At 73.6% G+C, this 43,185-nt stretch carries 26 protein-coding genes and 2 pseudogenes; 20 read left to right on the top strand and 8 right to left on the bottom strand.

All coding sequences use genetic code 11. The features are described from left to right. Nucleotides 1-171 precede the first annotated feature (171 nt). Nucleotides 172-2,433 carry a bifunctional SulP family inorganic anion transporter/carbonic anhydrase gene (locus K7G61_RS33300; protein WP_225850880.1) on the bottom strand — a complete coding sequence of 754 codons (2,262 nt, stop codon included), beginning with the start codon at nucleotides 2,431-2,433 and terminating at the stop codon, nucleotides 172-174. A gap of 162 nt (nucleotides 2,434-2,595) precedes the next feature. After that, nucleotides 2,596-3,591 (bottom strand): ATP-binding protein, encoded by a 996-nt coding sequence (locus K7G61_RS33295; protein ID WP_225850879.1) that lies wholly within the window; start codon nucleotides 3,589-3,591, stop codon nucleotides 2,596-2,598. 105 nt (nucleotides 3,592-3,696) lie between these two features. Between K7G61_RS33295 and K7G61_RS33290 the strand changes: the two genes are divergently transcribed. Continuing rightward, entirely contained in the window at nucleotides 3,697-4,560 is an 864-nt protein-coding gene (locus K7G61_RS33290; RefSeq protein ID WP_225850878.1) for an oxidoreductase, read from the top strand. A gap of 376 nt (nucleotides 4,561-4,936) precedes the next feature. Here K7G61_RS33290 and K7G61_RS33285 read toward each other — a convergent pair whose 3' ends face one another. After that, nucleotides 4,937-5,782, bottom strand: coding sequence for an HAD family phosphatase (locus K7G61_RS33285; protein ID WP_225850877.1), 846 nt, complete (start codon nucleotides 5,780-5,782; stop codon nucleotides 4,937-4,939). A 440-nt stretch (nucleotides 5,783-6,222) separates the two neighbouring features. Here K7G61_RS33285 and ssd point away from each other — a divergent pair, with 440 nt between their 5' ends. From ssd to K7G61_RS33250, 7 genes and pseudogenes are all read left to right on the top strand, one after another. Beyond that, nucleotides 6,223-7,332, top strand: coding sequence for a septum site-determining protein Ssd (gene ssd, locus K7G61_RS33280; protein WP_225850876.1), 1,110 nt, complete (start codon nucleotides 6,223-6,225; stop codon nucleotides 7,330-7,332). Next, entirely contained in the window at nucleotides 7,329-8,483 is a 1,155-nt protein-coding gene (locus tag K7G61_RS33275; protein WP_225850875.1) for a TadA family conjugal transfer-associated ATPase, read from the top strand. Before ssd ends, K7G61_RS33275 begins: the two co-directional genes overlap by 4 nt. A 311-nt stretch (nucleotides 8,484-8,794) precedes the next feature. Continuing rightward, nucleotides 8,795-9,592: a type II secretion system F family protein gene (locus tag K7G61_RS33270; protein ID WP_225850874.1), complete on the top strand. Its 798-nt coding sequence runs from the start codon at nucleotides 8,795-8,797 to the stop codon at nucleotides 9,590-9,592. Nucleotides 9,593-10,146: 554 nt separating this feature from the next. Continuing rightward, a complete protein-coding gene (locus K7G61_RS33265; protein ID WP_225850873.1) occupies nucleotides 10,147-10,755 on the top strand; it encodes a type II secretion system F family protein in 609 nt (202 codons plus the stop codon). An 83-nt stretch (nucleotides 10,756-10,838) separates the two neighbouring features. Beyond that, nucleotides 10,839-11,042, top strand: coding sequence for a DUF4244 domain-containing protein (locus K7G61_RS33260; protein ID WP_374204324.1), 204 nt, complete (start codon nucleotides 10,839-10,841; stop codon nucleotides 11,040-11,042). Next, complete coding sequence (locus K7G61_RS33255) at nucleotides 11,029-11,427, top strand: TadE family type IV pilus minor pilin (protein ID WP_225850871.1); 399 nt, start codon at nucleotides 11,029-11,031, stop codon at nucleotides 11,425-11,427. Before K7G61_RS33260 ends, K7G61_RS33255 begins: the two co-directional genes overlap by 14 nt. 53 nt (nucleotides 11,428-11,480) lie before the next feature. Next, a pseudogene (locus K7G61_RS33250) lies at nucleotides 11,481-11,702 on the top strand (Rv3654c family TadE-like protein); the annotation flags it as partial. Between the two features lie 75 nt (nucleotides 11,703-11,777). Here the strand turns inward: K7G61_RS33250 and K7G61_RS33245 are convergent. Next, entirely contained in the window at nucleotides 11,778-14,501 is a 2,724-nt protein-coding gene (locus K7G61_RS33245) for a DEAD/DEAH box helicase (RefSeq protein WP_225850870.1), read from the bottom strand. A 187-nt stretch (nucleotides 14,502-14,688) separates the two neighbouring features. Between K7G61_RS33245 and bldG the strand changes: the two genes are divergently transcribed. The 5 genes from bldG to K7G61_RS33220 all read left to right on the top strand — a co-directional run bounded on the left by bldG (nucleotide 14,689) and on the right by K7G61_RS33220 (nucleotide 20,833). Beyond that, the gene (bldG, locus tag K7G61_RS33240; protein ID WP_031520166.1) at nucleotides 14,689-15,030 is read left to right on the top strand and encodes an anti-sigma factor antagonist BldG; all 342 of its coding nucleotides are present in this window, start codon (nucleotides 14,689-14,691) and stop codon (nucleotides 15,028-15,030) included. A gap of 89 nt (nucleotides 15,031-15,119) precedes the next feature. Next, nucleotides 15,120-15,530, top strand: coding sequence for an ATP-binding protein (locus tag K7G61_RS33235; protein WP_225850869.1), 411 nt, complete (start codon nucleotides 15,120-15,122; stop codon nucleotides 15,528-15,530). 399 nt (nucleotides 15,531-15,929) lie between these two features. Further along, complete coding sequence (locus K7G61_RS33230) at nucleotides 15,930-18,326, top strand: sodium-translocating pyrophosphatase (RefSeq protein WP_225850868.1); 2,397 nt, start codon at nucleotides 15,930-15,932, stop codon at nucleotides 18,324-18,326. 342 nt (nucleotides 18,327-18,668) lie between these two features. Then, nucleotides 18,669-19,253 carry a small secreted protein gene (locus K7G61_RS33225; RefSeq protein ID WP_225850867.1) on the top strand — a complete coding sequence of 195 codons (585 nt, stop codon included), beginning with the start codon at nucleotides 18,669-18,671 and terminating at the stop codon, nucleotides 19,251-19,253. Nucleotides 19,254-19,282: 29 nt separating this feature from the next. Next, the gene (locus tag K7G61_RS33220; protein ID WP_225850866.1) at nucleotides 19,283-20,833 is read left to right on the top strand and encodes a methyltransferase; all 1,551 of its coding nucleotides are present in this window, start codon (nucleotides 19,283-19,285) and stop codon (nucleotides 20,831-20,833) included. Between the two features lie 36 nt (nucleotides 20,834-20,869). On the opposite strand, the gene K7G61_RS33215 is transcribed toward K7G61_RS33220, so the two are convergent. Beyond that, nucleotides 20,870-22,033, bottom strand: coding sequence for a recombinase family protein (locus tag K7G61_RS33215; RefSeq protein WP_225850865.1), 1,164 nt, complete (start codon nucleotides 22,031-22,033; stop codon nucleotides 20,870-20,872). A 150-nt stretch (nucleotides 22,034-22,183) separates the two neighbouring features. On the opposite strand from K7G61_RS33215, the gene topA reads away from it, so the two are divergent. From topA to K7G61_RS33195, 4 genes are all read left to right on the top strand, one after another. Further along, on the top strand, nucleotides 22,184-24,979 hold the full coding sequence (gene topA / locus K7G61_RS33210) for a type I DNA topoisomerase (RefSeq protein WP_225850864.1): 2,796 nt from the start codon (nucleotides 22,184-22,186) through the stop codon (nucleotides 24,977-24,979). A gap of 340 nt (nucleotides 24,980-25,319) precedes the next feature. Further along, a complete protein-coding gene (tmk, locus tag K7G61_RS33205) occupies nucleotides 25,320-28,847 on the top strand; it encodes a dTMP kinase (protein ID WP_225850863.1) in 3,528 nt (1,175 codons plus the stop codon). A gap of 400 nt (nucleotides 28,848-29,247) precedes the next feature. Continuing rightward, nucleotides 29,248-33,018, top strand: coding sequence for a BTAD domain-containing putative transcriptional regulator (locus K7G61_RS33200; protein WP_225850862.1), 3,771 nt, complete (start codon nucleotides 29,248-29,250; stop codon nucleotides 33,016-33,018). Nucleotides 33,019-33,100: 82 nt separating this feature from the next. Then, nucleotides 33,101-33,832 (top strand): DsbA family oxidoreductase, encoded by a 732-nt coding sequence (locus K7G61_RS33195; RefSeq protein ID WP_225850861.1) that lies wholly within the window; start codon nucleotides 33,101-33,103, stop codon nucleotides 33,830-33,832. 118 nt (nucleotides 33,833-33,950) lie between these two features. Here K7G61_RS33195 and K7G61_RS33190 read toward each other — a convergent pair whose 3' ends face one another. Next, on the bottom strand, nucleotides 33,951-35,822 hold the full coding sequence (locus K7G61_RS33190; protein WP_225850860.1) for a sigma-70 family RNA polymerase sigma factor: 1,872 nt from the start codon (nucleotides 35,820-35,822) through the stop codon (nucleotides 33,951-33,953). A gap of 581 nt (nucleotides 35,823-36,403) precedes the next feature. Next, nucleotides 36,404-37,210 (bottom strand): annotated as a pseudogene (locus K7G61_RS33185) (TetR/AcrR family transcriptional regulator); the annotation flags it as partial. Between the two features lie 297 nt (nucleotides 37,211-37,507). Here K7G61_RS33185 and K7G61_RS33180 point away from each other — a divergent pair. Together K7G61_RS33180 and K7G61_RS33175 are read left to right on the top strand one after the other, a co-directional pair. Beyond that, nucleotides 37,508-38,875, top strand: a complete 1,368-nt coding sequence (locus tag K7G61_RS33180; RefSeq protein WP_225850859.1) for an NAD(P)/FAD-dependent oxidoreductase — start codon at nucleotides 37,508-37,510, stop codon at nucleotides 38,873-38,875. A gap of 205 nt (nucleotides 38,876-39,080) precedes the next feature. Beyond that, nucleotides 39,081-40,802 (top strand): SpoIIE family protein phosphatase, encoded by a 1,722-nt coding sequence (locus tag K7G61_RS33175; protein ID WP_225850858.1) that lies wholly within the window; start codon nucleotides 39,081-39,083, stop codon nucleotides 40,800-40,802. Between the two features lie 194 nt (nucleotides 40,803-40,996). On the opposite strand, the gene K7G61_RS33170 is transcribed toward K7G61_RS33175, so the two are convergent. Further along, a complete protein-coding gene (locus K7G61_RS33170) occupies nucleotides 40,997-42,313 on the bottom strand; it encodes an MFS transporter (protein ID WP_225850857.1) in 1,317 nt (438 codons plus the stop codon). Nucleotides 42,314-42,441: 128 nt separating this feature from the next. Here K7G61_RS33170 and K7G61_RS33165 point away from each other — a divergent pair, with 128 nt between their 5' ends. Beyond that, a complete protein-coding gene (locus K7G61_RS33165) occupies nucleotides 42,442-43,002 on the top strand; it encodes a MarR family winged helix-turn-helix transcriptional regulator (protein WP_225850856.1) in 561 nt (186 codons plus the stop codon). Nucleotides 43,003-43,185: the final 183 nt, after the last annotated feature.

Genomic DNA, 43,185 nt, shown 5'->3' with positions numbered 1-43,185 from the left:
ATTCGCCGCCGCCGCCAGATCCGCCGGCGGAGCGAACCGCCGCTCCTCCTTCAACAGATTCGCCAGGCTCTCGTTGGTGCTCACGCCAGCTCCTTGTCAGGTGTCCCAGATGTCCCGGCACTACCTCACCAGTCCTCGCCCACCGTGACAAGGGTCTTCCGCCAAAATGGTTTAGACCTTTGTGGCGAGGTTCCGCGGGTCGTGCCACGGGCCGTCGTCCGGCCCTCCGCCGGTTCCCCAGTGGGGCGCTGACGCGTACCCGGCGCCACCGGCTGAGGCCGTGTCCGGCCGTACCGCGCGGAAGACACTCCTCGGCCGGTCCAGCATGTACGCCTGTGCCTCGCCGACGTGGAAGTACATGCCGTGCAGCTGCAAAGTGCCCTCGCAGACGCGCCGGGCCACGCACGGGTGGGCCATCAGGTTGTCGAGTTGGATCATCACGTTGACAAGGGCGAGGCGCTCCAGGTCGTCGGCGACCGGTCGCTCGGCGACTGCCACTTCGCCCCTGCCGAGCCGACCGATCCGGCCCATCCTGGCCAGACTCGGCCTGCCGTGCCGCAGCCACCTCGCCAGGGGAGTCTGGGCGCCCGGCTCGTGGCCGGAGCCGAGCAGCGCCTGCATCGCGCCGCATCCGGAGTGGCCGCACACGGTGATGCTGGACACCCGCAGCACCTCCACCGCGTACTGGACCGCGGCCGCCACCGAGTCGCAGGACGTGTCCGAACCGGGCGGCGGCATCATGTTGCCGATATTGCGGACGGTGAACAGGCCGCCCGGGCCGCTCGACGTGATCATGCTGGTGACCAGCCGGGAGTCGGCGCAGGTCAGGAAGAGCTGAGTGGGGGCCTGGCCCTCGCGGGCGAGGCGGGACAGTTCCTCGCGGACCAGCGGGGCGGTGTCGCGCTGGAAGGCGCTGACGCCGCCGAGCAGCGGGCCGACCCCTGTGGCCGGCGAGGCTGCCGGACGTACGCAGCGGTGATCGCGCCAGGGTGTCCACGGCCGGCAGGCGTGCGCCTTCATCGGTCCGGCGGCGGTGGCGCCGGAGCTCGCGTCCGCCGCTTCCCGGGTGACGCGAAAGCGGAACCGGTGCCGGGCGGTGCCGGCGTGGGCAGCGGGGGCAGCGGGGGCAGCGGTGCCGGCGTGGACAGCCGGGTGGGCGGGGTCGGCGAGGTCGGCCCGGTCGGAGCGGAAGCGCGCGGGACGACGCAACCCCGACCAGCGCAACCCCGACCAGCGCAACGCCATCCGGCGCAACGCCAGGAAGGCGGCGACCGCGATGCCCGCCGTCATTCCCTGCGGCACCCCGAAAAGCGCCACACCGCCGGCAGCGGCCGCGTACACCGGGAACTCCCGATGCCACTGGATGTGCCTGATGTGCGCAAAGCTGATCATGTGAATGCCCACCGCCGCCACCAGCGCGGCCAGGGCTGCCGACGGGACGGCGCCGAGAGCTCCGCCCGCTGTCGCACCTGCGAACAGGACCACCCACAAGCCGTGCAGCACGGTGGCCCCTCGCGTGCGCGCGCCGGCGGCCACGTTTGCCGGGCCGCGGACGGCGCAGCCCGCGACGGGCAGGCCGCCGAGCAGCCCCGACACCACGTTCGCCGCGCCTTGGCCGAGCAGTTCGCGGTCCAGGTCGGCCGGCGGCGGGGCGTGCGGTCCCGGCCGCTTGGCCCGCAAGGTGTCGACGGTGACGGCCGACAGCGACGACTCCATGCTCGCCACCAGCGCGACGGTCAGGACCGCGGCGGCGATGCCCAGCGCGGGGCCGGACGGCAGTGTGGGCAGCACCGGTGTGCTCCAGACGGGCGGCGTGGCACGCGGCACGGCCTGCCCGGCACTCACCGCCGTGGCCAGGGCGACCGCGGCGAGTGGCGCGGGGATCGCGCCCAGCCGGGCGAAACGGCCCTTCAACCGGGGCCAGCCCAACAGGACGGCGGCGGTCAGCGCCCCGATCGCCACAGCGGTGGGGCGGGCATGAGCCACCTGCTCCGGCAGCCCCTCGATGTTCCTCAAGGCGGTGCTCCGCGCGCTCCCGCCGAGCACCACGTACACCTGCCCCAGGGTGATGACCGCACCGATCCCGGCGAGCGTGCCGCGCACGACCGCCGGACCGAGCGCCAGGGCCGCCCTGGCCGCGCGCAGGCTTCCGACCAGCATTTGGGCGAGGCCGGCCAGCACGGTGACGGCGCAGGTGGCCCGCCAGCCGTAGCGGTGGACCAGGTCGGCGGTGACCACGACAAGCGCGGCCGCCGCCCCGCTGACCTGGAGCGGTGCGCCGCCGAGCGGCCCGGCCAGGAGGCCACCGACGGCAGCCGCGATCAGTCCCGCCTGTGGTGGGGCGCCGGCTGCCGCCGCGATGCCCAGTGACAGAGGGACGGCGATCAGGAACACGGTGATCGACGCGGACAGGTCGGACCTGTGGACTTTCATGCTTCCCCCTCCAATTGCACAAGTGCGTGTAAATGGAGAGTAACGAAGCGGATGCGGAGAGTGAAGAGAAGGGGGGTGAATTAGTCCGTGATTTCCCGCTGTGGAGTGAATTGTCGGATCAGAGGAACAGCGGTTTGGTCAGCCGGTCAGCCGGTCAGCCGGTCAGCCGGTCGGCGCCGTCGTCGTATGCACCAAAGCTTCGCTCAGCACGAAAGCCGGGTCGATCTGGGCGGCGAGGTCGGCGCCGGTCCTGGCGTTGCCCCAGCTTTCGGCGTTCTTCCGGTGGAAATGGGCCATCTGCTCGGTGTACCGGGTCCAGTCCCTGGCCTCGTACGCCGCGTCGGCTCGGGCGTGGAGCGTGCGTAGTGCCTGCCGGTTGGCCTCCTCCAACTGTTCGAATCGGGGCGGGCGGCCCTTCTCCATGGCGCGGACCCAGTCCGAGTGGCCGACCGTCGCCAGAAGGTCGTCGCCCGCCTCGTCGCGCAGGAAGGCGAGGTCGTCCGCGCCCTGGACCTTGTTGCCGACGACCGACAGGCCCACGCCGAAGTCGCGGGCGTACTCCTTGTACTGCCGGTAGACGGCGATGCCTTTGCGGGTGGGCTCGACGACCAGGAACGTCATGTCGAAACGGGTGAACATTCCCGAGGCGAAGGAGTCGCTGCCGGCCGTCATGTCGACGACCAGGTACTCGCCGCGGCCGTCCACGAGGTGGTTCAGGAGCAGCTCCACCGCGCCGACCTTGGAGTGGTAGCAGGCGACGCCGAGGTCGGACTCGTTGAAGGGCCCGGTCACCATCAGGCGCACCCCGCCGTCGTCGAGGTCGAGACGGCGGGCGCAGGCCGCGTAGACGGGGTTGTCCTCGCACAGGCGCAGCAGCCGCGAGCCGCGGCCCGGCGGAGTGGTCTTGATCATCTCCTCGGCGGAGGCGATACGGGGGTTGGCGCCGCGCAGGTACGCCTTGATCTCCGGCAGGTGGGCCCCCAGCGCGGGCAGCGCGGCGGCCTCGTCCTCCTCCATGCCCAGGGCGGGGCCGAGGTGCTGGTTGATGTCCGCGTCGATCGCGACGACCGGGACCCGCTCGGCGGCGAGATGGCGGACGAAAAGGGACGACAGCGTGGTCTTGCCGCTGCCGCCCTTGCCAACGAAAGCGATCTTCATGTTCGGTGAGCGTAGCGGCGGCCACGGCCTCCGGGCGCTGCCCGAGTGGGCAAGGCCACTCGTTCGTGGTCGTGTCGCCGTCCGGGTGATGCGTAGGGTCGTGACATGGCTACGAACGCAGCTCCGTCCCCCGGCTCCGCGCCCGGGCGGCAGGACCCGCTGGCCGCCCTCGGTGAACTGCCCGGCGTGCCGGAGGCGGTGGACTCCGTACGGCAGGCGGTGGACGCGGTGTACGGGCACCGGGTGATGCGCCGCAGGTCGCAGGAGGTCGCTTCCGAGGCCGCGCTGCGCGGCGCCCGGGCCTCCGCGGCTCTCGCGGGCGCCGACTGGCCGCTGGAGGAGGTGCGCCGGCGGAGCGACTTCTCCGCCGACGACCAGGCACGTACGGTCGGTGCGGCGCTGCGGCTTACCGCCGAGGCCGGTCAACTGCTGAGCGTGTGGCGGCAGTCGCCGCTCCAGGCGCTGGCCCGGTTGCACCTGGTCGCCGCCGGTGGCGCGGCGGAGCCCTCGACGGTCGGGCGGCCCCGGCTGGCCGGGGAGCCGGTGGCGGAGACCCTGACCGGCCTCGCCGGGATACCGCTGCCCGAGCCGGACGAGGTGACCGCGCGGATCGACGGTCTCGCCGGGCTGCTGCGGGCGGGCTCCACCGCCCCGGCGCTGGTGGTCGGCGCGGTGGTGCACGGCGAACTGCTTTCCTTGCGCCCCTTCGGGTCCTTCAACGGCCCGGTCGCGCGTGCCGCCGAGCGCGTCGTACTGGTGGGCAGCGGCCTCGATCCGAAATCCGTCTGCCCGGCGGAGGTCGGGCACGCCGAACTGGGCCGGGCCGGATACCTCAAGGCCCTGAAGGGCTACGCGTCCGGCACTCCCGAGGGGATGGCCGAATGGATCACGCATTGCGGCCGGGCACTGGAGCTGGGCGTGCGTGAGAGCGTCGCCGTCTGCGAGGCGCTGCAGCGGGGCGCGGCCTGATAGGTGCGGCCCGAAGAGCGCACGTGCCGGCCGTCGTCGCAGGCCGGCGGGCAGCGGTTGCCTGAGGAATTGCCTCGGGAAAGGAATGCGGCGGCACCTCGGGGGTGCCGCCGCCGGCACGGCCGTCGAGTTACCAGTGCGTGCGCGGTGTTTCGCCGATCAGGCCGGGATCTTCGCCCGTCACCTGGTACGGCTGGCCCGGTTGGCGGGTCGGCTACGCGTGGGTGCCCGACTTTCGTGCTCGGTCCGTGGGGCCGTCTGCTGTGAACTCGGTCTTCCTCTCGGAACTCCGTGGTCTCGCGGGCCGCTAGGTCCTTTTTACCGCCGACCGCTACGAAGCGGAACCCCTGGTCACGGTTTTTACTTTTCCCTTCAATCAGGACATAAGGGCGGGCCGGCGGCGGCGCGAGGCCAGCCAGACGAGCCCGGCCGTGACGGCGGCCGCACCGACCGCCGCCGCCGCGAGCACGGACATCCGGGGCATGGTCAGTGCCGGGATGCGCTGGTGCAGCCGGACCGGACGGCTGAAGGTCAGAATCGGCCACTCCCGGGCGACGGCCTCCTTCCGCAGTGCCCGGTCCGGGTTGACCGCGTACGGGTGCCCCACCGACTCCAGCATGGGGATGTCGGTCACCGAGTCGCTGTAGGCGAACGACCGCTTCAAGTCGTACCCTTCCGACTCCGCCAGCCGGGTGATGGCCTCGGCTTTCGCCGGACCGTAGACGTAATGTTCGATCTCGCCGTTGTACGCGCCGTCCTCCACCACCATCCGCGTGGCCACGACGTGGTCGGCGCCCAGCATCCGGCCGATGGGCTCAACCACCTCGGAGCCGGAGGCGCTGACGATGACCACGTCCCTACCGGCGGCGTGGTGCTCCTCGATCAGTGAGGCGGCCTCGTCGTAGATGATCGGGTCGATGAGCTCGTGCAGCGTCTCGGCGACGATCTCCCGCACCTGCTGCACATTCCAGCCGCGGCAGAGATCGGAGAGGTATTTGCGCATACCTTCCATCTGGTCGTGGTCCGCGCCCCCCACCAAGTACACGAACTGGGCGTATGCGGTCCGCAATACTGCCCGCCTGTTGATGAGGCCGCCCTGGTAGAAGGAGCGTCCGAAGGCGAGGGTGCTGGACTTGGCGATCACGGTCTTGTCGAGATCGAAGAACGCGGCGGTGCGCGGCGGCAGGTGGTTTTCCACGGGACGAGCATAGGCAACCACCATTCGGCGTAAGCTGAGGCGCGTGGGTTTGCCTGAGAAGGCCTTCGGGTACACCATGGAAGTCACGGATCGTTCGCGACCGTGCTAACCCGGTCTGGCTCCTCCCCCCCCGAGTCGGACCGTGGGGACGACCCCCGCTCTCCCCCCCGGCGGGGGTCGTCGCATGTCCGGACACATGTCGCAGCTCCCGGCCCGGCTCGGCTCGGTGCGTGGTCATGAGCTCCTCCTTCGTACATGTGTGCGCTCTGCCGTGTACGACGAGTGACGGTGTGTAATCGTTCCGCGGAAGACCGGAAGTCACCCGTCCGAGTGGCGAAGTTATCCACAATCGCCGAGTTGTCCACAGATTCCGACCAAGATCATCCCAATTCCCCGTCTCTCCCCCAAGCTGATCGCAAGCGAAGCACGCCGTGCTCGCAACCGACGTGACGGGGGACGGAAAAATGACACGGGACATGAGGCCCGATCGACCGCGGACCTCGGCGGAACGCCCCAGTGGGCCGCTGATTGTGACCGAGGACGAATCTCTTCTCGATGATCTGCTGCGCCTGTGCGCGGCGGCCGGGACGGAACCGGAAGTGGTCTTCGCCGCGCCACCACGGGCGAGTCGGTGGGACAACGCACCGCTCGTCCTGGTCGGAGCGGAGGCTTCCGGAAGGGTCCGCGGCGCGGCACGCCGCAAGGGCGTGCTGCTCGTCGGCAGGGACCTCCACGACCACGAGGTCTGGCGGCACGCCCTGGACATCGGCGCCGACCACTTGGTCATGCTGCCCGACGGCGAGACCTGGCTGGTCGACCGGATCGCCGACGTGGCCGAGGGAGCGGGCGAGCCCGCGCTGACCGTCGGGATCGTCGGCGGCAGGGGCGGCGCCGGGGCCAGCACCCTGGCCTGCGCGCTCGCCGTCACCGCGGCCCGCACCGGCCGACGCACCATGCTGATCGACGGTGACCCGCTCGGCGGGGGTCTGGACATCCTGCTCGGCGCCGAGCGCACCGGCGGTCTGCGCTGGCCGGATTTCGCCGACTCCCGGGGGCGGGTCAACAGCGGCGCGCTCGAGGAGTCGCTGCCCCACCTCGACTCCCTCAGCGTGCTGAGCTGGGACCGCGGTGACACGGTGGTGGTGCCGCCACATGCCATGCGGTCCGTGCTCGGAGCCGCCCGCCGCCGCGGCGGTCTGGTCGTGGTCGATCTGCCGCGCCGGGTCGACGAGACGGTCGCCGAGACCCTGGCGCAGATCGACGTCGGGCTGCTCGTCGTACCCGGCGATCTGCGGGCGGTGGCCGCCGCCGCCCGCGTGGCGTCAGCGGTCACCATGGTCCTGAAGGACTTGCGGATCGTCGCGCGCGGCCCCTTCCGGCCGGGGCTGGACGATCACGAGATCGCCCGCCTGGTGGGACTGCCGCTCGCGGGCGAACTGCCCGACGAACCAGCACTCGCCGCCGACCCGGCCGGGGACGGCCCGCCCGGCTCGTCCGGGCGCGGCCCCCTTGCCCGGTTCTGCGCCGCCTTCCTCGCGCAGGCGATGCCCGCGGGCGGGAGCGTGACCGTATGACCGCCGAACTCCTCGACGCCGTACGCATGCGCCTTGCCGAGCACGGCGGCGAGCCGACGCCCGCCCGGGTGGCCGCGGCGCTCCGGGCCGAGGGGCGGCTGCTCGGCGACGCCGAAGTGCTCGGCGTGGTCACCGCCCTGCGCTCCGAACTCGTCGGCGCCGGTCCGCTGGAGCCGCTGCTCGCCGACCCCGAGGTCACCGACATCCTCGTCAACGCGCCGGACCAGGTCTGGATCGACCGCGGTCGCGGGCTCGAACGCAGCGAGGTGGGCTTCGCCGACACGGGCGCCGTGCGCCGCCTCGCTCAGCGACTGGCCACGAGCGCGGGGCGCCGACTGGACGACGCGTGCCCGTGGGTGGACGGTCGCCTCCCGGACGGCACGCGGCTGCACGCCGTGCTGCCACCGGTGGTCGTCGGCTCGCCGTGCCTGTCGCTGCGGGTGGTGCGGGCCCGGGCCTTCACCCTGGCCGAGCTGATCGCGGTCGGCACGCTGGACGCCGAGACCGCGGCGCTGCTCGGCGCGATCCTCGACGCCCGCCTGTCCTTCCTGATCAGCGGCGGCACAGGCTCAGGCAAGACCACGCTGCTCAGCTGTCTGCTCGGACTGGTCGACCCGGCGGCGCGCGTCGTTCTCGCCGAGGACTCGGCGGAGCTTCGCCCCGACCACCCGCATGTGGTCCGCCTGGAGACCCGCCCCGCCAACCAGGAGGGCGCCGGTCTGGTCACCTTGCGGGACCTGGTCCGCCAGGCGCTGCGCATGCGACCCGACCGGCTCGTCGTGGGCGAGGTGCGCGGCCCCGAGGTCACCGACCTGCTCGCCGCCTTGAACACCGGCCATGAGGGCGGGTGCGGCACCGTGCACGCCAACGCCGCCTCGGACGTCCCGGCCCGCCTGGAAGCGCTCGGAATGACCGCTGGGCTCGACAGGGCGTCTCTGCACAGCCAGCTGGCGGCCGCTCTCTCCGTCGTCGTTCATCTGGTGCGGGACGACTCGGGCCGGCGGCGGGTCGCGGAGGTCCACGTCCTGCGGCGTGGCGCCGACGGGCTGGTGGCCACCGTGCCGGCGCTGACGCGCGACGCCAGGGGCGCCGGCGAGCGGGGACCGGGCTGGGAGCGGCTGATGGCCCTGTGCGCGGGGGACGCGTCATGACCGCCGGGGCGGACCCGAGGGCCCTCGTATGGGCCGCCGCACTGTGTGCCGTGCTCGCGCTGTACGCGGCGTGCAGCCGGCAGGACGCGGGCCGCAGGGCGAGGCGGCTCCTCGAAGGCCCGGCCCCGGGAGGTCCCGGACGGTTCTCACAGCCCTTCCCGTGGCCCGGGGTGATCGAAGCGGTGGCCCGGCTCCGGCGGTGGCTTCGGACCCGGCTGCGACCCGTACGGGCGGCGGCTTCGGAGCCGGAGCGGGACGGAAGAGGACCCTCCCGGTGGATCGGCGCCCTGCGGTTGCGGACGAAGGAGCCCATGCCGAGGGGACCCGGGCTGCCGGGTCCGCAATGGTGGCCCCTGCCCGGAGTCGGCCCGCAGGCGGTGTGTCTGCCGCTCGGACTGGCGCTGGGTGTGGTCACCCGTTCGCCGCTGCCTGTGCTCGCAGGAGCGGCCGGGTGGCCGCTGGCGGGGCGGGCACTGCGTCGGCGCGGCGAGCGTGCGGCGGCCGAACGGAGGATGGCGGCGGTGGCCGCGCTGTGCGGCGCGACGGCCGCGGACCTGCGCACCGGACGACCCGCGCACACCGCGCTGGGTGACGCTGTCGAGTCGGCCGGATGGCCGGCGACCCCCGAACTGGCCGAGGAGGCAAGGCTGCTGCTGTCCGCCGCTCGCTTCGGCGGGGACGTCCCCGAGGCTTTGCGTGCGGCGGGGCGCCTCCAGGAGGGCGCTCAAGGGCTCGTCGCGGCTGCCGCGTGCTGGCAGGTCGGTATGGACGGCGGTGCGGGACTGGCCGCCGCGCTGGACCGCGTGGCCGCCGCGCTGCGGGCCGAGGCGGACCAGAGGGACGACCTGCGGGCCCAGTTGGCCGGACCGCGGTCCACGGCGGTGCTGCTGGCACTGCTCCCCGTTTTCGGCCTCCTGCTGGGAGCGGGCCTGGGGGCCGACCCCTTCAGGGTCCTGCTGCACACGCCGACCGGATTGTTCTGCCTGGCCGCGGGAGGGCTGCTGGAGTGGGCGGGGCTCGCGTGGACCGCCAGGATCGTTCGTCGCGCGGAGCGCGGCCCCGCACCCAGGACGACCGCGACGAAGGCGGCGGACAGGAGGGCGGCATGAGCGGCTGGTCCGTCCACAGCCTGGGGATGACCGCGGCGCTCGTACTCGGCGCCCTCGCCGCGGCCCTGGCATTCGTCGACGTGCGGCGGCGCCGGGAGGACCGCGCGGCGCGGGCGATCGTGGACGCGGGAAGCGTTCACGAGCCCGGGCGAAGGCCCCGGCCGGGGACCGGCGTCGGCTCGGGCTCCGCGTCGGGCCGCCGGAAGGCGGGGCCACGGCCGACGCCGGGGGCGGCGCGGGTGCCGCGATCGGCCTTGAGGCCGGCCTCAGCCGTTCGTGCGCGAGCGGGGCAGCGGTCGCGTTCGGGGCCGCACGCCGGGACGGGCGCGTGGCCGGGACCGGACCGGAAGGCCGGACCGGGCTCAGGGCGCGGCCCCGGCTCGGACCGCGGGCCTACGCCTCGGAGGAAGGTGCCCGAGTCCGGTCCGGAGTCGGCGGCCGGCCTCGGCAGGCGGCCGGAACCGGCACCGGGACAGGGACCGGACGCGGGGGACGGCGCCGGGACCGGGCGGGAGACAGGGCCGCGGTGGCCGCGGGCCGACGCCGGCGGGCTGATGCGGGAATGGGGTCCAGCGGTCGGCGCCGGGCTGGGAGTGGCCGTCCTCGTCGGAGGGCTGACGGGCGTCCTCGCCGGGGTGGGGGCGGCGTTCGGGGCCCGGGCTTGGCTCACGAGGCGGCAGGGCGCCGCTCAGGGCGCGGAGGGAGGCGAGCGGCCCGACCCGTCGGAACTTCCCCTGTGCGCCGACCTGATGGCCGCCTGCCTGGCCGCAGGCGCGACGCCTGGGGAGGCGGCCGAGGCCGTGGGGCGGTGCATGGGCGGCCCGTTGGGGACCGCGCTGATACGGACGCGGGCCGAACTGCGGTTCGGCGCGGAACCGGACGAGTGTTGGGAGCGGTTCGGCCGCCTGACAGGGGCCCGTGAGATGGGCCGGTGTCTGGCGCGGGCGTCGGTGACGGGCAGCGCGCCCTTCGCCGAGATGTCGCGGCTTGCGGCGGACTACCGGGCCGGGCAGACCCGTTCGGCGCTCGCCCGCGCGCGAAAGGCTGCGGTCCTCGCCACAGCGCCCCTGGGCGTGTGCTTCCTGCCCGCCTTCTTGCTGGTCGGCGTCGCTCCCGTGGTGATCGGGCTGGCCGGGACGGTCCTCGGCGGCCGCCTCGGGTGACCACCCGAATGCCGGCATTCCCCCAGGTGGGTGAAAGCACCCCCCTGACCACGACAAACACAACTCAGGAGGAAATGATCATGATGGAGAAGTTCGCCGTCCGGCTGGGCCGCAGGGTACGGCGGTGCCGCGAGGCGATGGACGCCGGGATGAGTACGGCGGAGTACGCGGTGGGCACGATCGCGGCATGCGGATTCGCCGCCGTGCTCTACCGGATCGTGACGAGCGGGCCGGTGCGGTCGGCGCTCACCGGGGTGATCGAGAGGGCGCTCCATGTGCCGTTCTGAGCGTGCCGGGCCGCGTCGCGGGGACGGCGGCTATGTCACGGCCGAGACGGCGATGGTGATCCCCGTCCTGGTGGGGCTGGCCGCGCTGCTGATCTGGGGACTCATGGCCGCCGCGGCGCAGGTCCGGTGCGAGGACGCGGCCCGGGCCGGCGCCCGGGCCGCGGCCCGGTCGGAGACGCCGGACGTGGTGCGTGAAGTGACGCGGCGGGCGGCGCCCGCCGGCGCCCAGGTGCGGGTGGCGCGGGACGGCGACATGGTTCGGGTACGTGTCACCGTGCCGATGCCTCGGTACCCGGTTCCGATCACAGCGGAGGCCGCGGCTCTCGCCGAGGACACCGTGGGTGCGGACGCCGCGGGCGCGGGCGGGGAAGGCGCGGGGCCGTGAGCCGGCACTGCCCGGACGACCGGGGTTCGGCCACGGTGTGGTCGCTCGGGCTGATGGGGGCGCTCCTGGCGGTCTTCACGGCCGTGCTGCTGATGGACCGGGCGGTGATCGCGCGTCACCGGGCCGGCGCCGCAGCGGACCTGGCCGCCCTCGCCGCCGCCGATCACGCCCTGGACGGCCGGGGCGCGGCGTGCGCCCTGGCCGCAAGGGTGGCCGGGGCGCAGGGCGCCGTACTCGTCAGCTGCTCGGTGCGCGGGGAGGTGTCCGACGTGGTGGCGCGGGTCGGCGGGGCCAGGGTCAGGTCCAGGGCCGGACCGCCGGAAGCCGCCTACCGGGGCGGGGACCCGCGCTCAGCCCGCACCGCCGCTGCCGTCGGGTCCGGGTCCGGGTCCGGTGCCGGTGTCGGTTTCCGTGCACGTGCCCGTATCGGCGTCGGGTTCGGTGACGTCCGGCTCGGTGATGTCCGGTTTCGTGACGGCCGGGTCGGCGTCGGGAGCGCTTGCACCGCTCCCAGTCGCGTTCGTCCCGCTTCGGCCCGCGTCCGTGCCCTGGCCCTCGTCCTCGCCTTCCCCGTTCTGGGGTCCCGCGGCCAGAAGGCAGTCCAGGAGGCGGACGGCGGCGGCCTTGTCGAGGGGGTCGTTGCCGTTGCCGCACTTGGGGGACTGGACGCAGGAGGGGCAGCCGAAGTCGCACTCGCAGGAGGCGATGGCCTCGCGGGTGGCGGTGAGCCAGGAGCGGGCGGTGCGGAAGGCGCGTTCGGCGAAGCCCGCGCCGCCGGGGTGGCCGTCGTAGACGAAGACGGTGGGCAGGCCGGTGTCGGCGTGCAGCGGTATGGAGACGCCGCCGATGTCCCACCGGTCGCACGTGGCGAACAGCGGAAGGAGGCCGATGGAGGCGTGCTCAGCGGCGTGCAGCGCGCCGGGCAGTTCCTCGGGGTGGATGCGGGCGGCGTCCAGTTGGGCGGACGTGACCGTCCACCACACCGCGCGGGTGCGCAGCGTGCGCGGTGGCAGGTCGAGTCTGGTCTCGCCGAGCACCTCGTTGGTCAGCAGACGGCGGCGCAGGAAGGAGACGACCTGGTGGGTGACCTCGACCGACCCGAAGTGGATGCGGGCCTCCCCCCAGGGCTCCTCCATCTCGTCGGTCAGGACGCTGACCTCGGTGGTGTCGCGGGCCATCGTGGAGTACGGCGGGTCGGCGCGTTCGACGAGCGCGACGCCGTCCTCCAGGTCCAGACGCCGGACCAGGTAGGTGCGGCCCTGGTGGAGATGAACGGCCCCCTCGTGCACGGTCGTGTGCGCGGCGCCCGCGTCCACCGTGCCCAGCAGACGGCCGGTGGCGGACTCCACGACCTGGACCGGCCGACCGCCCTCGCCGCGGATGTCGGTGAGGTCGGCGGCCCGTTCGCGCCGGGTCCAGTACCACCCGCCGGCGCGGCGCCGCAGCAGTCCCCGCTTCTCCAACTGCGGTACGAGGGAGGCGGATTCCGGCCCGAAGAGGACGAGATCGTCCTCGGTGAGCGGCAGCTCGGCGGCAGCGGCGCACAGGTGGGGGGCGAGGACGTAAGGGTTGTCGGGGTCGAGGACGGTGGACTCCACCGGCCGTTCGAAGATCGCCTCGGGGTGGTGGACGAGATACGTGTCGAGGGGGTCGTCGCGGCCCACCATGACCGCCAAAGCGCCCTGCCCGGTGCGGCCGGCCCTGCCCGCCTGCTGCCACAGGGACGCCCTGGTGCCCGGATAGCCGGCCAGCAGCACGGCGTCGAGGCCGGAGACGTCGACGCCGAGTTCCAGCGCGGAGGTCGAGGCGAGGCCGAGGAGGCGGCCGGAGTGCAGGTCGCGTTCGAGGGCGCGCCGCTCCTCGGGCAGGTACCCGCCGCGGTAGGCGGCGACCCGGTGGGGGAGTCCGGAGTCGATCTCGGCGAGGCGTTCCTGGGCGATCAGGGCCACCAGTTCGGCGCCGCGACGGGAGCGTACGAAGGCGACCGTGCGTACACCCTGGAGGACCAGGTCGGTGAGCAGCTCGGCGGACTCGGCGGTCGCCGTGCGCCGGACCGGAGCGCCGTGCTCCCCGGACAGGGCGGTCAGCGGCGGCTCCCAGAGGGCGAAGGCCAGCTCGCCTCGCGGCGAGGTGTCCTCGGTGACCTCGGCGACCGGCACGCCGGTCAGCAGCCCGGCGGTCCTGCCCGGATCGGCCGCGGTCGCGGAGGCGAGCAGGAAGACCGGATCGGCCCCGTAGCGGGCGCACACCCGCCGCAGGCGGCGCAGCACCTGGGCGACGTGCGAACCGAAGACGCCGCGATAGGCGTGGCACTCGTCGATCACGACGTACCGCAGGCCGCGCAGGAAGGAGGACCAGCGGGCGTGGCCGGGCAGGATGCCGCGGTGGAGCATGTCGGGGTTGGTCAGCACGTAGGTCGCGTACTGGCGTACCCACTCGCGTTCCTCGACGGGCGTGTCGCCGTCGTAGACGGCGGGTCTGACCGCCGTGCCCAAAGGCGCGGCGAGAGCGGCCACCGCCCGGCGCTGATCGGCGGCGAGGGCCTTGGTCGGCGCCAGGTACAGCGCCGTGGCGCCCCGCCCGGCCGAGGGCCCCTGTCCGGGCGGGCGTCCCCGCCCTGCCCGGCCTCCCCGCGCGCCGGCGGCGGCCGGCCCGGCCGCGCCCTCCCCGCCGGCCGTCTCCGCGGACGCGGAACCCTCCGCGGACGCGGCCGTCTCCCCCCGCCCGGGGGGCCGCTCGGCGCCGTCGAGGAGCGCGCTGAGCACCGGGGCCAGATACGCCAAGGACTTGCCGGAGGCCGTGCCCGTGGCGACCACGACCGAATCGCCCCGTACCGCGTGGCCTGCGGCGAGGGCCTGGTGTTCCCACGGCCGGTCGATCCCCGCGGCCCGGATCGCCGCGACGACTTCGGGGCGGATGGCGTCCGGCCAGGACGCATGGCGGCCCGCCCGCGCGGGCAGGTGCTCCGTATGGGTGATGCGTACGGCGCGGTCGGCCCCCGCGGCGAGCCGCTCCAAAGCGGTCCGTGGGGACGGGCGCCCGTGCGCCGACTGCGGACGATGATCCTGGGCCATCGGCACTCAGTGTGTCACCGGAGTGACGGACAATCGCAGTAAGGCGTCGTGCAGGCCCACCGCGAAGTGATTGAATGCCATCGCGGCCGCCGCTTCTTCCCCTACCGTCGGTGGGGAGGCGCCCCCGCTACCGTCGGTGGGGAGGCCCCAGGGGGGCGCCGCGTCGATGCAAGGTGCTGGAGGATCCGTGGACCTGTCCCTGTCGACCCGAACCGTCGGCGATCGCACGATCGTCGAAGTCGGCGGCGAGATTGATGTGTACACCGCGCCCAAGCTGCGTGAGCAGCTGGTGGAGCTCGTGAACGACGGGAGTTACCACCTGGTCGTGGACATGGAGGGTGTCGACTTCCTCGACTCCACCGGCCTGGGTGTGCTCGTCGGTGGGCTGAAGCGGGTGCGTGCGCACGAGGGATCGCTGCGTCTGGTGTGCAACCAGGAGCGCATCCTGAAGATTTTCCGTATCACCGGCCTGACCAAGGTGTTCCCGATCCACACCTCGGTCGACGAGGCTGTCGCGGCGACCGACTGACCGTCCGAGCGACGTCGCCCGAGAGGGGCACCGGGCGGCACGCCCGTCCGGTCCCCTGTTCTGCCCACCCACAGGACCGGAGGGGGACCATGCCCACCGTAGAACTGCTCTTCAGCGCCCAGCCGGAGCACGTGCGCACCGCACGGCTGGTGGCCGCGGCCGTGGCGCGCCGGGCGGGGGTGGACGAGGCGGCTCTCGACGAGGTGCGGCTGGCGGTGGGCGAGGCCTGCAGCCGGGCCGTCGGCCTGCACCGCAACAGCGGGGTGGAGGCACCCGTCCAGGTGCGGCTCACCGAGGACGACAAGAAGTTCTCCATCGAGGTGGCCGACGAGGTGCCCGGCACGACGTCCGGCTCCGCCCCGGACTCGGGCGACGAGGCCGCCGACGACGAGGGGGAGATGGGCCTGGCCGTCATCAGCGGCCTCGTCGACGACTTCGAGGTGCTGGACGGCGAGAAGGGCGGCGTCATCCGTATGAGCTGGCCCACGGTGGCCCCGTAGCTCGCTTCCCGTAGGACGTCTCCCACCTTCGGCCCACCGCCTCGCCACGCGTCCGACTCGCCGTCCCACGCCCGGCCAACCGCCCCGCCACGTTCCGCGGCCCCGCCGTAGGTCGGGCCTCCCTTCCGCCTCCGGACCCCTCTCGCCTCACGGCCCCCGCCTTGTCCCCGGTACCCGCCCCGGCTCCTTCCTGGGCGCGGCTCTCATACGGCCGAATGGCGCCGCGCGGAAACGCGCACCTTCACTTACCGTGGGAATTCCCAGCGGGCACCCTTTTTTGATCTTCGGGTGCTCCCTACAATCCGTCCATCTTGCTCAGCTCGCTGAGCGCGCGGCTTGAACAGCCGTAGGGAGGCCGCGAGAGCCGCACGCCCATGCGCCAAACGTCAAGGAGGACGAATGGCGGGGCCACTCACCCCTCACACCACGCTTGCCGCGGCACCGGTATTGACCAGCGGTAATCGCGCTCTCGTATGGATCATCGCGGTGGTAGCGCTGGCCGCACTCGCGGTCGCCGCCGTGCTGGTCCGTGAAGTGCTCGCGGCGGACGAGGGTACCGACAGTATGAAGAAGATCGCCGCTGCCGTGCAGGAGGGGGCCAATGCCTACCTCGCACGGCAGTTCCGCACTTTGGGGATCTTCGCCGTCGCGGCGTTCTTCCTGCTCATGCTGCTGCCTTCGGACAGTACGTCACAGCGAATCGGCCGTTCGATCTTCTTTCTGGTGGGCGCGATCTTCTCCGCGGTCACCGGATATGTGGGAATGCGATTGGCGGTACGCAGCAATGTGCGCGTAGCCGCCGCCGCGAGGGCGGCGACATCACAGCCCGGAGAACCGGCGAAAGACCTGACGACCGTTTCCCACCGGGCGATGAAGATCGCATTCAGGACCGGTGGCGTGGTGGGCATGTTCACCGTGGGACTCGGTCTTCTCGGCGCTTCCGCGGTCGTACTGATCTACAAAGCCGACGCACCGAAGGTGCTGGAGGGATTCGGTTTCGGGGCGGCGCTGCTGGCGATGTTCATGCGTGTCGGCGGCGGCATCTTCACCAAGGCGGCGGACGTAGGGGCCGACCTGGTCGGCAAGGTCGAGCAGGGCATCCCCGAGGACGACCCGCGCAACGCGGCCACGATCGCGGACAACGTCGGCGACAACGTCGGCGACTGCGCCGGCATGGCCGCCGACCTGTTCGAGTCATACGCCGTCACCCTGGTGGCCGCGCTGATCCTGGGCAAGGTCGCCTTCGGCGATTCCGGCCTCGCCTTCCCCCTCCTCATCCCGGCCATCGGCGTCCTCACCGCCATGGTGGGCATCTTCGCCGTGGCCCCGCGCCGCTCCGACCGCAGCGGCATGAGCGCCATCAACCGCGGCTTCTTCATCTCCGCGGTCATCTCACTGGCCGGCGTGGCGATCGCCGTCTACTCCTACCTGCCCTCCTCCTACGCCGACCTCAAGGGCGTCGGCAGCGACATCTCCGGTCACCCGGGCGACCCGCGCACCCTCGCGATCGTGGCGGTGGCCATCGGGATCGTGCTGGCGGCGGTGATCCAGCAGCTCACCGGCTACTTCACCGAGACGACCCGGCGCCCGGTCAGGGACATCGGCAAGACCTCGCTGACCGGTCCGGCGACCGTCGTGCTGTCCGGCGTCTCCCTCGGCCTGGAATCGGCGGTCTACTCGGCGGTCCTGATCGGCCTGACCGTCTACGGCGCGTTCCTGCTCGGCGGCACCTCCGTCTGGCTGGCGCTGTTCGCCGTTGCCCTCGCCGGCACCGGCCTGCTGACCACCGTGGGCGTCATCGTCGCCATGGACACCTTCGGCCCGGTCTCGGACAACGCCCAGGGCATCGCCGAGATGTCCGGCGACGTCCACGGGGAGGGCGCGCAGGTGCTCACCGACCTCGACGCGGTCGGCAACACCACAAAGGCCATCACCAAGGGGATCGCGATCGCCACCGCGGTGCTGGCCGCGACCGCCCTGTTCGGCTCCTTCAAGGAGGCCACGGACACCGCCGTGGCCAAGGCCCACCCGGCCGTGTCCGACGGGCGATGGCTCTCGCTGGACATCTCCCAGCCCAACAACCTCGTCGGCCTGCTGCTCGGCGCGTCCGTGGTCTTCCTCTTCTCGGGCCTGGCGATCAACGCCGTCTCCCGCTCCGCGGGCGCGGTTGTGTACGAGGTACGGCGCCAGTTCCGCGACCACCCCGGGATCATGGACGGCACCGAACTGCCCGAGTACGGCCGGGTGGTCGACATCTGCACCAAGGACGCGCTGCGCGAACTGGCAACCCCCGGCCTGCTCGCCGTCATGGCGCCGATCGCCGTCGGCTTCACCTTCGGCATCGGTTCGCTCGCCTCCTATCTGGCGGGCGCGATCGGAGCCGGCGCCCTGATGGCGGTGTTCCTGGCCAACTCGGGCGGTGCCTGGGACAACGCCAAGAAGCTCGTCGAGGACGGCAATTACGGCGGTAAGGGGAGCGACGCCCATGCCGCGACCGTCATCGGCGACACGGTGGGCGACCCGTTCAAGGACACCGCGGGCCCGGCCATCAACCCGCTGCTGAAGGTCATGAACCTGGTAGCGCTCCTGATCGCCCCGGCGGTGGTGAAGTTCAACTACGGCGTCGACGCCAACCTCGGCGTGCGCGTCAGCGTGGCGGCCGTGTCCGTGGCGGTCATCGTCGGAGCGGTGTACGTCTCCAAGCGCCGCGGCATCGCCATGGACAGCGAGGACGACGGCGGGGACGCGGGCGGCGACCCCGCGCCCTCCGAGAAGAACTCGACCGTGGTGGCCTGAGCCACCGCCAAGGTGCCGGCCCGAGCCGCCGCCAAGGCGCCCGCCTGAGCCGCCACCAAGGCGCCCGCCTGAGCCGCCACCAAGGTGCCGGCCCGAGCCGCGGCCTTGGCGTCGGCCCGAGCCGCCACCAAGGCGTCGAGCAGGTCCGGGCGGACCGCCGGCCAAGGGCGCCCAAGAGCCACGGGCACCCTTGGCCGGCGGTGCTCTGCTGTGAACGACGGAAAATCACACCAATACGGTTCAAATCGTCTCGCGGATTCGCGGTCGGCCCCCCCTTCCCGTGTATGTTCCGGGGCCGTGCTCGGAAGCGCTCATGAGCAGGGCCGGCGAAGGGACCAACCGGTGAAGGTGACCACGAAGCTCTCGGCCGCGCTGTGCGGCGGTACGGCGCTGCTGCTGGCGCTGTCCGCGTGCGGCGGCGACGACACCGGCAAGAAGCGCGATGAATGGGCCAAGGGCGTCTGCGACCAGGCCACGACCCAGTTCACAAAGATCAGTGACGCGAGTACGGCGCTGAGCAAGGTCCCCAGCAACGGCGCCCCGGCGACTGTCAAGGCCGCGGACGCGCAGAGCTTCCAGACGATCTCCGCCGCCTATACGTCGCTGGCCGGCATCTTCAACTCCGCCGGCCCCGCACCCGGCAGCGACGGAGCCGCGTACCAGAAGAACGCCGTCGCCGCCTTCACCGCCCTGTCCGGCCAGTACGCGGACCTGAAGAAGCAGACCGACAACCTGGTCACCAGTGACCGGCAGAAGTTCGCCGACGGCCTCGGCTCGGTCTCGACCAACCTGAACACCGTCGTCGCCCAGGGGCAGCAGCGGCTCAAGACGCTGAGCCAGGGCGACATGGGCCAGGCGCTGGCCAAACAGCCCGGTTGCCGGCGCGTCTCGGGAACCGCGACCCCGGCGTCCCCGGCGTCGTCGTAGGACGTCCGACGTCGGCGCAGGGGGCGACAATGGCGGGTGTGAGTACGCCCCTCCTCCCCGCGGCCGACAGTGCCGCCCTGCTGCGGGACGACCTGACGACCGCCGCCTTCACCGCGGACGGCTGCCTGGACCTGCTGGGGGCCGTCGCCTATGCGGCGCTCTCCCGCGCCGAGACGGTCCCGGCCCTGCGCGCCACCCGCGGCGGCAGCCCGCTGGAGACCCTCGTCCGGCTCTTCCTCCTCCAGCGCCCGGTCGCTCGCGAGCGCGCTCGGGCCGCGCTGAAGGACGTGGACCGGTACGAGGCCGACGGCTGGCTGCTGCGTGACGGTGAGGACGTGCGCGCCACCGTGGACGTACGGCCGTACGCCGGGGACGGCGGCGAGGACTGGTGGATCGTCTCGGACCTCGGCTGTTCGGTCGGTGGTGCGGGAGGCGTGGGCGCCGCCTCGGGGGCCGAGGCCCTGGGGGTCGGGCGTGCCGACCTCGTGCTCGGCGTCGGCGGCGCCTCGTCCACCCTGGCCGGGATCACCGTCCGCAAGCCCGTCGGCCGGGCGCTCGACCTCGGCACGGGCTGCGGTGTGCAGGCCCTGCACGCCTCCCGGCACGCCACCCGCGTCACCGCGACCGACCTGAACCCGCGCGCCCTGCACTTCGCGCGCCTCACCCTGGCGCTGTCGGGCGGGCACGAGCCGGATCTGCGTCGGGGCAGCCTCTTCGAGCCCGTCGGCGACGAGCGCTACGACCTCGTCGTCTCGAACCCGCCGTTCGTGATCTCCCCGGCAGGCGCGGGCGAGCGGCTCACCTACCGTGACGGCGGAATGGCCGGCGACGACCTGTGCCGCACCCTTGTCCGCGAGAGCGCCGACCACCTGACCGACGGCGGCTACTGCCAGATCCTCGCCAACTGGCAGCACATCGAGGGTCAGGACTGGCGCGACCGCCTCGCCTCCTGGGTGCCGCCCGGATGCGACGCCTGGATCGTGCAGCGCGAGGTGCAGGACGTGGCCCAGTACGCGGAACTGTGGCTGCGCGACAGCGGCGCCCACCGCGGCGACCCGGCGGCGTACGCGGCCCGGTACGACGCCTGGCTGGACGGTTTCGAGCGCGCCAAGGTGGCGGGCGTCGGATTCGGCTGGATCACGCTGCGGCGCTCCGGAGCGGACCGCCCCTCGGTCACCGTCGAGGAGTGGCCGCACCCGGTGGAGCAGCCGCTCGGCGCGCACATCGCCGACTGGTTCGACCGGCAGGAGTTCCTGCGCGCCCATGACGACGCGGCGCTGCTCGGCGCGCGCTTCGCCCTCGCCCCGGACGTCGTCCAGGAGCAGGTCGGACTGCCCGGCGCCGAGGACCCGGAACATGTGGTGCTGCGATCGGCGCGCGGAATGCGCCGCGCGACCAAGGTCGACACGGTGGGCGCGGGTTTCGCCGGAGTGTGCGACGGCACGCTGCCCGCGGGCCGGATCGTGGACGCCATCGCGCAACTGCTGGGCGAGGACCCGGTGGTGCTGCGCGACCGCACGCCCGAGTCGATCAGGCTCCTGGTCGAGCAGGGCTTCCTGGTGCCGGTCGGGGAGGAGTGAGAGGAGGCGTGGGAGGGGACGCGGGTTTGGATCCCCTCACCCGTCCGGGGCGAGCGGGGGCGTCCAGCGCATCTCCAGGAGCGCGGGATCGAAGGGGGCGCGCGTCGAGCGCCCCTCCGGCAGCGGGCGCACCGTCACGGCGTCGACGACCGCCGCCACGGCGATCCTTTTCTGCCGCAGGTCGAATTCCGCCCACCGCTGCCGGGTGAAGCCGCCGAGGAGCGGATCCGGCCGATTCCGCGTGTCCGCGAGGCCGCCCCCGTACCGCGATTCGAGTTCGTCCAGGACCATGTCGGTGATCGTCCGGTCCACCAGGTCCATCCGCCGGGCCAGCCCACGGCACCGCGCCGACGTGCAGGCATAGGACCCGTGCGGGGTGCCGCGGGTCACCGGGTTGCCGACCAGGGTGGCACCGCACTCCGTGCCGTCGCGGCCGCGCCTGCCGCACCGCAGGAATCCGGACAGCAGGTACTTGCGGGTCTGAGCGATACGTCTGCGTTCCGGGGCGCGCGCGCCGGTGGGAGAAGAGGGCGCGGAACCGGCCGCGGGTCCCGCGGCTGCTGTGCCGGGCTCGCTTGTTGCGCCTGCCGCGGCGCCCGACGCAATGGCGACGGCCGAACCCCCCGCGTAGCGCCGGACCACCCGCAGCCATTCCTCCGGTGTGGCGATCGTCTCCCAGCCGCCGACCACCGGCTCACCCGTGAGGGGGTCGCGGACGAGTTCGCCGCCAAGGACGCGGTAGCCGCACACCGCCGGATTGCTGACCATGTTGCGGACGGTGGTACCGGTCCACTTGCCGCCCCTGACGGTCGGCACCCGCTGGTCGATCAGCCATCGGGTGACCGTCCGCTCCGACTTTCCCGCCATGATCATCTCTATGGCCCGCCGCAGGTAAGGCGACTCGAAGGGGTCGAGCAGGTGATTGTGCGGGCGCCCGTCGGACAGGTCGCCCGGAAGCCAGCCGAAGCGTCGGTGCCCGCCCGTCTGCCGCCCCGCGGCGGCCCGCTCGCGTACGTCCGAGCCGGATGACGGCGTGCGGTCGGCGGCCGGCCCGCCGCCCCCCTCCTCGGCGCCACGGCGAGGTGTGGCATTGTCGGCAGACGCGGTACCCGCCGTCTCGGTGGCCGGCCGGCTACGCCTGCCGCGGTCGTCGGCGTGGGTGAATTCACGCGTGATCTGCCATGTGGACGTAGCCTGCATGAGGACCCCGACGGTGTGTACTGTAATGGTTAGAACATACATCGGGTTACCGTTCGAGTGGCGTTGCGGACTTTCCTCGTTTGACACGGGCCCGGGAGGTACGGTCACACTCCGCAGCGACACCCCTTCGACCCGGAGAGAAGAGCGAAGTTGTCCCCGACCCGCGAGACCGCACGCAGCGGCCGCCGACTCGTCATCGTCGAGTCGCCCGCCAAGGCGAAGACGATCAAGGGCTACCTGGGCCCTGGATACGTCGTCGAGGCCAGCGTCGGGCACATCCGCGACCTCCCCAACGGGGCCGCCGAAGTGCCGGCGGAGTACAAGGGCCAGCCGTGGGCGCGGCTCGGCGTCAATGTGGACAGCGATTTCCAGCCGATCTACGTCGTCAACGCCGACAAGAAGGCACAGGTCAAGAAGCTCAAGGACCTTCTGAAGGAGTCGGACGAGCTATTCCTGGCCACTGACGAGGACCGCGAGGGCGAGGCCATCGCCTGGCATTTGCAGGAAATCCTCAAGCCCAAGGTCCCGGTGCACCGGATGGTGTTCCACGAGATCACCAAGGACGCGATCCAGGAAGCCGTCCGCAATCCGCGCGAGCTGAACCAGCGCCTGGTCGACGCCCAGGAGACCCGCCGCATCCTGGACCGGCTGTACGGCTACGAGGTCTCGCCGGTGCTGTGGAAGAAGGTCATGCCGCGGCTGTCGGCGGGCCGCGTCCAGTCCGTGGCCACCCGCCTCGTGGTGGAGCGCGAGCGCGAGCGCATGGCCTTCCGGTCCGCCGACTACTGGGACCTGACCGGCACCTTCCACGCGGGCCGGGCGGGCGACGCCTCGGACCCGTCCGCGTTCGCCGCCCGCCTTACCGCGGTGGACGGCCGCCGCGTCGCCCAGGGCCGCGACTTCGACCCGGCCACCGGCGCGCTGAAGGACTCCGCGAACGTCCTGCACCTGGACGAGGCGAACGCCCGCGCCCTTGCCGCGGCCCTCGCCGACACCAGGTTCGCGGTCCGCAGCGTCGAGTCCAAGCCGTACCGCCGCTCCCCGTACGCGCCCTTCCGCACCACCACCCTCCAGCAGGAGGCCTCGCGCAAGCTGGGCCTGGGCGCCAAAGCCACCATGCAGGTCGCCCAGAAGCTGTACGAGAACGGCTTCATCACCTACATGCGCACCGACTCCACCACGCTGTCGGAGACCGCGATCAGCGCGGCCCGCGCCCAGGTGACGCAGCTCTACGGCGCCGACTACCTGCCGGACAAGCCGCGCGTGTACGCCGGGAAGGTGAAGAACGCCCAGGAGGCGCACGAGGCCATCCGCCCTTCGGGGGACCGCTTCCGCACCCCGGGCGAGACCGGCCTGACCGGCGACCAGTTCCGGCTCTACGAGCTGATCTGGATGCGCACCGTCGCCTCCCAGATGAAGGACGCGGTCGGCCAGTCCGTCACCGTCAAGGTCGCCGGCACCTCCGCCGACGGCCGGGACGCGGAGTTCTCCGCCTCCGGCAAGATCATCACCTTCCACGGCTTTCTCAAGGCGTACGTCGAAGGCGCCGACGACCCCAACGCCGAGCTCGACGACCGCGAGCGGCGGCTGCCGCAGGTGGCCGAGGGCGACCCGCTGACCGCGCACGAGATCACCGCCGACGGCCACTCCACCAAGCCGCCCGCCCGCTACACCGAGGCGTCGCTGGTCAAGGAGCTGGAGGAGCGCGAGATCGGCCGCCCGTCCACGTATGCGACGATCCTGGGCACGATCCTCGACCGCGGCTACGTGTTCAAGAAGGGCACCGCGCTGGTCCCCACCTTCTTGTCGTTCGCCGTCGTCAACCTCCTGGAGAAGCACTTCGGGCGGCTGGTCGACTACGACTTCACGGCGTCCATGGAGGACGACCTGGACCGCATCGCCCGCGGCGAGGCGCAGTCCGTGCCGTGGCTGCGGCGCTTCTACTTCGGCACCGACGATGCCGACGCCGCCGCCGTGGAGCCGGTCGCCGTCCGCAACGGCCACGGTGACCACCTCGGCGGCCTCAAGGAGCTGGTCGAGGACCTCGGTGCCATCGACGCCCGGGAGATCTCGTCGTTCCCGGTCGGCAACGGCATCGTGCTGCGCGTCGGCCGCTACGGGCCCTACATCGAGCGGGGCGAGAAGGGCGAGGACAGCCACCGCAGGGCCGACGTGCCCGCCGACCTGCCGCCGGACGAACTCAGCGTCGAGTACGCCGAGGAACTGTTCGCTCGGCCCTCCGGCGAGTTCGAGCTGGGCGACGACCCGGTCACCGGCCGCAGGATCGTCGCCAAGGACGGTCGCTACGGGCCGTACGTCACCGAGGTGCTGCCCGAGGACACCCCGAAGACCGGCAAGAACGCGGTCAAGCCGCGGACGGCGTCCCTGTTCAAGTCGATGTCCCTGGACACCGTCACCCTTGAGGACGCGCTCAGGCTGATGTCGCTGCCCAGGGTGGTCGGCTCCGACCCGGACGGCGTCGAGATCACCGCGCAGAACGGCCGCTACGGGCCCTACCTCAAGCGCGGCACCGACTCGCGGTCGCTGGAGAGCGAGGACCAGATCTTCACGATCACCCTCGACGAGGCACTGGCGATCTACGCGCAGCCCAAGGCGCGCGGGCGGGCAGCCGCCAAGCCGCCGCTGAAGGAGCTGGGCACCGACCCGGTCAGCGAGCGCCCCGTGGTGGTCAAGGACGGCCGCTTCGGGCCGTACGTGACCGACGGTGAGACCAACGCGACGCTGCGCCGGGACGACGACGTCGAGACGATCACTCCCGAGCGCGGTTACGAACTCCTCGCCGAGAAGCGGGCGAAGGGCCCGGTGAAGAAGGCGGCGGCCAAGAAGGCTCCCGCGAAGAAGACCGCGGCGAAGAAGACCGCGGCCAAGGCGGCGGGCTCGGCGCCCGCGAAGAAGACGGCGGCGAAGAAGACCACCGGGGCCTGACCGGCGCGGTGGTCGGCCGCCTTCGGGCGGGCGCTGCGGACGGGCGATGGCGGGCGGGCGCCGTGGACGGGCGATGCGGGGCGGGCGACGGGCAGCCGGCGACGGCGGGCGGGCAGGGGCCGAGGCGGGCGACGACCCGGCAGGCATCGATGCCTGACAGGCCTCGTGGCGCGATCAGCCGCGCGGCACGACAAGCCTCGCCGCGTGGCAGGTCTCGTGGCGTGGGCCGGCGGCTCGTCTGCCGGCGACGTGAGGGCCCGGCCGGGTGCCGGACCCGCCCGGCCGGAGGTTTTCCACAGGCCGGGAGCATGCCTTTCCGGTGGCCGGATACGCTGTCAGAATGACGCGATCCGAGCAGCCAGGGCAGCCCGCTGAGGTCAGCGACGCGTTCGCCGGGGAATTGGCGGCGGACTCTCGCGAGCGTGCCGTCGGCGCGCTGCTGAAGATTCCCGCCCTGCGCAAACTGTGGGGTGCGCAGCTCACCGGGGCAGTGGCCGACCGCCTCGGCCTGCTGGTGCTGCTCGTGCTCACCGTGCAGGCGGCGTTCGGGGCCCACGCCTTCGGCGGCGGTTACCGCGGCACCGCGTACGCGGTCACGTTGGTGTTCACCGCGCGCCTGGTGGCGACCGTGCTCTTCGGCGCGGTGCTGCTCGGCCCGCTGTCCGCGCTCACCGCCGAGAGCGGGCCGCTGGACCGCCGCTGGACGATGATCGGTGCCGACGGCGTACGCCTGGCGTCGTTCATCGTCGCGCCGCTGTGGATCACCTGGGTGCCGGACGCGGCGCACATCTGGCTTCTCGTCACCGTCTTCGTCACGGGCGCCGCCGAGCGGCTGTGGACCATCGCCAAGGACGGCGCGGCGCCCGCGCTGCTGCCGCCGCCGGGCGACACCTCGGTACGGCCCGCGCCCGACCACTTGGCCACGCTTCGCCGGCTGGATCTCCGGACGAGCTTCGTGGCGCTGCCGGCCGCCGCCGCGACGCTGGTGGTCGTCACCCTGATCAACACCCTGATCGCGGTGGGCGTCGACTGGTTCCACCTGCACCAGGTCGCACTGTCCTCCTACGTCACGGCCGGGCTCTTCTCGTCCTGCATCGCGATCCTCTACCTGCTGGAGCTGCCCTCCGGCACGACCGGGCGGCCCCGCTCGCCGCTGGAGGGGCTGCGCCGTCCCAAGAGCCCGCTGGGGCAGGAGAAGGGACGCACGGGCGCGCTGCCGTTGCTGGTGTTCGCCACCGCCGCCGTCGTGTGCGCCACAGCGGCGGCGGTCGCCGTCTCGGTGCTGCTCGCCGCCGACTTGGGCTTCGGACCGACCGGATTCGGGCTGCTGGTGGTGGCGTTCACCGGCGGGACGGTCGCCGGCATCCGGATCGCGCCGCGCGTCCTGCCGGGGCTGTCCCGCAGGCGGCTGCTGGCGCTGGCCATCGGGATCACCGGAATCGCGCTGCTCCTGACGGGGATCGTGCCCGACCAGACCACCGTGCTGCTGCTCGCCCTGCTGGCGGGCGTCGCGGCCGGGGTGACGGCCAACACCGGGCACGTCCTGGTCGAGCAGGAGACCGAGGAGCCGCGCCGGGACCGCACCGCCGAACACCTGCGGGCGGTGTCCGGGGTCGCGCTGGCCGCCGCCGCGGTCGTCGCCCCCCTGCTGGCCGGCGCGATCGGGCCGCGCCGCATCCACGACGGCCACTTCACCTTCGCCCACGGCGGCGCCGCGTACACGCTGATGCTCGTCGGGGCCCTGCTGCTGCCGATCGCGGCCCTCGTGCTGGGCCAGGTCGACGACCGTACCGGCGTGCCGCTGCGGCGCGACCTGCGGGAAGTGCTGGGCGGCGGCGAACCGGCCACCGCGCCGTCCGGCACAGGCTTCTTCATCGCGATAGAAGGCGGCGACGGCGCCGGGAAGTCCACCCAGGTGGATGCGCTCGCCGACTGGATCAGGGCCAAGGGCCACGAGGTCGTCGTCACCCGGGAGCCGGGTGCCACGGCGGTCGGGAAGCGGCTGCGGTCCATCCTGCTCGACGTGTCCACGGCCGGCATCTCGCACCGGGCCGAGGCCCTGCTGTACGCGGCCGACCGGGCGGAGCACGTCGACACGGTGATCAGGCCCGCCCTCGCCCGCGGCGCCGTCGTCATCTCCGACCGCTACATCGACTCCTCCGTCGCCTATCAGGGCGCCGGGCGCGACCTCGCGCCCACCGAGATCGCCCGGATCTCGCGCTGGGCGACCGCCGGACTCGTCCCGCACCTGACGGTGCTGCTCGACATCTCCCCGGAACAGGCGCGCGAGCGGTTCACAGAGGCTCCCGACCGGCTGGAATCGGAGCCCGCGGAGTTCCACCAGCGGGTGCGCTCCGGGTTCCTCACCCTGGCCGCCGCCGACCCGGCTCGGTACCTCGTGGTCGACGCCGCGCAGGCGCCCGAGGCGGTCACCACGGTGGTGCGGCACCGGCTCGACCGGATGCTGCCGCTGTCCGCCAAGGAGATCGAGGCCCGGGCCGAGGCCGAGCGCAAGGCGGCCGAGGAGGCGGCCCGCAGGGCGGCCGAGGAAGCCGCGCGCAAGGCGGAGGAGGAGCGCAAGGAGCGCGAGCGCCAGGCACAGCTGGAAAAGCTGCGCCGCGAGGAAGAGGAGCGGCGGCTCGCCGCCGAGGAGGCGGCCCGGCGGGAGATCGCCGAGCGGAAAGCCGCCCAGGAGGCCGAGGAGAGGCGCCTTCGCGAGGAGGAGGCGGCCCGGCTGGCCGCCGAGGAGGCCGCCCGCCGCGAGGCCGAGGAGGCCGCCCGCGCCGCCGAGCAGGAGCGACTGCGGCGCCTCGCCGAAGAACAGGCCCGGCTGCGGTCCGAGGCCGAGGCGCGGCGCCTGGAGAAGCAGCGCAAGGCCGAGGAGGCCCTGCTGCGCGCCGAGCAGGCCCGTGCCGCCGCCGCTGCCGCTGCCGCCGCGGCATCCGACGCCGAGGAGACGACAGAGCTGCCCTCGGCTCCCATGGAGGACGGCGGGAACCGCCCGTCGGGGGAGTCCGGGCAGGGGAGCGGAGCGCGGGACGCCGGCCAGGGCCCGAGTGGCGGCGAGCCGGGCCCGGCGGGTCACTCCGGTCGGCCCGGTCACCCCGGCGACGCCACCGACTCCACCGACTCCGCCGAGTCCGGGGATTCCGGTGAGTCCGGTGAGGCGACGACAGTACTGACCCCGCTGCCGGCGGAGGGCGGCGCCCCGGACGAGACGACGAAGCTGCGCCCGGCCTCCCGTGACTCCGCCGACCAGACGGTGGTCCTGCCCGCGATCGGCGACCCGGACGCGGACGCCGGCGAGACGGCGGTGCTGCCGAGCGTGGGCGAACCGCGGGACGAGCGGGCGGCGGACGAGACGGCCGTTCTGCCGCCGGTCGCCCAGGGCCCGGCGGCGGACGCGGTGCGGGACCGGGACCGGTCGGCCGCGGACGAGACGAGGGTGCTGCCGCCCGTCGGCCGGGGCCCGGCGGCCGACGCCGCACCGGCGGAAGCCGATGGGCAGGAGGACGAGACGGCGGAAGTTCCGCGGCCCGAGCCCGGTAGGTCCGGCAGGTCCGCCCCGTCGGGCGGGCCCGGCGAGGGAGCGAGCGAGGGAGCGGCGGGCGGAACGGCCAGGTCCCTGCCGCCGCCGTCGCCGGAGGCGAGGTCGCGCCGGGACGATCCCGCCGACCGGGTGCCGCCGTGGCTCTTCCGCCCCGAGCTGCAGGAGAACGAGCGCACCCGCGAGATGCCCCCGGCCCAGCCCCGCCGCCCCCGGCCGGAGTGGGCCGAGGAGACCCCGCTGGACGACCTCCCCAGCCTCGCCGACGAGCTCCTGGGCCCGCACAACGACATCGACCCCCCGGGAAACGGCCGAGCCTAGGCAGTTCCGCTCGGATCATCGGTCGGACCGGATGAGGATGCCCCGTCCGGGTGGCGGGCCGGCCCGGGGCGCGACGCCCGTCCCGGGCCCGCGACGAGCTGATGCCGCACATCGCCGTGGCCCACCCCGGGCCGGCGCCTCACCGCGAGCTGACCGTGGGTCTGACGAGGACCGATTCCCGCGCGCCGCTGGTCCCTGCGGCAGGCGGACGAGTTCCTCGACGGCGTGCGGGGATGCGTGCGGGAGCGCGGGCCCTCCAGCCCGCGCGCCGGCTCCTGACGACGTGGCCAAGCCCCGATATGCCTGGACTTCCTGATCAGGCTGCGCGGACCGAGCGGTGGCGCGGCCCGGCACGCGGACGGCAGGCCCGCCGGGGGCGGAAGCCGAGCACAATAGGTGCGTGCGATACGCGGTGCTCGGGGTCACACAGGTACGGGACGGCGAGCGCGTCGTGCCCGTGGCCGGCGGCAGGCTGCGCGCATTGCTCACGGTCCTGGCCGTCAATGCCGGGCGAACCCTCACTCCCGAAGAGCTGATGGCGGAGGTCTGGGCGCAGGACCCGCCCGCCGACGCGCCGGGCGCGCTCCAGGCGCTCGTCGGCCGGCTGCGGCGCGTCCTGGGGCGCGACGCGATTGCCTCCGAGCCAGGCGGCTACCGGCTGACGGCCGACCCGGACACGGTCGACCTGCACCGGTTCGAACGGTTCCTGCGTGAGGGGGAAGCGGCCCTGAGCGCGGGCAGCGCCGAGTCGGCGGCCGCCAGCCTGGACGCCGCCTTGGCCTTGTGGCGCGGCCCCGCCCTCGCCGACCTGCCCGACCGCGCCGCGGCCTCGGCCCGCCCCGAGGCGTTGCGGCTCACCGCCGTGCGCCTGCGCGTGGAGGCCGACCTCGCTCTCGGCAGAAACGCCGACGCCTTGGCCGCGCTGCGGCAGGCGGTCGCCGACCATCCTCTGGACGAGGCGTTCCGGGCCCAGCTGATCAGGGCGTTGCGCGCCGCGGGCCGTACCGCCGACGCCTTGGTCACGTACGAGGAGGCGAGGGGGGTACTGGCCGAGGCCCTGGGCGCGGACCCGGGCCCGGAGTTGCGCGCCCTGCACGCCGAGTTGCTGCGCCAAGCGGAGTCCCCGGCCCCCGGTCCGCGCTCCGCCGCCCTTGCGGCCATGCCACCGCAGCCCGCGCCCGTAGCCAAGGCGTCCGCCCCCGTAGCCAAGGCGTCCGGCCCCGCTTCCGCAGCCAAGGCGTCCGCCTTCACCTCGGCTCCATTGCGGCGGCCCGGTAACCTCCGCGCCCGCCTGACCAGTTTCGTGGGACGGGAGAAGGAACTGCGCTCCCTTGCCGCCGACTTGGCCGGCGCGCGGCTGGTGACACTGACCGGACCGGGCGGTTCCGGCAAAACCCGGCTCTCGCAGGAGGCCGCGGAGGCGGCGCAGGACGCCTATCCGGACGGCGTCTGGCTGGCCGAACTCGCCCCGCTCGACGAACCGGCGGCTGTTCCGCACGCCGTCCTGAGCGCCCTCGGCCGCCGCGACACGCTTCTGCGTTCCCCCCGCCGCGACCCCCTCACGAGCGATCACCTCCGTCCCGAACCCGGCGGGGCGGACCATGCGAGCCCCCGGACCGAGCAGCCGGAACCGGTGGGAGCCGCAGGTGCCGGACCCGCGGGCGCGGGACCCGCGGGGGCTGGAACGGTCGGCCCCGGCCCCTCTGCCGCCGGCCCAGCCGGCCCCGGCCCGGTCGGCCCCGGAGCCGTCGGCGCCGGGCCCTTCGGCCCGGAATCCGCCGGGCTGCCCGAGGACCCGCTCACCAGAATCGTCGAACACTGCGCCCCACGCCGCCTGCTGCTCCTCCTCGACAATTGCGAGCACCTGATCGAGGCCGCCGCGGACCTGGCCGGCGAGGTGCTCGCCCAGTGCCCGGGGGTGACCGTGCTGGCGACGAGTCGCGAGCCACTCGGCGTACCGGGGGAGGTCGTCCGGCCCGTGGAGCCGCTGCCGCCGCTGCCCGCGTACCGGCTGTTCGCCGAGCGCGCCGCCGCCGTAAGACCGGGCGCGGCTGAGGACGTGGACGCCGACGCCGACGCGGTCCGCGTGATCTGCCGCCGCCTGGACGGCCTGCCACTGGCCATCGAACTGGCCGCGGCCCGGCTGCGCGCCCTGTCCCCGCGCCAGATCGCCGACCGCCTCGACGACCGCTTCCGCCTGCTGACCGGCGGCAGCCGCACGCTGCTGCCGCGCCAGCAGACACTGCGCGCGGTGGTCGACTGGAGCTGGGACCTGTTGACCGAGCACGAGCGCACGACGCTGAGCGCGCTGACCGTCTTCGCCGGCGGCTGCACCCTGGCCGCCGCCGAGGCGGTGTGCGGGCCGGACACCCTCGAAGCGGTGACGGGCCTGGTGGACAAGTCCCTGCTCGTCGCCGACCACGGCCGTCCCACGGGCACGCGCTACCGGCTGCTGGAGACCATCCACGAGTACGCCGCGGAGCGGGCCCGGGAGCGGCCCGAGCACCTGGCGGCGGCCGAGGCCCGGCACACCGCGTACTTCCGCGACCTCGCCCGGGACGTCGACCCGCGGTTGCGCGGCGCGGACCAACTGCGCTGGCTGGACGTCCTGGAGACGGAACTGGACAACGTCAGGGCCGTCCTGCACCGCACCATCACCCGCCGCGAGGAAGAGGACGCCATCGCGACGGCCGTGGCGATGGGCTGGTTCTGGTGGTTGCGCAACTACCGTGACGAGGCGAGCGGCTGGCTGAACCGCGTGGCCGCGATCGGCGACCGGTTCTTCGCGCCGTCAGTGGCCGCACCGCCGGCCGGGCCGCCTGCGGGACCGTTGGCCGCACCGCCGGACGACGAGCGGTCGGGCCGGCCCGCCGCCGTACCGGCCGACGCCCCCGTCCTGCGGGCCGCCGAACCGGCCGACGCCCTCTACTGGCCGCGCAACGACCTGCACATGCTGCGCTTCTTCGTCAACAGCGATCGCCCGTCGCACGAGCAGTGGTCCGCCGAGGAGTCGCGCGAGACGGCACGGCGGCTGGCGGCGGCGTACGGAGGCGGCGGTCCGGAGGCGGCGCGCTTTCCCGGCCTGCTGTGGCCGTTCACGCTGTACTCGCTCGGCGGTACCGCGTCGCTGCGCGGCCATACCGACGAGGTCGTCGCCAACTGCCGTGCCCATGGCGGCGACTGGGAAGTCGCGGCCGCGCTGATGTTCCGCACCCATGTCACCGTCGACTCGCCGGGCGGGGCCGCGGCGGCCGACGCGGACCGGGCCGAGCTGCAGGAACTCGCCGCGCGCCTGGGCGACCGCTGGATCCGCGCCCAGGTGCACAGCGCGGGCGCCGAGATCGAGGCGCTGCGCGGCAATTACGAGGCCGCCCGCCGTGACTACGAGACCGCGTACCGCCTGGGCCGCGAGCTGCGCGCCTACGGCGAGGGCCCCTTCGTACTCGCGCGGCTGGCGGAACTCGCGCACCTGTCGGGTGACGACGGCACCGCCACCAAGGTCGCCGACCAGGCCGCGGAGGAGGCCGAGCGGTACGCCGTCCACGACGCCCGCACCTACATCCGTTGCCTGCAGGCCGTTCTGCTGCTGCGCCGCGGCGCGGTCGATGAGGCACGGGCGATGTACGACCTGGCAGCCGCCCATGCGGCGGACGGGTCCCCGCCGCCCGTGTTCCGCGTCCTGCTGCTGAACCTGGCGGCACGTATCAGTGCTGCCGAGGGCGACGCGCCCGCCGCCCTGACGGAGCTGGCCGAGGCCGCCCGGCTGAGCCTCGAACTCGGCTGCACCGAGCCCGTCGTCGCCTCCCAGTTCGACGTCGCCGCTTCCGTCCTCGCCGCCTATGGCGACACGTACGCGGCCCTCGTCCTAGGCGTCGTGGCCGACTGCCTGCGCGCCGAGCTCCCGCGCTCCGCCCCCGAACAGGAGGCGGACGCCCGCGTACGAGCCCTGGCCCGCGACCGCCTGACCCGCGAGGAACGCGAGGCGGCCCGCGCCACGGGCACCGCCCTGGACCGCGAACGGGCGGCGCAGCTGCTGCGGACACTGGCGCAGGGCGCGGACCTCGGTGAGGGCGCGGACCCCGGGATCGGCGTGGGCCTCGGCGGCGGCGTGGACCTTCGTGCGGGCACGGGCCAGAAGGCGGGCGGTGCGCGCGTACGGGCGCGGGAATAGGCGGCGGTCGCCACTCGGTTGCCGCAGGCGAAGGCGCGGGCGGGGGCCGCACGGGATTCCTACGAGCAGGAACGAGAACGCGGTGAAGGTCGAGATCTACTCGGACGTCGTATGCCCTTGGTGCTACATCGGAAAGGCCCGCTTCGAGCGCGCGCTGGGGGCGTTCCCGCAGGGCGAGGACGTCGAGGTGGTGTACCGGCCCTTCCAGCTCGACCCGTCCGCGCCGGACGAGCCGCGCCCGCACCGCGAGGTGCTGGCGGCGAAGTTCGGCCCGCGAGCCGCCGCCATGGACGACCGCATCGCCGAGCTGGGCGCCGCGGAAGGGCTCACCTTCGCCTTCGACGACGCGCTGGAGAACAACACGCTGCTCGCCCACCGCCTGCTGCGGTTCGCCCTGGACGAGTACGGGGCCGACGCGCAGGCCAGGCTGAAGGGCCGCCTGATGGCCGACCACTTCTCGGGCGGCAAGGATGTCGGCGACCCGGAGCACCTCGCCGAGGCCGCGGCCGCCGAGGGCCTCGACCCGGCCCGGGTCTCCGCCTTCCTCGCCGGCGACGAGCTGCGCGCGGAGGTCCTCGCCGAGGTCGAGGAGGCCCGCGCCCTGGGCATCACCGCCGTTCCGACCTTCGTCTTCGAAGGCAAGTGGGCGGTGCAGGGCGGTCAGGAGACCTCCACCTTCCTCCAGGTCCTGGAACAGGTGGCCGAGGAGACCGCGCAGGCGTCCGAGCCGGAGCCGGTGCGTACGACCGGGACGGGCGCCGACGCCGCCCCGGACGCCGACGACTGCGCCGACGGCGTGTGCGAGGTGCGCTGAGCCGGGACGCAGGGACGCAGGGAGCCGCGTCCGGGAGCCGGGACCAGCGCCCCGGGGCGGCGGCCGGGCCACAGGGCCGGGCCGGTCGTCGCCTCGCGGGACCGGCGGCCTCCCGCGCCTAACGGCAGCGGATCACCGCGTCGGCCCAGTCCGCCAGGTCGCCGAGGCCGAGCCCGAGCCCGGGGCCGCGCCGTACGGCCGTCACCCGCAGGGTCAGTGTCCGGTAACCGGTGAGACTTACGTGTGCCGCCACCGCCGGGTCACCGCCGCGCACCACCGCGGACGACCACAGCGGCGTGCCGTCGCCGTCCACGAAGAAGCGCACCCCCGCGCCCCCGAACCGGGCCAGGTCGTCCACGCCCACCTCGGCGTCGTAGGCCACGCACGAACGATTGAGGTCGATGGTGAGCTCGGAGGGGGCGTGCACGGTGACCCCGTGTGCGTAACGGGTGCCGCCGACCGACAGCCCCCAGCGGTCCCACCGCCAGCCGAGCGGCGAGAAGGACGGCCGGATGGTCGGCGCGGAACCGCCGCCGGCGCCGCTGAGGCCGAGCGCGTCGAGCCGGTACGAGACGAGAGGCGGCGGGGGCGGGGGCGGCGCGGTGGGCGGTGGGGCGGTCGGCGGCGTGGTGGGCGGCGGCGTCGGGGCGGACGTGGAGGCGGGTGGGGCGGGGACCGGAGTCCGTGGAGCGACCGCAGTCGGCGACGGTGACGGTGTCGGTGACAGGGCCGGGGTCGGGGCGGGCCGCGAGGTCGTGGGCGCGGGCGACGGCCTGGACGTAACGGTGGGCGGCGGTACGGCGGCGGGAACGCGGGGCGACGGTTTCGCCGGAGCCGGCGGCAGCGTGATGACCGGAGAGGCCGCCGACGGCTGGGCCGCGGGCCGGTGGTGGCCCGGCTTTCCGTGGCCGCCGGTGAGGGCGAGGGCGACAGCGGTCGCCGCGGCGGCCACCACCACGCCCGCCGCGACAGCCCCGGCCTTGACGGGGGCGCCGAGCCCTTCCGCGGCCGCCGCGCCCCCGCTCGCCGTCCAACCGCTGCCCACTGCCGCGCCCGTACCCCCGCCCACTGCCGCGCCGGTGCCGCCGGAAGCAGTCGCGGCCGCGGCTCCGGCCGCGGCACCGGCGGCGGTCCCGCCGGCCACGACGGCGGCGGCCTTTGCGGCGGCCGCGGCGGCGAACCATCCGATGTACGCGACCGGCAGCAGCCCCTTGAGCGTCGCGTTCAGGTCGGCGAGCTCCATGGAGGCGGCCGAGCAGCGCGCGCACTCCTTGAGGTGACGGTTCAGCTCGCGGTCCGCGCGCGTCCGCAGGGCGCCGCGGGCGTGCGCGCCGAGCCGGTCGGCGAACCGCGCGCACGCGCCCTCGGCGGTCAGGGCACTGCTGACGTGCGCCTGGAGGTACGCCTGGCGCAGTCCCTCACGCGCCCGGTGCGCCAGCACGGCGGTGGCGTTGGGCGTCAGCCCCAGCATCGGGGCGATCGCGCTGGGCGACTCCTCCTCGACCGCGGTGTGCCACAGCACGGTCTGCCAGCGCTCGGGCAGCGTGCGGAACGCCTGGACGGCCAGCGACCGCTCGGCCTCCCGCATGGCGCATACGTCCGCGCCGACGTCCGCCGTCGCCTGCGCCGCGCCCGCCCCTGCCGAGGAGACCGCGAACACCGCGAAATCCTCGACCAGGTGCTCCCGCCGCGTCGAGTTGCCCCAGGCCGCGGCGACCCGCCGCACCGTGGTGAGCAGGTAGGCGCGCACCGCGGACTCGGGACCGCTGCCGCCGCGGATCGCCTGCAGCGTACGGGCGAAGACCTCGCCGGTCAGATCCTCGGCGGTGTGGGCGTCCCGGCAGCAGGTGCGGGCATAGCGGCGCACGGCCTCGGCATGCCGCCGGTACAGCTCCCCGTACGCGCTGTCCCGGCCGCCGCGGACCTGGGCGACCAACTCGGCGTCGGACAGGGCCCCGTGGCCGTCCGGACCGGCGGCGGGCCGGGGCACCGGGCGCGCTGCGGCGCGTGCGTCCGCCTCGCCGCCGTCGGCCGGTGCGGGAAGGCGCGCGGCACCGGAGTCGGAAGGCGGTTCGGAACGCGGTTCGGAAGGCGGTTCGGAAGGCGGCTCCGAACGCGCCGCGGGGTCGCGCTGGCCCGGCACCCGGTGCGCCGCCGCACCGTCCCCGGTCCCCGACGGGTCCGCCGAGGGCGTGCCCGCGTCCCCGTTCGCCTCATCCACGGCGCAAGGGTGGCACAGCCGGAAGGAGCGCGGTCACGGCAGCCGGCCGAACCACTCGTCCGTGGTGCCAGTGTTCACACGTCCTCCACTCCCACCGGATCCCCACCCCTGATTCACCCGATCGAGTCCCTCTGAACGGGGGCGCCGCCGCGGCCCGGAGGCCGGCAGCGACCGCGGGCCGGCGGAGCGCCCCCCTCCTGCGCCGGGCCGCGTGCTCAGCGACCCGGCCCTGCGTCCGGTCCGGCCTGCGCCTGCGTGTCCGGTCCGGCCTGTCCGATGCCTGTCTCGTCGGCCGTCTCGTCGAGCGTCTCGGCCGCCGGTGTGCCGGCGCGCCGGGCGAGCCGCTCCCCGGGCCGGGAACGCAGGCCCTCCAGCAGGATGTCCAGCAGCCGCTCCGAGGCGGCGGCCTGCTGGGCGGCGTCAGGGAGCGCGGGCGCGGCGGTGGCGATGACCAGCAGTACGTCGGCCACCGACACGTCACCGCGCAGCTCCCCCGCGGCCCGTGCGCGCTCCACGAGCCGGCCGACGACGTCCAGCAGGGCGCGTATGCCGTCCTGGTCGCCGTCGTCGCCGTCCCGCTCCTGGCCGGAGCGGTCGGCGAGGTTGGCGAGATCGGCGAGGTCGGGGCCGCCCGCCGGCGCAAGCCGGTTGCGCTGCTGCGGCACCCGTATCCCCTCGCCGGTCCCGTGCGGGCCGCGGTCGCCGCCCGGCGAGCCCTCGACGCGGAGCACCTGCGGCGGCAGCAGCCGCCCGGCGCCCGAGGCCGCCGAGGTGCGCAGGAACCTGGCCAGCGCGGACCAGGCCTCGTCCTCCTGGCCCAGCGCGGTGCGCGCCTGCTCGGTCAGCCGCGCGGTCTCCTCCTCGGCGATCCTCCTGACCAGGACGTCCTTGCTCGGAAAGCGCCGGTACACCGTGCCGACGCCGACACGGGCACGACGCGCGATGTCCTCCATCGGGGCGCCGTACCCCAGTTCGCCGAACACCTCGCGTGCGGCCCGCAGCACGTGTTCAAGATTGCGCTGCGCGTCGACTCGAAGCGGAACCGACCGCTCCGATCCCTCGCCCCGCCCCTCCGTACCCGCCGCGGCTGTCGCTACGGAGGCCGTTCCCGCAGTTCCGGAACTTCCGGACGTGCGCTGAGAGTCCTGAATGTGCATATGTCCATCCCCCGGAAAATTGAATGTCTCCCCCCGGAGACTCCCCACCCTTGTGAAGATCACCGCGCGTGGCCGCGCGGTAGTTCTACGAGATACGAACATAGTTGAGGCCGCGTCGAGAAAGAAGGGGGCGTCCCCCGGCCGCCTCTCCCAGGGGCGCGGTCCGGCCGCGCACGGCCGCCACGTGGCCTTTGCCCGGTGTTGTGCGTACCGCTTACCAAGAACCGTAGTCGCTTTCCGAGAATGGTGCCGTCCGGCCTGTGGACAAACGGCTCAGGTCCATTGCGTCATGGAGCAATGACGGAGTCGGCACCTCTGGCCAGCGCAAGCACCCCGCGTATTCTCGTCGTCGGCGGTGGCTATGTCGGGATGTACACGGCGCTGCGACTGCAGCGGAAGCTGAAGCGCGGCGAGGCCGGGATCGTGCTGGTGGAGCCCCAGCCCTACATGACCTACCAGCCGTTTCTCCCCGAAGCGGCCGCCGGGTCGATCTCCCCGCGGCACGTCGTGGTGCCGCTGCGACGGGTGCTGCGCGGGTGCCGGATCGTGGTCGGTGAGGTCCGCGGCGTCGACCACGACAAGCGGGTCGCCTCCGTCGTGACGCCGGCCACCGAGGAGGAGGGCGGCGGGGCGCTGGAGATCCCGTACGACCACCTGGTGCTGGCGCCCGGCGCCGTCTCCCGCACCCTGCCGGTGCCGGGCCTGGCCGAGTACGGCATCGGCTTCCGCAACGTCGAGGAGGCCATCGGGCTGCGCAACCACGTCCTCGAACAGCTCGACATCGCCTCCTCCACGCGCGACGCCGAAGTCCGCGAGGCGGCGCTGACCTTCGTCTTCGTCGGCGGCGGCTACGCGGGCGTGGAGGCGCTCGGCGAACTGGAGAACATGGCCCGCTACGCCACCCGCTACTACCCGGACATCGTGCCCGAGGACATGAAGTGGGTGCTGGTCGAGGCCGCCGGGCGGATCCTGCCGGAGGTCGGCGAGGCGCTGGGCACGTACGCGATCCGCGAGTTGCGCGGCCGCAACGTCGACGTCCGGCTGGAGACCCGGCTGGTGTCCTGCGAGCACCGGATCGCCACGCTGTCCGACGGGGACCGGCTGCCCACCCGGACCCTCGTGTGGACGGCAGGCGTCAAACCCGCGCCCGTCCTCGCCGCCACGGGGCTTCCGCTCACCGCGAGCGGCCGGCTGCGCACGGAGGCCACCTTGCGGGTGGCGGGCGCCGAAGCGGCCTGGGCCGCGGGTGACGCGGCCGCCGTGCCGGACCTCACCGCGGACGAGCCGGGCACCTGGTGCGCGCCCAACGCGCAGCACGCCCTGCGCCAGGCCCGCGTCCTCGCCGACAACATCGTCGCCGAACTGCGCGGCCGCCCATTGGCCGAATACCGCCACCGGCACGCCGGCTCGGTGGCCTCCCTCGGTCTGCACGAGGGGGTCGCCCGCGTCTACGGCCGCACCTTCAAGGGCTACCCCGCCTGGCTCCTGCACCGCCTCTACCACCTGGGCCGCGTGCCCACCGTCAACCGCAAGGCCCGCGTCCTGGCCGAATGGATCCTCTCCGGGCTCTTCAAACGCGAGATCGTCTCCCTGGGATCCCTGGAACATCCCGGCACGGGGCGCGGATCCGCCGCCGGCACCGGACGCGCACCGGACGCCCCCTGAGCCCGGCCCCGATCGTGACGCCGATCGTGACACCGATGCTGACGCCCATCGCGGCCCTGATCGCGGCTGCGGCGCCGCACCACCCGGCGGCCGGTCCGCTCCTGCCGCCCCGATTCCCCCAACGGCCGCGGTTCGGCCACACTGGATATGTGACCCCGCGTGCGCCAGAACTGGCAAACAGTGACACATACGAGGAATCGGACGTTTGAACCTTACGCGTTGGAGCGCCCGGCTCCCCGGAACACAGCGACGCAGCGCCGTACCCGCGGCCCGCGGCAACACCCGTGAGGCCGCCGCCGTCCCCTCCGCCCCGGCGTCCGGTACCGCTACCGGTGCCGCCTCCGGCACCGCTACGGGTACCGGCTGCGGCACCGCTGCCGACAGCGGCGACTCCGATCCGGCCGCCGGCGAGTCCTCCCTCCCCGGCTTCCTGAGCCGGTTGCCGGCGCTTGTCGCCGTCACTCACGGCCCCGCCCACCGTGTCGGGTTCGTCAATCACGCCTACACCGACATCTTCGGGCCCCGCACCACCGGCCGCCCGGCCCGCGACGCCCTGCCGGAACTCGGCGAACTCGGTCTCCTTTCCCTCATGGACCAGGTCCACCGCAGCGGCCGGCCCCGCACCGTCAAGGCCCGCAAGGTGGTCTGGTCGGACGGCACCTCACCCACCCGTGAGGGCTATTTCACGTTCACCTGCACCCCTGTCGACGAGACCGATCCCGACCCCGAGCGCCGCGGCGTCCTGGTCTTCGCGGCCGACGTCACCGACCAGGTGCAGTCCGCCGAGCGTCTGCGGGAGAGCGAACGCCGCCTCCACGAAACGGCCGTCACCCTCCAGCGCAGCCTCCTTCCTCAGGAACTCGAACAGCCCGACGACCTCCGGGTCGCCGCCACCTACCAGCCCGGCGGCACCGACGCGGCCGTCGGCGGCGACTGGTACGACGTCATCACCCTCGGCGCCGGCCGCACCGCCGTCGTCATCGGCGACGTGATGGGCCGCGGAGTGCGCGCCGCCGCCGTGATGGGTCAGCTGCGCACGGCCGTACGCGCCTACGCCCGCCTCGACCTGCCGCCCCACGAGGTCATCCAGCTCCTGGACGGCCTGGCGTCGGAGATCGACGCCACGCAGATCGCCACCTGCGTCTACGCCGTCCACGACCCCAGCGAGGGGCGGCTGTCCTACGCCAGCGCCGGTCACCTCCCCATCCTCATCCGCGACCCCGACGGCACGGTCCACCGCGCCGACGAACCCACCGGCCCGCCACTGGGCACCGGCGGCTGGGTCCACACCTCGGGGAGCATTCCGCTCGGCCCGGGCTGCACCGCCGTCCTCTACACCGACGGGCTCATCGAACGCCGCGACCAGGACATCGACGAGGGCGTGGCCGCGCTCACCCGCGCCCTGGCCGGCGCCACCGGCTCCCCCCAGGTGATCTGCGACCGCCTGCTGCGCTCGCTCGGCGTCACCTCGGAACACGACGACGACGTGGCGGTCCTCGTCCTGCAGTACCCCGATCACACCGGCACCGACGCCGAGCTCTTCCGCAACGCCTCCCTTGACCTCCTGGGCGGCATCGAGGCGGCTCCCCGCGCCCGCGCTTTCGCCACCGGGGTGCTCGCCTCATGGCGCTTCCCCCTCGAACTGCGTGATCTCGGTGTCCTCGCGGCCAGCGAGCTGGTGGCCAACTCCCTGAAGCACGGCACCCCGCCGATGCGGCTGCGGCTGCGGCGCACCGACCGGCGCCTGATCATCGAGGTCACGGACGGCGACGACCACCTCCCGCGCCGCCGCCGCGCCGACCCCGGCGACGAAGCGGGTCGTGGCATCTCGATCATCGCCTCGATCGCCAGCGGCTGGGGCTCCCGCCGCACCCCCGGCGGCGGCAAGGCCGTCTGGTGCGAGTTCGCCCTCCCGGGCAAGGCCTGACGGCGCGACGGGCGAACCCCCGCCGGGCCACGCCCCACCGGCCACACCGGAGGTACGGGTCGGCCGTACGCCACCCGTGGCCCGCACCGCGCACCCCGGGCCCCGCCCCCGGGACCAACGAGCCGGGCCTCGGGCCGCGCGCCCCGGGACACCGGCCGCGCACCTGGACCACGGGCCACGGACCGCTCGGCGGCTCAGGCGGATATGCGCTCGGCCTCCGGGACCTGTGCCGGCACGCCCCGCTGGGAACGCGCCACCACCCGGGTGGCGTGCAGCGGGCTGTCCTGTGCCGGGGCGATCCGGTGGCCGACCCGCAAGGCGACCGCGGAGACGGCCAGCGAGCAGGCCACGAGCATCGCTATGTAGGCCGTGTACGCACCCGCGCCGACCAGCACACCGCCGACGGCCGGCCCCAGCGCCAACGCCAACTGCTTCACCAGGGCGAACGCCGAGTTGTACTGCCCCACCATCCGGGCCGGCGCAAGGTCGGCGACCAGCGGTGAGACGGTGGGAGCCAGCATGGCCTCACCGAGACCGAACAGTGCGTACGTCGAGATGATCGCCGCGACCGCCGCGGCATGATGGCCGTGCACGGCGCCGGACGCGGCAGCGGCCAGCCACGCCAGGGTCCACACCAGGCCGACCAGCGCGATCACCCGGCTGCGGCGCCGGTGCTCGACCAGCCGCAGGACGGCGAACTGAGCCAGCACGATCACCGCCGTGTTCGCGGCCAGGGCGGCCCCGAGCGTGGCAGGGGAGATGCGGCTGACCTCGACCGCGAAGGCCGACAGCCCCGATTCGAACTGCCCGTAGCAGGCGAAGAACATCACGAAGCCGAGCGCGCACATCATCACCATCGCCCGGTCCCGCAGCAGCAGCCGCCATCCGCCGGCCGGCGCCGCGTCGCCGCACTCCTGGCGCACGTCCTTCTCCAGAGGCGGCATCGCGGGCAGCCGCACCGTGGCCACCACAGCGCCCAGCACGAGGAACATCGCCGCCTCCGTCGCGAACAGACGGAGGAACGACGCCGGGTGGGCGGTGTCCACGATCAGGCCGCCGAGCAGCCCGCCCAGGCCGAGTCCCAGGTTGTTCAGGAAGAACTGCGTGGCGAACGCGCGCGACCGCGTCACCGTGGTCGAGCACCACACGATCATGGTGGCCAGAGCCGGCTGCACGACCGCTATCCCCGCGCCCAGCGCACCCGCCGCCGCTATGACCCCCGGCTCGCTGCCGGACAGTCCGAGCCCCAGCGAACCGGAGGCCGCCAGCACCGTGCCCGCGACGGCCACGGGCACAGGGCCGCGCCGGTCGATCAGCCGACCGGTGAGGGGCAGTACGAAGAGCGCGGCCACGGCGAACGTCGCCAGCACCGCGCCCGCGGTACCCGCGCCGAGCCCGCGCACCTGCGACACGTAGATGAACGTGAAGGGCACGGTGAAGCCGTTGCCGAACGCGCTCAGCGCGTTCCCGAGCTGGATCCGGCGCAACGCTGCGCCCATGGCGGTGGTCACGCTCACCTCCTTGATCAAGGCCCTGACCAGGCCGTCTTCGAGGTCAAGACTTCAGAGCTAAACTTCGAACCTAAACGCTACAGGTCGAAGGGCTTTAGTGCAACGCTCTTTCGTGTCATACTCATTCCATGACCGCAGCCGCGGGCTCCGCAGGAGCTCCCCAGGAGCTGGACCTCGAGGCCCAGATCGCCGCCTACCAGCGCGAATTCCCCGAGGTCGACCCCCAGGTCGAGAAGGTCGTCACCGCGCTCGGCCGGCTCAACCGGCGGATGAACGTGGCCTACGGCCGCCAGCTGGTCGACCTCGGGATCAGCAACGCGGAGTGGGAAGTCCTCAAGGCCCTCGTGGTCGTCGGCAGGCCGTACCGACTCGGCCCCGGCGAACTGGCCAAGCGCCTCGGCCTCACCCCCGCGGCCATGACCCACCGCATCGACCGCATGGTCGCCGAGGGCCTGGTCACCCGCGAGCGCGACGAGGCCAACCGGGTCCGCGTCATCGTGGAACTCACCGACGAGGGCCGCGAGAAGTGGCTGGAGACCATGCGCTCGGCGGCGGCCTTCGAGGACGAGCTCCTGCAGGACCTCACTCCGGTCGAGCGCACCCTCCTCGGCGAGATCCTCACCCGGCTCCTCCGCCGCGTCGAGGCCGCCCAGCCGGACGCCGGCGGCCGGCTGGAGGACCTCGACTGAGGCCCGGCACCCGGCGCTACCCGACCAGAGTTGACACGAGCTGAACGGGTACGTAACGTTCTCCGGGTTGTCCGACGTGAGCACCGACTCCGGTCGGTCCCCGGACAGCCATTCCGCAGCAAGCACTCGATCGACTGGCCGCCCCGTGAACGGGGTCGTGTCACTGTCGCTTTGACGTGCGCA

It is taken from the genome of Streptomyces sp. HPF1205, from assembly GCF_020400825.1.
Taxonomy (GTDB): Bacteria; Actinomycetota; Actinomycetes; order Streptomycetales; family Streptomycetaceae; genus Actinacidiphila.
Note: the sequence above shows the minus strand (reverse complement) of the source record. Positions and strands in the feature narration are given on the sequence as shown.

Coding starts and splice junctions, on each gene's coding strand:
- K7G61_RS33300 (WP_225850880.1), bottom strand. CDS start 2,433: ATGAAAGTCCACAGGTCCGACCTGTCCGCGTCGATCACCGTGTTCCTG.
- K7G61_RS33295 (WP_225850879.1), bottom strand. CDS start 3,591: ATGAAGATCGCTTTCGTTGGCAAGGGCGGCAGCGGCAAGACCACGCTG.
- K7G61_RS33290 (WP_225850878.1), top strand. CDS start 3,697: ATGGCTACGAACGCAGCTCCGTCCCCCGGCTCCGCGCCCGGGCGGCAG.
- K7G61_RS33285 (WP_225850877.1), bottom strand. CDS start 5,782: ATGGTGGTTGCCTATGCTCGTCCCGTGGAAAACCACCTGCCGCCGCGC.
- ssd (WP_225850876.1), top strand. CDS start 6,223: ATGACACGGGACATGAGGCCCGATCGACCGCGGACCTCGGCGGAACGC.
- K7G61_RS33275 (WP_225850875.1), top strand. CDS start 7,329: ATGACCGCCGAACTCCTCGACGCCGTACGCATGCGCCTTGCCGAGCAC.
- K7G61_RS33270 (WP_225850874.1), top strand. CDS start 8,795: ATGCCGAGGGGACCCGGGCTGCCGGGTCCGCAATGGTGGCCCCTGCCC.
- K7G61_RS33265 (WP_225850873.1), top strand. CDS start 10,147: ATGCGGGAATGGGGTCCAGCGGTCGGCGCCGGGCTGGGAGTGGCCGTC.
- K7G61_RS33260 (WP_374204324.1), top strand. CDS start 10,839: ATGGAGAAGTTCGCCGTCCGGCTGGGCCGCAGGGTACGGCGGTGCCGC.
- K7G61_RS33255 (WP_225850871.1), top strand. CDS start 11,029: ATGTGCCGTTCTGAGCGTGCCGGGCCGCGTCGCGGGGACGGCGGCTAT.
- K7G61_RS33245 (WP_225850870.1), bottom strand. CDS start 14,501: ATGGCCCAGGATCATCGTCCGCAGTCGGCGCACGGGCGCCCGTCCCCA.
- K7G61_RS33235 (WP_225850869.1), top strand. CDS start 15,120: ATGCCCACCGTAGAACTGCTCTTCAGCGCCCAGCCGGAGCACGTGCGC.
- K7G61_RS33230 (WP_225850868.1), top strand. CDS start 15,930: ATGGCGGGGCCACTCACCCCTCACACCACGCTTGCCGCGGCACCGGTA.
- K7G61_RS33220 (WP_225850866.1), top strand. CDS start 19,283: ATGGCGGGTGTGAGTACGCCCCTCCTCCCCGCGGCCGACAGTGCCGCC.
- K7G61_RS33215 (WP_225850865.1), bottom strand. CDS start 22,033: ATGCAGGCTACGTCCACATGGCAGATCACGCGTGAATTCACCCACGCC.
- tmk (WP_225850863.1), top strand. CDS start 25,320: ATGACGCGATCCGAGCAGCCAGGGCAGCCCGCTGAGGTCAGCGACGCG.
- K7G61_RS33180 (WP_225850859.1), top strand. CDS start 37,508: ATGACGGAGTCGGCACCTCTGGCCAGCGCAAGCACCCCGCGTATTCTC.
- K7G61_RS33165 (WP_225850856.1), top strand. CDS start 42,442: ATGACCGCAGCCGCGGGCTCCGCAGGAGCTCCCCAGGAGCTGGACCTC.